This window comes from Streptomyces sp. NPDC014882, assembly GCF_043081325.1.
Lineage (GTDB): Bacteria > Actinomycetota > Actinomycetes > Streptomycetales > Streptomycetaceae > Streptomyces.
Map to the genome: position 1 here is coordinate 543,019 of NZ_JBIBWL010000001.1, position 54,876 is coordinate 597,894.

Sequence of the window (54,876 nt, forward strand, 5' to 3'; positions counted from 1 at the left end):
GTGGAGGCCGAGCCCGTGGGCCCCGGCTCCCTGGTCGAGGCGCCCGGCGTGATCAAGAAGGCCCTCGACGACGTCACCTTCACCATCCACGCCGGCGAGGTCATGGGCATCGCCGGCGTCGAGGGCAACGGCCAGACGGAACTGATCGACGCCCTGATCGGCACCAAGAACGCCGACTCCGGCACCATCGCCTTCCTCGGCGAGGACATCACCCCCTGGCCGACCCGCAGGCGCCGCGAGTCCGGCATCGGCTACATCCCCGAGGACCGCCACCGCCAGGGCCTGCTCCTGGAGGCCCCCCTCTGGGAGAACCGCATCCTCGGCCACGTCACCGAGGCCCCCAACGCCAAGGGCTTCTGGCTCGACCCCAAGGGCGCGCAGGCCGACACCCGCCGGATCGTCGAGGAGTACGACGTCCGCACCCCCGGCATCGACGTCACCGCCGCCTCCCTCTCCGGCGGCAACCAGCAGAAGCTGATCGTCGGCCGCGAGATGAGCCACAACCCCAAGTTCCTGATCGCCGCCCACCCCACCCGCGGTGTGGACGTCGGCGCGCAGGCGCAGATCTGGGACCGCATCCGCGAGGCCCGCCGCGAGGGCCTGGCCGTGCTGCTGATCTCCGCCGACCTGGACGAACTGATCGGCCTGTCGGACACCCTCCGGGTGATCTACGACGGCAGGCTGGTCGCCGACGCCGACCCGGCGACCGTCACCCCCGAGGAACTCGGCTCGGCCATGACCGGCGCCGCGTCCGGGCACCTCGAGCACGTCGAAGAAGAAGCCGCCCCGGAGGACGAGGCCCGATGAAGAAGTTCGACAGGGAGCGCCTGCTCCTCGCCGTGGCCGGCCCGGTCCTGGCGCTCGTCGCGGCGATCCTGCTGACCTCGGTCGTGCTGATCGCCTCCGGCAAGAACCCGATCGAGCCCTACAGCCTGATGCTGGAGCAGCTCGGCTTCTCCGACGTGCAGGTCCTGATCGTCAACCAGGCGTCGCTGTACTACATCGCCGCCCTCGCGGTCGCCCTCGGCTTCCGCATGAACCTGTTCAACATCGGCGTGGACGGCCAGTACCGGCTGGGCGCCTTCATCACCGCGGTGGTCGGCGCGCACGTGGCGCTGCCCTCCTTCCTGCAGATCCCGCTGCTGCTGCTGGTCGGCGCGCTCACCGGCGCCATGTGGGCCGGCATCGCGGGCGTCCTCAAGGTCACCCGGGGCGTCAGCGAGGTCGTCGCGACGATCATGCTCAACGCGATCGCCACCAGCCTCATCGGCTACCTCACCCTCCGCGACAACTTCGGCGTCGCGCTCGGCGACAACGTCACCACCGGCGTGATGAAGGAGTCCGGCTGGGTGCCCGGCCTCGACCTGGGCCCGGACGTCGGCGAGATCTACGGCCTGGTCTTCCTCGCCGTCGCCCTCGGCGTCGGCTACTGGGTCGTCCTCAACCGCACCCGCTTCGGCTTCGACCTGCGCGCCTCCGGCGAGTCGGAGACGGCCGCCGCGGCCTCCGGCGTCGACGCCAAGCGCATGGTGCTCACCGCGATGCTGATCTCCGGCGCGGTCGCCGGCGTCTCCGGCCTGCCGCTGCTGCTCGGCTCCTCCCACACCTACAGCCTCAGCTTCCCGGCCGGCCTCGGCTTCACCGCCATCGGCATCGCCCTGCTCGGCCGCAACAACCCGGGCGGCATCGCGCTCGCGGCCCTGCTGTGGGCCTTCCTCGACAAGGCGTCCCCCGCCCTCGACTACGCCACCCCGGTCGCGTACGAGAAGGAGATCGCCACCATCATGCAGGGCCTGATCGTGTTCGCGGTCGTCATCTCCTACGAGGCCGTACGCCAGTGGGGCCTGCGCCGCCAGCAGCACCGGGTCGGCGCGGAGCTCGCCGCCGCGGCCGCCGGCAACAACCCGAAGAAGGAGGTGGCGGCCTGATGTCCACCGTGACCATCGCCGAGCCGCAGGCGAAGCAGCCCGGCAAGGGCGGCCGCCGCATGTCTCTCCCGGTACTCCTGCTGGTCATCGCGGGCGTGCTGGTCCTCGTCTCGATCGTCCGCCTGATCAGCGGTGCGGACGGCATCACCTCGACCGGCCAGACGTCCACCGCGCTGCGCCTGGCCGTCCCGATCGGCCTCGCCGGCCTCGGCGGCCTGTGGGCCGAGCGGGCGGGCGTCGTCAACATCGGCCTCGAGGGCATGATGATCCTCGGCACCTGGTTCGGCGCCTGGGCCGGCTACCAGTGGGGACCCTGGACCGGTGTCGCCTTCGGCATCATCGGCGGCGCGCTCGGCGCCGTCCTGCACGCCGTCGCCACCGTCACCTTCAACGTCAACCACATCGTCTCCGGTGTGGCGCTGAACATCCTGGCCCTGGGCACCACCCGCTACCTGTCGAAGTTCACCTTCGAGGACGCCCCGCAGGGCTCCTCCAAGCAGTCCCCGCCGATCGAGTCGCTGGGCACCTTCGACGTCCCCGGCCTGTCCGGCTGGCTGGAGACCCTCAACGACAAGCACTGGTTCCTGGTCTCCGACATCGCCGGCCTGGTCGGCGGCGTGGTCACCAACCTCTCCCCGCTGACCGTCGTCGCGGTGGCGCTCGTCCCCGCCACCTGGTGGGTGCTGTGGCGGACCGCCTTCGGCCTGCGCCTGCGCTCCTGCGGCGAGAACCCGATGGCCGCCGAGTCCCTCGGCGTCAACGTCTACAAGTACAAGTACATCGCCGTGATCGTCTCGGGCGGTTTCGCCGGCCTCGGCGGCGCCTTCCTGTCGATCGTCGCCTCGAACGTGTACCTCGACGGCCAGACCGCGGGCCGCGGCTACATCGGCCTCGCCGCGATGATCTTCGGCAACTGGATGCCGGGCGGCCTCGCCCTGGGTGCCGGCCTGTTCGGCTACACCGACAGCCTCAACCTGCGCGGCGGCACCACCAACGTGCACGCCCTGATCCTGCTCCTGGCGATCCTGCTGGTGTTCGGCGCGGCCTACCTGGCCTGGAGGAAGAAGTACGTCTCCGCCGTCGTCACCGCGGTGATCTCGGCCGTGATGTTCTTCTGGTACACCAGCGTGAACGAGGTGCCGCGCCAGGTCGTCTCCGCGGCCCCGTACATCGTCACGCTGCTGGTGCTGTCGCTCTCCGCGCAACGCCTGCGCATGCCCAAGGCCGACGGTCTGCCCTACCGCAAGGGGCAGGGCAAGTGACCCCGGCCGCCGACGCCGCCGACGCCACCGTCGACTGGAACGCCCTGCGCGAGCTGGCCCGCGAGGCCATGAGCCACGCGTACGCCCCCTACTCGGGGTACCCGGTCGGCGTGGCGGCCCTGGTCGACGACGGCCGTACCGTCTCGGGCTGCAACGTCGAGAACGCCTCCTACGGCATCGGCCTGTGCGCCGAGTGCGGTCTGGTCTCGGAGCTGCAGCGCACCGGCGGCGGCCGGCTCACGCACTTCACCTGCGTGGACGGCCGGGGCGAGATCCTCGTCCCGTGCGGCCGCTGCCGCCAGCTGCTCCACGAGTTCGGCGGCCCGGAACTGCTGCTGGAGACCCCGGCCGGGATCCTGCCGCTGGCCGAGATGCTCCCGCAGGCCTTCGGTCCGGACCACCTCTCCCCGTGACTCCCGCGCGGCCCCTCCGACCGGCGTGAACCGGGCGGAGGGGCCGCGCACTTTTCACGCACCGTCTTCCGCACCCTGGAAGTTCTGCACCCCGGAAGGAAAGTCATGGCCATGGACGCCATCTCCGTCATCCGCACCAAGCGGGACCGCGGTGAGCTCAGCGACGCACAGATCGACTGGGTCATCGACGCGTACACCCAGGGCGAGGTCGCCGACGAGCAGATGTCCGCGCTCGCCATGGCGATCCTGCTCAACGGCATGAACCGCCGCGAGATCGCCCGCTGGACGGCCGCGATGATCGCCTCCGGCGAGCGCATGGACTTCTCGTCCCTGTCCCGTCCGACCGCCGACAAGCACTCCACGGGCGGCGTCGGCGACAAGATCACCCTCCCGCTGGCCCCCCTGGTGGCCGCCTGCGGCGCGGCGGTCCCGCAGCTCTCGGGCCGCGGCCTCGGCCACACCGGCGGCACCCTCGACAAGCTGGAGTCCGTCCCCGGCTGGCGCGCCCTGCTCTCCAACGAGGAGATGCTGCACGTCCTCGACACCACCGGCGCCGTGATCTGCGCGGCGGGCGACGGCCTGGCCCCGGCCGACAAGAAGCTGTACGCCCTGCGCGACGTCACCGGCACGGTCGAGGCGATCCCCCTGATCGCCTCCTCGATCATGTCGAAGAAGATCGCCGAGGGGACGGGCTCCCTCGTCCTGGACGTGAAGGTCGGGACCGGCGCCTTCATGAAGACCGTCGAGGACGCGCGCGAGCTGGCCTCCACGATGGTGGGCCTCGGCACCGACCACGGCGTGCGGACGGTCGCCCTCCTCACCGACATGTCCACCCCCCTCGGCCTGACCGCGGGCAACGCCCTGGAGGTCCGCGAGTCGGTCGAGGTCCTGGCGGGCGGCGGCCCCGCCGACGTCGTCGAACTCACCCTCGCCCTGGCCCGCGAGATGCTCGACGCGGCCGGCATCAAGGACGCCGACCCGGCGAAGGCCCTGGCCGACGGCTCCGCGATGGACGTCTGGCGCCGCATGATCACCGCCCAGGGCGGCGACCCCGACGCCCCCCTGCCCACCGCCCGGGAACAGCACGTCGTCAAGGCCCCGGCCACCGGCGTCCTCACCCGCCTGGACGCCTACGGCGTCGGGGTCGCCGCCTGGCGCCTGGGCGCGGGCCGCGCCCGCAAGGAGGACCCGGTGCAGGCGGGCGCCGGCGTCGAGATCCACGCCAGGCCCGGCGACACGGTCACCGAGGGCCAGCCCCTGCTGACCCTCCACACCGACACCCCCGAGCGGTTCGCCTACGCCCTGGAATCGGTGGCGGGCTCCTACGACGTCGCCGCGCCCGGAACGCCGTACACGCCGTCGCCGGTGGTGCTGGAGCGCATCGCCTGAGGACGCGCTACCCCGGGGCCGGTACCACCAGCCCGTCCGGCGCTTGAGGACGAGGCCCGTTCAGGGCCGAAGCGGGGGTCCGGGGGCGGCAGCCCCCGGGAAGGGGGCGGCGGGGGTACCCCCCGCCGCCCCTCACGCGAACGCGCCCCCCTCGCCGAAGGCCGCCGCGGCGAACCGCTCGCCCATGCGCAGGTGCGTCGCCGCGTCCGGGTGCAGCTGGTCGGGCAGCGGGAGTTCCGCCACGTCCCGCTCCCCGTACAGCTCCCGTCCGTCGAGGTGGTGCAGCGCCGGATCGCCGGCGGCCCGCTCGCCGACGATCCGCGCCAGCTCCTCCCGGACGACCCGCAGGGTCAGCTTCCCGCCGGGCACCTCCGCCGCGTCCCCCATCGGAACGAACCGCAGCACCCCCTTCTCCAGCCCGCGCACGTCCGGCGCGGTGGGGCCGGGCGTGTCCTCGTGCATGGGGCACAGGATGGGCGACACGACCAGCAGCGGCGTGTCGGGATGCCCCTCCCGCACGGTGTCGAGGAACCCGTGCACGGCCGGCCCGAAGGCCCGCAGCCGCATCAGGTCCGTGTTGACGAGATTGATGCCGATCTTGACGCTGATCAGGTCGGCCGGGGTGTCCCGCAGCACCCGCGCGACGAACGGGTCGAGCAGGGCGCTCCCGCCCAGCCCCAGGTTGATCAGCTCCACCCCGCCGAGCCCGGCGGCGTGCGCGGGCCAGATGCGGGTGGGGCTCGCGCCGTCCGAGCCGTGGCTGATCGAACTGCCGTGGTGCAGCCAGACCCGGCGGTCCGGGGCGCCCGCCGGCTCCACGGGGGCGTCGGTGCGCAGGGCGACGAGTTCGGTGGTCTCGTTGTGCGGCAGCCAGATCTCGACCTTCTTGACGCCCTCGGGCAGGTCCGTGAAGCGGAGCGTGCCGGGGCGGCCGGGGCGGCGTTCGAAGGTCCCCGCCGCCATGTCGACGGTCAGGACGTGACCGGCCCGCACGCTGCCCTGGCCCGCCGGGCGTCCGTCGACGACCAGGTCGTACAGGCCGTCCGGCCGGGGCGGCGCGCCCACGTACTCCCGCTTGGTGGGCAGCGTCTCCAGTTCGACGGCGGTGGCCCGGGTGCGGAAGACCAGCCGGACGCCGGACGGCTGGGACTCCGCCATGGCCAGCTGCCCGTCGGCGCACTGGGCGCGGGCCCGGGCGGGCAGCCGGTGCGGCAGCAGGCCGTGCTCGGTGCGCTCGGTCTCCAGGGCCCCGCGCAGGAGGTCGTCGGTGAGGGGGGTGGTGATCCAGCGGATCTCTGAGGACATCGCGTCATCCTGCGTTTCGACGGGGCGTGGGGGAGGGGTCCGGGGCGGGCCAGTCGCGCAGCAGCGCGTCGAGGACGTCGAGGATGCGGGACCAGGACTCCTGGGAGTCGGGGGCGCTGTGGCTGAAGCCGCCGGCCTGTTCGAGGCTGACGTAGCCGTGGAAGAAGCTGCCGAGCAGCCGTACGGCGTGGGTCTGGTCGGGTTCGGCGAGGTCGTAGCCGCGCAGGACGGCCCGGGTCATCCGGGAGTGCCGTGCCCCGGCGCTCGCCGCGGCGGCCTGCGGGGTGAGCCGGAACTGGGCGGCGGCGTAGCGGCCGGGGTGCTCGTGGGCGTAGTCGCGGTAGACGTCGGCCAGGGCGGTGAGGGCGTCCCTGCCGGAGCGGCCGGCCAGCGCGGCGGAGCCCCGGTCGGCCAGCTCCTCCAGGGCCAGCAGGGCGATCCGTGTCTTCAGGTCGTGCGAGTTCCGCACGTGCGAGTACAGGCTCGCGACCTTGACGTCGAAGCGCCGGGCCAGCGCCGAGACAGTCACCTGCTCGAAGCCGACCTCGTCGGCCAGCTCCGCGCCCGCCCGGGTCAGCCGCTCCGGGGTCAGGCCTGCACGCACCATGACGTTCTCCATGTCCTCTCGCCAGGAACCTGATGCCAGTGTGCATCTGGCTAAAGGTCTTAGGCAAACAGGTACGGTGCGGGGCCCGGCGGTGCGATGAGTTGTGCGCGTCCGACCGGTCCACCCCTCGTGGACGCGACGACACCCCCCGTGCTCATCCTGACCGGCCCCGTCACCCGGGGCCGGGTGGCAGGACTCTGCGACGACCTGCGAGCACTGCTGGAGGGCGCCGCGGACACCGCCGACGGTGCCGACGACGACGGCGACGACGCCGACGGGGCGGGCGGCGCGTGCGGTGCGGGCGCCGTGGTCGTCTGCGACGCGGCGGGGCTCGGGACGCCGGGACTCATGACCGTCGACCTGCTGGCGCGGCTGCGGCTGACGGCCGGCCGGGGCGGGGGGCGCATACGCCTGCGCGCCCCCGATCCGGCGCTACTGGCCCTGCTCGACCTGGTCGGGCTCCGCTTCGAGGTGGAGGGGCACCCCGAACAGCGGGAACCACCGCCGGGTGTCGAGGAAGAAGTGGAATCCGGTGAGGCGGCCGTCTGAGATCTCCAGCACCTGCACCGCCCAGGGCGTGTACCCGCCCTTCTCCGGGTCCGGCTTGTACTGCGCGAACCCCGGCAGCCCGTTGACCTGGACCGGCAGCAGGCGCGAACCCTCGCAGGCCGAGCCGATCGTGGTCATGAAGCCCGCGATGTCGTCGTGGCCGGTCAGCCACAGGTCGAACGGCGGCATCGTCATGACGGCGTCCTCGTGGAGGAGGGCCGTCAGCGCCGACATGTCGTACCCCTCGAAGGCCGCCACGTAGCGCTCCAGGAGCTTCTGCTGCTCCTCGTCCAGCGGGTCGGAGACCGCCGCGTCCGCGGCGGAGTCGGCCCGCTCGGCGAGGGTCGCGCGGGCCCGCTGGAGCGCGCTGTTCACCGAGGCGACCGAGGTCTCCAGCAGTTCGGCGACCTCGCTCGCCCGCCACGCCAGCACCTCGCGCAGGATCAGCACGGCCCGCTGCTTGGGCGGCAGTTGCTGGAGCGCGGCCATGAACGCCAGCCGCACCGACTCCTTGGCGACGGCCGCCTCCGCCGGGTCCTCGACCGTGGGCAGCACGCGCGCGTCGGGCATGGGCTCCAGCCAGGTGTGGTCCGGGCGGGGGGAGAGCGCGGCCCGGGCGAGCGGCGTGGACTCGGAGAGGTCCATCGGGCGGGCCCGCTTGTTGCCCGCGGACAGCATGTCCAGGCAGACGTTGGTCGCGATGCGGTACAGCCAGGACCGCAGCGAGGAACGACCCTCGAACCTGTCGTAGCTCCGCCAGGCGCGCACCAGGGTGTCCTGCACCGCGTCCTCCGCCTCGAAGGAGGAACCGAGCATGCGGTAGCAGTACCCCGTCAGCTCGACCCGGTGCCTCTCCAGCCTGGCGTCGAGGTCCTCCACGGTCGCCGTACCGTCGCTCATCGTCGTCCACCCGCCCCTGTGGCCGTTCCGTCACGCGCCTGTGCGCCCCAGTACTCCGGAAGCTACCGCAGCCCACTGACAACGGCCCCTCGGGACGACGGAACCGCAGGTCAGGGGCAAGGTCAGGGGAGAGGGGATGAGGGGAGGGGGCGGTGGGGCGAGTGCCGAGGAGCGCCCGTCCGCCCGGCCGGGCGGACCTCAGTGCGCGAGGGCCAGGGGCTGCCGGCGCGCCGCCCGCGAACCGCACACCGTGATCGCCACGACGCCGGCCACCGCCAGGATGCCCACGCCCGCCGTGCCGGCCCAGCCGCCCGCGTGGAACGCCGTCGCGCCGACCGTGCTGCCCGCGCTGGAGCCGATGTAGTACGCGGACTGGTAGAGGGCCGAGGCCTGCGCACGGCCCGTCGTCGCCGTCCTGCCGACCGCCGAGGACGCCACCGCGTGCCCCGCGAAGAAGCCCGCCGTGATCAGCACCAGGCCCAGCAGGACCAGCGGGAGCGAGTCGGCGAGGGAGACCAGCAGACCGGTGGCCGTCGTGCCGCCCGCCAGGTACAGGGCCCCGCGCCGGCCCAGGCGGCCGACCAGCCGGCCCGCCGTCGACGCGGACACCGTGCCCACCAGGTAGACGAGGAAGATCGAGCCGACGACGCCCTGCGGCAGGGAGAACGGCGCCCCGGTCAGCCGGTAGCCGATGACCGTGTACACACCGCCGAAGACGGTCATGAACAGCGCGCCGATCGCGTACAGGCGGCGCAGCAGCGGGTCGGCCAGGTGGTCGCCGACCGTCCGGGCCAGCACCCGGGGGCGCAGCGAACCGGGCGTGAAGTGCCGCGGCGCCGGCAGCAGCAGGCGGAACGCGACCGCGCAGACCACGGCGACCGCGCCGATCACCCCGACCGCGACCCGCCAGCCCCACTCCTGCGCGACCCAGCCGGTGATGACCCGGCCGCTCATCCCGCCGACGCTGTTGCCCGCCACGAACAGACCGATCGCCGTGACCAGGGCCCGCGGGCGGACCTCCTCGGCGAGGTAGGCGGTGGCGGACGCCGGCAGACCGGCGAGCGCCGCCCCCTGCAGAGCGCGCAGCACCACCAGGGCGCCCAGCGACGGCGCGAAGGGGACCAGCAGCCCCAGGCCGACCGCGACCGCCAGCGAGCCGGTCATCACCGCACGGCGGCCGTAGCGCTCCGACAGGGCGCTCATCGGCAGGACGAACAGGGCCAGCCCGCCGGTCGCCGCCGCCACCGTCCAGCTCGCGTCGCTCGCCGCGACCCCGAACTCGCCGGAGATCAGCGGCAGCAGCGCCTGCGTGGAATAGAGGAGGGCGAAGGTCGCCACCCCGGCCAGGAACAGCGCGAGGCTCATCCGGCGGTAACCGGGACCGCCCGGAGTCATCCGGGAGTCGGAGCCGGTGCCGGAGCCGGAGGCGGAACGGGGCGCGGAGGCGGAGGGCGCGGAGGCGGAGGGGGCGGAGGCGGCGGGAACGGTCGTTGCGGCGCCCACGGTGGTGGACGCCCCGGTACTGGCGGGAGACATGCCTCGAACCTACGGACCGCCCCGCTCATCCGTCCAATGCGCGGAATCGACATAATCGTTCCCATGGCGCATCAGCAGAGGTCACAGGGACAGCTGTCACCGTCCGGTGACACGGAAGACATCGTCACACTGCTCGCCCCGCGGCTCGCGTACTTCGCGGGCGTCGCCCGCACCGAGCACGTCACCCGGGCCGCGCAGGAGATGCAGGTCCCCCAGTCGACCCTGTCGCGCGCCATGGTCCGCCTCGAACAGGACCTCGGCGTCGACCTCTTCGCCCGCCGCGGCCGCACCGTCTCCCTCACCCCCGCCGGCCGCACCTTCCTCACCTCCGTCGAACGCGCCCTCGCCGAGGTCGAGCGCGCCGCCGACGAGGTGCGCGCCGACGCCGACGCGGCCACCGGCAAGGTCGCCTTCGGCTTTCTGCACACCATGGGTGCCGAGACCGTCCCCGGCCTGATCCACGCCTTCCGCGCGGACCATCCCCGCGTCCGCTTCAGCCTGGTCCAGAACTACGGCGAGGCGATGCTGGAGCGGCTGCGCGCCGGGGAGCTGGACCTGTGCCTGACCTCGCCGGTGCCGGACGCCCCCGACCTCGTCGCCCGCCGCCTCGACGAACAGAAACTGCGCCTGGTCGTGCCCGCCGACCATCGCCTCGCCGGCCGCCGGCGCGTCCGCCTCGCCGAGGCCGCCGACGAGGCCTTCGTGACCCTGGAACCCGGCTACGGACTGCGCCGCATCACCGACGACCTCTGCCAGGAGGCCGGCTTCCGCCCGCGGATCGCCTTCGAGGGCGAGGAGACCGAGACCCTGCGCGGCCTGGTGGCCGCGGGCCTGGGCGTGGCGCTGCTGCCGCCTCCCGCCGTCCCCCGCCCCGGCGTGGTCGAACTGACGGTCACCGCCCCCAGGGCGGCCCGCGAGATCGGGGTGGCCTGGCTGGACGGCCACCCCGACACCCCGCCGGTGGCGGCCTTCAAGAAGTTCCTGCTGTCGAGGAGGGGCAACCTGCTGCCGTAGGCCCTGCTGCCGCCTTCCCGCCGGCCCCGCACGCCTTCGCGTCGGCCCCGCACGCCCTCCCGCCGCACCGGGCCCTGACCCGAGCGCGTCCCGTGCGTCCCGCGCGTCCCGTACGCCCCGTACGAGGACCAGGGCCCGGCACTCCTCCCTCCGGCCCTCGGCCGGAGCCCCGGAGCACGCACCCGGCACCGCGGGGCCCGCCCTCCGGGCGGACGACGGGAAGGCGGTCTGAAGGCAACGGGAAGGCGGTGGGAAGGCGGTGGGAAGGCGACGGCGGCACTGTCCCGGGGCCCGCCGCCCGTCACCGCCTACCGCCGCAGCGACCGCCCGAACCCCGAGGCCAGCGGCATCCGGAGCCCCAGCGGCGGCGGGGCGGCGAGCGCGTCCTCGACGGGCCGGGAGAAACTCCTCCCGAACAGCGTCCCCATCACGAAGTCCTCGGACAGGGACAGCACTTCGGCACGGTGCTGGTGCAACCCGTGTCCGTCCGAGTGCACTTCGAACCGGCACACGTCCCGGTTCGCCTTCTTCGCCCGCGCCGCCAGCCGGAACGACAGCTCCGGGTCGGTCCGTTCGTCGTTGGTGCCGTGCACGATCAGCACCCGCCGCCCCACCAGCTGCTTCACCGGTTCGGGTGGCACCGCCACGTCCTCCTCGGGCAGCCAGGGGGCGACGGCCAGCACGGAGCCGACGGCCTCGTGGCCGCCCGCCCGCAACGCCGCCCGCCCGCCCATGTCGACGCCGGCCAGACACACGGGGACGTCCCCGTAGCGCCGTACGATCTCGTCGGCGGCCCAGGAGGCGTCGGCGGCCAGCTGGGCCTCGCTGCCGTTCCAGCCGCGGTAGCGGTACCGCACGACGTGCACGGCCAGGCCCTCCTCCCGTCCTGCGCGGGCGAGTCCGCGCCCGAGGGCGCGGACGGAGGCGGCCTGCCACAGGGGCGAGGGTCTGCGGTCGGAGACCTCCTCACCGCCGGGGAGCAGCAGTACCGCCCCGCTCACCGTCCGCGGCTCCGGACCGATGACCCTCCCCAGGCTGGCCGACCGAAGCGGCGTCGCTTGCTGTCCCATGACAGAACAGTGTCAGAAGCGCCGGTGTACTCCACCCTGCCGTGCGGTCACCGTTGCGTATCGACCGAGTCGCCCGCCGGGCGGTCTACGCGCGTAGGAGTTAGAGTGCGGAAATGACGAGCCAGAGCATCCAGGAGGGCGCCGCCCCCAGTCCGGAGCAGATCCGCCGGGCGCCCAAGGTTCTGCTGCACGACCACCTCGACGGCGGGCTGCGGCCCGGCACCGTCGTCGACCTCGCCCGGGACACCGGGTACACCCGGCTGCCCGAGACCGATCCCGACAAGCTCGGCATCTGGTTCCGGGAGGCCGCCGACTCCGGTTCCCTGGAACGGTACTTGGAGACCTTCTCCCACACCGTCGCCGTCATGCAGACCCGCGAGGCACTGGTCCGGGTCGCCCGCGAGTGCGCCGAGGACCTCGCCGAGGACGGTGTCGTCTACGCCGAGGTGCGGTACGCGCCCGAGCAGCACCTCGACGGCGGGCTCACCCTCGAGGAGGTCGTCGGGGCCGTCAACGAGGGCTTCCGGCAAGGCGAACGGATCGCCCGCGAGAACGGCCACCGCATCCGCGTCGGCGCCCTGCTCACCGCGATGCGGCACGCCGCCCGCGCGCTGGAGATCGCCGAACTCGCCAACCGCCACCGCGACCTGGGCGTCGTCGGCTTCGACATCGCCGGCGCGGAGGCGGGTTACCCGCCCACCCGGCACCTCGACGCCTTCGAGTACCTCAAGCGCGAGAACAACCACTTCACCATCCACGCCGGCGAGGCGTTCGGGCTGCCGTCGATCTGGCAGGCACTCCAGTGGTGCGGCGCGGACCGGCTCGGGCACGGCGTCCGCATCATCGACGACATCGAGATCGCCGCGGACGGCTCGGTGAAGCTCGGCCGGCTCGCCTCGTACGTCCGCGACAAGCGCGTCCCGCTGGAGCTGTGCCCCAGCTCCAACCTCCAGACCGGGGCCGCCGCCTCGTACGCCGATCACCCGATCGGGCTGCTGCGGCGGCTGCACTTCCGGGCCACGGTGAACACCGACAACCGGCTGATGTCCGGCACCAGCATGAGCCTGGAATTCGAGCACCTTGTCGACGCGTTCGGTTATACGCTCGACGATCTCCAATGGTTCTCCGTCAATGCTATGAAGTCAGCATTCATTCCTTTCGATGAACGACTGGCCATGATCAATGACGTGATCAAGCCCGGTTACGCAGAACTGAAGTCCGAATGGCTGTTCCGGCAGACCGCGTCCACCAGCGGTTCCTTCGGCGAAGAGGGCTGACCGCCCGTTTTTCCGGGTTTTTCGTGCGGACGGGTCTTCACGATCCGTCCGCATTTCGATGTTTGCGATGACCGGTATCCCGTGTCTACGGTCATGGACCGCTCAGTTCCCCGTATTCGAGGACGCATTCATCATGAAGCAGTCTGCTGTCAAGACCCTCGGTGTCGCCGCCCTCGGCGCCGCCTTCGCCGCCGCCGGTGCGGGCGCCGCCAACGCCGCGCCGGCCGTCCCGGACGCCGCCCAGGCCCTGGACGGCGTCACCAGGACGCTGCCGGCGGAGAACGTCGCCCAGGCCCTGCCGGTCGCCGGGGACGCGCTGACGCAGGCCCAGCCGGCGCTGGGCGCGGGTCTGACCGCCGCCCAGCCCGCCGCCCGGCAACTCCTCGCCCAGGGCCCCACCGCCCCCGTCGCGGGCCTGCTCGGCGGTCTGCCGCTCCAGGGCCTGCCCACGCACGGGCTGCCGGTGAACGGGCTCCCGCTGGGCTGAACCCGCCCCGCCCGCACGCCGTCGGGGCGCACCCGGTTTCCCGGGCGCGCCCCGACGGCGTGCGCGTTCACCAGGCCGTGCGGGCTTTGTCCTCGGAGGGGAGGAAGATCCACAGCGCTATGTAGAGCAGGAACTGCGGGCCCGGCAGGAGGCAGGAGAGCAGGAAGATCACGCGCATGGTCGTGGCGGACGTACCGAAGCGGCGGGCCAGCGCGGCGCACACTCCGCCGATCATGCGGCCGTGGGTGGGGCGGACGAGGCTGCTGGACATCTGCGGCTCCTTCGTGAGCGTCGATCCGGGGCGGGCCCTGGTCGGCCGCCCCCGATGAACACCACACTACGAAGACGAAGCGGATGAAACGTCGCTCTACGGGGCGATCCCGACCCTGGGAATCGTCGGGGTCAGACCCTGAGCCGGCTCCTCCGGGCCCGCGCCCGGTCCGGTCTCCGGGCCCGTGCCGCGCGGCCCCCGCCGCGCACCGCGGTGACGCAGCCGGGAACGGGCCGCCGGGACCAGCGCCAGGTGCGCCAGTGCCACGCCCGTCGTGTTCAGCAGCACCGAGTCGACGTCGACCACGCGGCCGGGCACGCCCGTCTGGAGCAGGGCGATCGCCAGGGACAGCAGGGCGCCCGCCGTGACCGTGCGCAGCAGGGAGGCCGGCGCGGAGGCGGCCGGCCTGCCGTGCGCCAGCGGGAGGAGGAACCCGAGGGGGGCCAGCAGGAGCAGGTCCTCGGCGATGCGGCGGACCGCCTCGGACCGGCCCAGCCTCAGGTCCGCCCGGACGCCCGCGAAGGGATGCAGGTTGGTCGGCATCACCCAGGGGACGTCCAGGGGGCGCAGCGTGAGCCAGGCGACGACCAGGAGATGCACGACCAGGAGGACACTCCCGGCCGCACGGATGCGGATCACGGCGCTGCCGCCGATGCCTTGACGCTGCACGCTCCCCTAGACGCGGAAGGCGGCGCGATCGGTTCCGGAGCGGCCGGGGCCGTGCCGCACGCCGCACGCCGCACGCCGCACGCGGCCCGGCGTCAGCCGTCCGCGACGTCCGCCGACGGGGGTTCCGCCGAGCCGGGACGGGAGCGGACCTCGTCGGTGCACTCGTAGCGGCGGGGGCGTTCCGGCGCCGGACCGCCCAGCACCACCGAGCCGTCGCCCTCCGCCGCCGCCGAATCGGAGAAGGTGCACACCAGCTGGGCCAGGGCGTACGACGTGAGTGCGCCGGGGGAGACGCTCAGCCGCAGGGTGTCGTCGGGGTCCCCGGGAGCCGGGCCGCTCACCTTCGTGCCGCCGCGCACGTCCGTGCTGTAACCGGCCTCCTTCTCGGCGGTGGACGGCGACTCGGCCAGCTGGCCCAGCAGCCCCTGGGCCACCAGGATCCGGCGTCCGGAGTCCGCCGTGCCGTCGGGCACCGGCAGGGCGCGGTCCACGGCCACCAGGGACGAGCCGCACAGGAGGAACACCTGGACCGGGACGCCCCGCGGGGTCCGGGTCGTCACCTCGGGTCCGGTGAGGGCGCAGCGCACCCGTGACGGCGCCGGGCCGAAGTCGGTCGGCACCTCCGTGGCCCGGATGCCGCAGCCGCCGAGCAGCCCGGCGAGCGGTCCGGCGAGCAGGGGGAGGACGAGCAGACGGCGGGCGCGGCCCTTCCGCACGCGGCTCACGCGGCTCACGAGGTTCACGCGGCTCACGAGGCGTCCTCCTTGTCCTTCTCGGACTGTCCTGAGGGGCCCGGCTGTCCGGACCGTTCGGGCCGTTCGGGCGGTTCCGCCAGTTCCGAAGCGTCCCGCGGCAGGTGCAGGGTGAACACCGCGCCGCCGTCCGGGGAGTTGGCGGCCGTGATCCTGCCGCCGTGGATGTGGGCGTTCTCCAGGGCGATGGACAGGCCCAGGCCGCTGCCCTCGGAACGGGGGCGGGAGGCGCTCGCCTTGTAGAAGCGGTCGAAGACGTGCGGGAGGACGTCCTCGGGGATGCCGGGGCCGTGGTCCCGGACGGCGATGACGACCTCGTCGTCCGACTCCCGGATCGAGACGCGCACCGGCGAGCCGCCGTGCTTGAGGGCGTTGCCGATCAGGTTGGCCATGATCACGTCCAGGCGGCGCGGGTCGAGGCGGGCGTGGATGCCGCGCTCGGAGTCCAGCTCCACCGCGTCGAGCCAGGCGCGTGCGTCGATGCAGTGGGTGATCTGGTCGGCGACGTCGACGTCGTCCAGGACCAGGCGGGCCGTCCCGGCGTCGAAGCGGGTGACCTCCATCAGGTTCTCGACCAGGTCGCCGAGGCGCCGGGTCTCGCTGACGACGAGGCGGACCGCCGGCTCGATCATCGGGTCGATGCTGCCGGACTCCGCGTCCAGTTCCTCTTCCAGCACCTCCGTGACGGCGGTGATCGCGGTGAGCGGGGTGCGCAGTTCGTGGCTCATGTCCGCGACGAAGCGGCGGGAGGCGTCGTCGCGGGCCGCCATGTCCGCCACCCGCTTCTCCAGGGCCTCGGCGGTCCTGTTGAAGGTGCGCGACAGGTCGGCCAGTTCGTCCGTGCCCGAGACCCGCAGCCGGGTGTCCAGCTTGCCCTCGCCGAGGCGCCGGGCGGCCGCCCCGAGGCGGTGCACCGGCTTGAGCACGGTCGTGGCGGCGGCCTGCGCGAGCAGCGCCGCGCCGATCAGCGCGAGGCCGGTGGCGATCCCCAGCGACCAGGCGAGGGAATTGAGGTCCTTGGCCTCCGGCTCGAGCGACTTGCGCATGTAGCCGGTCGGGCCGCCGCCGACCACCTTCGTGCCGGCCACCAGGTACGGCGTGCCGTGGTCGACCACCCGCTGCCAGTACAGGTGGTACGGCGACGTGTTGCCGGAGGTGACGTCCTGCTCCTTCTCGACGGCCGTGCGCAGGGACCCGGGCACCGCGTCCAGGGAGAAGCCGTTCAGACCGCCGGAGTTGCCGTACACGGTCCTGCCGTCGGCGTCCTCGCCGACGAGCAGCACGCTGAAGCGCTGGCTGCTGTTGGCCATCTGCCCGGCGGTGTGCTGCAGTTCGTCCTGCGACGGGTGCTCGGGCAGTGAGCCCGCCCGGTTCTGCATCTCCTGCTCGAAGTCCCGCAGCACCGCGCCCTGGGTACGCGTCAGCACGGCCTCGCGGTTGAGCCAGTACGCGATGCCCGAGGCGGACACCGCGGCGGTCAGCGCCACCGCCCCGAAGACCATGACGAGCCGCAGCCGCAGGCTGGTGAACCGCAGCCGGGAAAGATGCCCCCCGCGCGCCGCGGACCAGCCGCGGAACCCCCCTCGCGTCACTGAGGGGTGTCCAGGCGGTAGCCGACTCCGCGGACGGTACGGATGAGCGTGGGGGAGGACGGGACGTCCTCGACCTTGGCGCGCAGGCGCTGGACGCACGCGTCCACCAGCCGTGAGTCGCCCAGGTAGTCGTGCTCCCAGACCAGCCGCAGCAACTGCTGCCGCGACAGCGCCTGTCCGGGACGCCGGCTCAGCTCCAGCAGCAGCCGCAGCTCGGTCGGGGTGAGCTGGAGGTCCTCGCCGTTCTTCGTCACCGTCATCGCCGCGCGGTCGATGACGAGGCTGCCGAAGGTCGCGGCGTCGTTCGACTCGCGCTCCCCGCGCCGCAGCACGGCCCGGATCCGGGCGTCGAGGACCCGCCCCTGCACCGGTTTGACGACGTAGTCGTCGGCGCCGGACTCCAGTCCCACCACCACGTCGATGTCGTCGTTGCGCGCGGTGAGCAGGATGATCGGCAGCTGGTCGGTGCGCCGGATGCGGCGGCACACCTCGAACCCGTCGATGCCGGGCAGCATCACGTCCAGCACGATCAGATCCGGCCGCTGCTCGCGCAGCAGCCTCAGACCGTCCTCACCGCTCGCAGCGGTCGCCACCCGGTGTCCCTGGCGCGTCAGTGAGAGCTCCAGGGCCGTACGGATGGCGTCGTCGTCCTCGATCAGCAACAGGGAAGGCACGGGCTCATTCTGGCCCATGGAGGGCCTGTCGTTCGACCCGTGGTCCGGGCCCGGGTGCCGCGGGTGCGCGGTTTCCGCGCCGCGCGCGGCGCACGGCGGCTCGCGGGACGCCCCCGCGAGCGCCGGTACGCGGGCGGGCGGGCAGGCCGGTGGGCAGGTGGCCCCGGCCGCCGACGGGCCGCGGACCTGGCTGTTCGAACGTTTTCGGGCAGTGCGCCGCGGGTGCGCGGCCCCGGCCGTCCGGCCGGCCTCCGCCCCCCGGACCCCGACGCCCGGCCGGTCACCCCCGTCGGCATTCCCTCGCCGGCCCGCGCCGAGCCGCACCGCACCGGTTACCGGCAACGCCTGTGCGGGATCCGTGGTGTCGCCGTGACGATCCCCTGTGACAGGTCTGTGACAGTCGACGGACACGGCGATGAAGTGGCGTCGGCAAGCTTCTCGGCACGGGCGGGGAAGCAGGACGCCGAGCCCGCGACGACAGACCGGACCACGGCAAGTCCACGACGGGAGGCGCGAGATGAACACGCTGCACGGCCTGAACACCAGCGCAGTGATCACGCGCCTGCACGACGTCAGCCGGGGTCCGGAGAGGTCCGGTGCCGACGGGGGTCCCTCCCGCGCGAGCTTCGAGCGCGGGGGGCGGGGGTGCACCCGCGGCACCGGGCGTCAGCACACCGGGTACATGACGGTGGTCGACGCGAACACGGGGGAGACGCCCGAGGCGGCGGCCGCCACGGGTACGGCCGGGGGAGCCGCGTACGGGGAGGCCACGGGGGAGCGGCGTTCGCCGTCGGGGACGGGGGATGCCGAAGCGGCGTTCACCGCCTACGTCCAGGAGCGCCGCGCCTCCCTGTACGCCACCGCCTACCACCTCACCGGTGACCGCTTCGAGGCCGAGGACCTGCTCCAGAGCGCACTGTTCTCGACCTACCGGGCGTGGGACCGGATCAGCGACAAGGCGGCCGTCGGCGGATACCTCCGGCGGACCATGACCAACCTGCACATCAGCGCGTGGCGCCGCCGCAAGCTGAACGAGTACCCGACCGAGGAGCTGCCGGAGACGGCCGGCGACACGGACGCGATGCGCGGCACCGAACTGCGCACGGTCCTGTGGCAGGCGCTGGCCCGGCTGCCCGAACTCCAGCGCACGATGCTGGTCCTGCGGTACTACGAGGGCCGCACCGACCCGGAGATCGCGGGCATCCTCGGCATCAGTGTCGGCACGGTGAAGTCCAGCATCTGGCGGTCGCTCCGCCGGCTGCGCGAGGACGAGGTCCTCAGCTTCGGCCGTGACGAGGAGGACGCCTTCGGCGAGTTGGTCGCCTGAGGCGCACGGGGGATCCGGCTTCCGGTCACGGGAGCCGGTGCACGGGGGAACGGGGGACGGGGGAAACGGGGGAGCGGTACCGGGGGGCCCGACGGGGGACGTGGGGAGCGAGCGGTACCGCGCACGTGCACGGGGGAGCACCCCCCGGGGGGTACGGGGGAGCACGAAGGGGAGCGGGGCTGGAGGGCCGGGGGGTCCGTCCGGCCCCGCTTTCCGCGTCCCGGCGCGGATGCTCCCGGCCTCCCCCGCGCCCGGCGGCCCCTCGCCCCGCCTGAGTGCCCTGCGCCGCCGTACGCGCCCTACGCCGCCGTGCCGACTGTCGGGGCGGGGCGGCCGGCCGTCGCGGTCGCCAGCCGGCCCAGCGCCTCGTCGCGGTCGCAGGCGTGGGCGCCGAGCGCCTTCTGGCGGGCCACGATGGAGCGTTCGGTGCGCATCAGGCGCCAGCCGCGGCGCAGCAGGAACGGCACGGACTTGCGGCCCTCCCGCAGATCCCGCAGGAAACGGCGGCGGAACGTCTTCACCGGGCCGCGGCTCAGGCACAGCGCGTCGGCCAGCACGCCCAGTTCGCGGCAGCGTCCGACGATCTCGGCGGCGAAGATGCCCTCCGCGATGAACAGCGGGGCCCCTTCGAACGCCACGCCCACCGCGCCGGTGCGGGCACTCAGCGAGATGTCGTACACGGGCACCTCGGCACGGCCCGTGCGGCACAGGTCGACGATGGCGGCGACGGCCGTGTCCGCGTCCCAGGAGGCGGGGTCGTCCCAGTCGACGTCGGAACTTCCCGCGACCAGGGGCAGCGTCGGGTCGCCGGCCTCCTTGTAGAAGTCGTCGAGGCGCAGCACCGGGAGGCCGGAGCGGGCCGCGAGGAGGGACTTGCCGGAGCCGGAAGGGCCGCAGAGCAGCACGACTCGCGTGGGTACGGGCGGATGGGGACTCACGGGACACCAGTGTGAGGCATCGGCCGGGCCGTCAACGACCCCGCGGGTCGGCTTTGCAGCGCGCGTCACACCGCAACTACCCTTCGTGTCGACCGGATTACCCAGTGCTCCAGAAGGTGGCATCGCCGATGGCCCGACACGCGTCCCCCCACAGCCCCACCGCCCAGCGCGCCCTGATCGCCCTCGCGACCGCCTCGGTGGCGCTGGGGGCGGGCGCGACGACGGCGTCCGCGGACGAGGCGCGGACGGTGGCGGGCGTGCTGCACACCCGCCCGACCTCGCTCGGCGACGTGGACCCGCAGGCCGGCCTGCGGGCGCTGACCGGCACGGTCGGCTACGTCACCGGCCCCGTCGCCGGCCTCAAGCCCAACCCGCTCGCGGGCACCGGCGTCGACCCGCTCGACAACGGCGTCGGCACCCAGCTCGGCGACTTCCGGCCGCTGACCTCGCAGGCCCTGACGGGGCCGGTGGCGCAGGCGCCGTCGATCGGGTCGATCCCGGTGCTCGGGCAGGTGACGGGGCTGCTGGGCGGCCGGTCGTAGCGCACGGCCGCGCAAGGGGGCCGCGGCCTCCCCGGACGGGGAGAGGACGCGGCCCTCCGGCTTCTCGCGACGGCTCAGCAGCGTGACGGCTCAGTAGGACGAGCCCGACGCGCCCAGCGAACCCGTCGGGTGCCAGACCGTCTTCGTCTCCAGGAACGCCGTCATGCGGTCGGTGCCGGGCGTCGCCCGCCAGTCGTCCACAGGCTGTGGACGCAGGACGCGCTTGAGGTTGTCGGCGGCCGCGACCTCCAGCTCCTTCGCCAGCGTCCCGTCGGCGCCCGCCAGATCGATCGCGTTGACGTCCTGGTGCGCCGCGAGGGGCGCCGCGATCTCCGCCGTACGGCCCGACAGGATGTTGACGACGCCGCCGGGCAGGTCGGAGGTGGCCAGGACCTCGCCCAGGGACAGGGCCGGGAGCGGGGACCTCTCACCGGCGATCACGACCGCCGTGTTGCCCGTGGCGATCACCGGGGCGACCACCGAGACCAGGCCCAGGAACGACGACTCCTGCGGGGCGAGGACCGCGACCACGCCCGTCGGCTCCGGCGACGACAGGTTGAAGTACGGGCCCGCCACCGGGTTCCCGCCGCCCACGACCTGGGCGATCTTGTCGGTCCAGCCCGCGTACCAGACCCAGCGGTCGACCGTGGCGTCGACCAGCTCGGCGGCCTTCGACTTCGACAGGCCCTCCGCGTCCGCGACCTCGTGGACGAACTGGCTCCTGCGGCCCTCCAGCATCTCCGCGACGCGGTAGAGGACCTGGCCCCGGTTGTAGGCCGTCGCGCCGGACCACGCGCCGAACGCCTTGCGCGCGGCCACGACCGCGTCACGGGCGTCCTTGCGGGAGGAGAGGGGCGCGTTCGCCAGCCACTTGCCCTTTGCGTCGGTCACCTCGTACACCCGGCCGCTCTCGGAACGCGGGAACTTCCCGCCGACGTACAGCTTGTAGGTCTTGAAGACGCTCAAACGGTCAACTGCACTCATTTATCGCTCGCCCTCCGGGCTCGACGGGGCGAGGTACGCCTCCAGGCCGTGGCGGCCGCCCTCGCGGCCGAAGCCCGACTCCTTGTAGCCGCCGAACGGCGACGTCGGGTCGAACTTGTTGAACGTGTTGGACCAGACCACACCGGCCCGGAGCCTGCTCGCCACCGCGAGGATGCGGGAGCCCTTCTCCGACCAGATGCCCGCCGACAGGCCGTACGGCGTGTTGTTGGCCTTGGCGACGGCCTCGTCCGGAGTGCGGAAGGTGAGCACCGACAGGACCGGACCGAAGATCTCGTCACGGGCCACCGTGTGCGCCTGCGTGACGTTCGTGAACAGCGTCGGGGCGAACCAGAAGCCGGAGGAGGGCAGTTCGCACTCCGGGGACCAGCGCTCCGCGCCCTCCGCCTCGCCGCGCTCCACCAGCGAGGTGATGCGCGCGAGCTGCTCGGCGGAGTTGATCGCGCCGATGTCGGTGTTCTTGTCCAGCGGGTCGCCCAGGCGCAGGGTGGAGAGCCTGCGCTTGAGGGAGTCCAGCAGCTCGTCGTGGATCGACTCCTGGACCAGCAGGCGCGAGCCCGCGCAGCAGACCTGGCCCTGGTTGAAGAAGATGCCGCTGACGATGCCCTCGACGGCCTGGTCGATCGGGGCGTCGTCGAAGACGATGTTCGCGCCCTTGCCGCCCAGTTCGAGCGTGAGCTTCTTGCGGGTGCCCGCGACGGTCCGCGCGATCTCCTTGCCGACCGCCGTGGAACCGGTGAAGGCGACCTTGTCCACGTCCGGGTGGGCGACCAGCGCCGCGCCCGCGTCGCCGTAACCCGGGAGGATGTTGACGACGCCCCTGGGCAGACCCGCCTGGCGGCAGATGTCGGCGAAGAACAGGGCCGACAGGGGGGTGGTCTCGGCGGGCTTCAGGACGACCGTGTTGCCGGTCGCGAGCGCCGGGGCGATCTTCCACGCCAGCATCAGCAGCGGGAAGTTCCACGGGATGACCTGGCCGGCGACGCCCAGCGGGCGCGGGTTCGCCCCGAACCCGGCGTGGTCGAGCTTGTCGGCCCAGCCCGCGTAGTAGAAGAAGTGCGCGGCGACCAGGGGGAGGTCGGCGTCGCGGGTCTCCTTGATCGGCTTGCCGTTGTCCAGCGTCTCCAGGACGGCCAGCTCGCGGCTGCGCTCCTGGATGATCCGGGCGATGCGGAACAGGTACTTCGCGCGCTCCGAGCCGGGCAGCGCCGACCACTTCTCGAACGCCTTGCGGGCCGCCCGCACGGCGCGGTCGACGTCCTCGGCGCCGGCCCGGGCGACCTCGGACAGCACCTCCTCGGTCGACGGGGACACCGTCTTGAAGACCCTGCCGTCGGCGGCCTCGGTGAACTCGCCGTCGACGAACAGGCCGTAGGAGGGCGCGATGTCGACGACCGAGCGGGACTCGGGCGCCGGTGCGTACTCGAACAGAGAAGCCATGGTGATCAGTCCACCGTCACGTAGTCGGGGCCGGAGTAGCGGCCGGTGGCCAGCTTCTGACGCTGCATCAGCAGGTCGTTCAGCAGCGAGGAGGCGCCGAAGCGGAACCAGTGGTTGTCCAGCCAGTCCTCGCCCACGGTCTCGTTGACCAGGACCAGGAACTTGACGGCGTCCTTGGTGGTGCGGATGCCGCCGGCCGGCTTCACGCCGACCTGCACGCCGGTCTGCGCGCGGAAGTCGCGGACGGCCTCCAGCATCAGGAGGGTGTTCGCGGGCGTCGCGTTCACCGCGACCTTGCCGGTGGACGTCTTGATGAAGTCCGCCCCGGCGAGCATGCCGAGCCAGCTGGCGCGGCGGATGTTGTCGTACGTCGACAGCTCGCCCGTCTCGAAGATGACCTTCAGGCGGGCGCTCGTGCCGCAGGCCTCCTTCACGGCGGTGATCTCGTCGTACACCTTCAGGTACCTGCCCGCGAGGAACGCGCCGCGGTCGATGACCATGTCGATCTCGTCGGCGCCCGCGGCGACGGCGTCACGGACGTCCGCCAGCTTCACGCCGAGGGCGGCGCGGCCCGCCGGGAAGGCGGTGGCGACGGAGGCGACCTTGACGGACGAGCCGGCGACGGCGGCCTTCGCGGTGGCGACCATGTCCGGGTACACGCAGACCGCGGCGGTCGAGGGGGTGGCGCGGTCGGTCGGGTCGGGGTGGACCGCCTTCGCGCCGAGCGCCCGGACCTTGCCCGGGGTGTCCGCGCCTTCCAGCGTCGTCAGGTCGACCATCGAGATGGCGAGGTCGATGGCGTACGCCTTCGCGGTCGTCTTGATGGAACGGGTGCCGAGGGCCGCGGCGCGCGCCTCCAGGCCGACCGCGTCGACGCCGGGGAGCCCGTGGAGGAAGCGGCGCAGCGTGGCGTCGGACGTGGTGACGTCCGGGAGGGGCGGTGCCGCGGTGGGTGCGGGTGCGTTGGTGGGCATGGTCACCAGACGAGCATATCTACGCGCGTAGCGGGTGTACAGCCCTCGGAGCCGTCCGGAGAGCGGGTGGGCGGGCGGGTGCGGGTCCGCGCGGGCGGGCCCGGGCCGGGACGGGCCGCCCGGTGGGGGCGTCGACCGGCTGGCGGGGGCTTCGGCGAAGGCGGTTCGGGGGGTCAGGCAGAATCGGGGTATGACGAGTTCGGATGAGCAGGGGCCCGTGCCGGTGACCGGGGCCAAGGACCGGGTGTACCGGTCGCCCGCGGGGCTGGCCGGCGGTGTGCTGCTGCTCGGCCTGGTCGGCTGGCTCGGCGTGGACGCGATCGTGGCCGGGGAGGGCCGGACGCCGTGGCTGGCGCTCGCCGCGCTGATCCTGCTGGTGCCGCTGGTCACCGCCTTCACCCTGCGGCCGGCCGTGTACGCCGGTGACGACCGGGTGCGGGTGCGCAACCCGTTCCGCCTGGTCGTGCTGCCCTGGGGACAGGTCGCCTCGCTGCGGTCGGGGTACTCCAACGAGGTCGTCGCCGAGTCCGGGCGGAAGTTCCAGCTCTGGGCGATCCCGGTCTCGCTGCGGGCGCGCAAGCGGGCCGCCCGCCGGCAGGACCGCGTCGCCGCGGACCAGGCCGCCGAACGCGAGGGGCGGCCGCGCCGCAGGCGCGGCGGCTTCGGCGGGCCGGCCGGGTTCGGGGGCGGACTGTCCTCGTACGCGGGCCCGGACGGTTCCGAGGGGCCCGCGCGCGCCGAGTCCGACAAGATCATGGGCGAGCTGCGGAACCTGTGGGAGGCGCGGCAGAAGGAGGAGTCCGCGCAGGGCGAGGTGACCGTGCGCTGGGCCTGGGAGATCGTGGGCCCGGCCGCGGCCGGCGCCCTCCTGCTGGTGATCCTGCTGGCCACGGGCTGACCTCGCGGGCCCGTCGGGGCTGAGGGGCACGGGCCGTCCGCCGGACGGAGGCCTGCGCCGCCGTCCCGTCGGGTGCCTCCGGGGGACGGCTGAGGCCACGGCCGGGGCCGCGCCGCCGCGCCGCGGCCCCTCCGAGCGGCCCGGCGCGGAACGGCAGGGCCGCACCGCCGTCCCGTCGCGTGCCGTCCCTGCCCGGTGGCGTCCGGCCAGGCCCCGGGGCTCGCCGAGCGTGCTGAAGGCCCGCCGCGCGATCAGCTGAACCAGCGGTGCCGCCGATGGCGTCCGGTGTCCACGGCCGGGACGCAGGCCGGGGCGCCCCTGCCCGGTGGCGCCCCGCGCCCGTTCCCCGTCTCCCCGCCGGCGTCGAGGTCCGGGGTCCGGCGGCAGGACGCCGGGCGGCCCCTGGCCGCCGCAGCCCGGATGCAGGGTGTGTCGCGGGCGTCCGGCGCGGCCCTGCCGCTACGGTTCCGGCTCCCCGCGGGAGCGCGGCCGGCCGGGGGCGCTCTCCCCGGCCCGGATGCCGGGCGGGGGCCACCGGACGGCCGCGCTCCCGCCCGCCCGGCTCAGATGCCGGCCGCCGCCGACAGGTCCCGCTTCACGGCCGCGAGCAGCTCCGCCGCGCGGGCGCGGGCCGCCGGGAGGCCGGCGGGTGAGCCGACCGGCACCACGACCTCCAGGTAGCACTTCAGCTTCGGTTCGGTGCCGCTGGGCCGTACGATCACGCGGGCCCCGTCGAGCGTGTAGCGCAGCCCGTCGGTGGGCGGCAGCCGGTCCGTGCCCCGGGTGAGGTCCTCGGCGCGGGTGATCGCCAGCCCGGCCAGCTCGGTCGGGGGGTTCTCGCGCAGCCGCTCCATCGCACGGGCGATGACCGTCAGGTCCTCCACCCGCACCGACAGCTGGTCGGTGGCGTGCAGCCCGTGTTCCACGGCGAGGTCGTCGAGCAGGTCGAGCAGCGTGCGCCCGCTCTCCTTCAGCTCGGACGCCAGCTCGGTGACGAGGAGCGCGGCGGTGATGCCGTCCTTGTCGCGTACGCCGTCGGGGTCGACGCAGTAGCCGAGGGCCTCCTCGTAGCCGTAGCGCAGGCCGTCGACGCGGGCGATCCACTTGAAGCCGGTGAGGGTCTCCTCGTACGGCAGGCCGGCCTTCTCGGCGATCCGGCCGAGGAGGGAGGAGGAGACGATCGACTCGGCGAACGTCCCGCGCGCCCCGCGGCCCACCAGGTGCGCGGCGAGCAGGGCGCCGACCTCGTCGCCGCGCAGCATCCGCCACCGGTCGCCGTCCCTGACGGCCACGGCGCAGCGGTCGGCGTCCGGGTCGTTGGCGATGACCAGGTCGGGGTCGGTCTCGCGGGCCTTCGCGAACGCGAGGTCCATCGCGCCGGGCTCCTCCGGGTTGGGGAACGCGACGGTCGGGAACTCCGGGTCCGGCTCGGCCTGTTCGGCGACCAGGACCGGTTCGGGGAACCCCGCCCGGGCGAAGGCCGCCAGCAGGACGTCCTTGCCCACGCCGTGCATCGCCGTGTAGACGGTGCGCGCGGTGCGGGGCGAGCCGGTGGCGAGGACGGCGTCCGTGCGGGCCAGGTAGGCGTCGAGCACGGAGTCGTCCAGGACCTCCCAGCCGCCGTCCGGACGGGGCACGTCGGCCAGCGAGCGGATCGCGTCGATCTCGGCGGCGATCTCCGCGTCGGCCGGCGGGACGATCTGCGAACCGTCGCCCAGGTAGACCTTGTAGCCGTTGTCGCGGGGCGGGTTGTGGCTGGCGGTGACCTCCACGCCGGCGACCGCGCCCAGGTGCCTTATGGCGTAGGCCAGGACCGGCGTCGGCAGCGGGCGGGGCAGGACGGCCGCGCGCAGGCCCGCGCCGGTCATCACGGCGGCGGTGTCGCGGGCGAACGCCTCCGACTTGTGGCGGGCGTCGTAGCCGATGACGACGAGGCCGTCGCCGCCGCCCCGCCTGCGCAGGTACGCGGCGAGGCCGGCGGCGGCGCGGATGACGACGGCGCGGTTCATGCGCAGGGGGCCCGCGCCGAGTTCGCCCCGCAGACCGGCGGTGCCGAACTGGAGGGTCCCGGCGAAGCGGGCGGTGAGTTCGGGGAGGTCCCCGGCGGCGAGGAGGGCCGCGAGTTCCTCGCGGGTCTCCTCGTCGGGGTCCTCGGCGAGCCAGGTGCGGGCGCGAGCGATCAGGTCGTCGTGCACGGGTGGTCAACCTCTCGAGTCGTACGTGCGTTGTCTCGCCCCCGCCGCCCCTTCCCCTCCCGTCCCCGGGGGCTGCGCCCGGACCCCGCCGGCGGCGCCGGCCGGGCCTCGTCCCCGGACTCCCCCCGAGGGGTGCTCCCGGACGGGCCGGAACGGTCCACCGTCACCCTCGGGCCCGCCGGGACGGGCGGGGGCAGGTGCGGACGGATGCGGACGGGTGGGGGCGGCGCGGGGCGGGACGCGTCGGACCGGGCCGGAGGCAGGGCCGGCGCCGCCTACAGGCGGTCGAGGACCCGGGTCAGCAGGGCGCCCATGCGGGTCGCGGAGTCGCGGCCGGCCTGGAGGACCTCCTCGTGGTTCAGCGGCTCACCGGTCATCCCCGCGGCGAGGTTGGTCACCAGGGAGATGCCCAGCACCTCGGCGCCGGCCTCGCGCGCCGCGATGGCCTCCAGCACCGTCGACATGCCCACGAGGTCCGCCCCGATCACCCGGGCCATCCGGATCTCCGCCGGCGTCTCGTAGTGCGGGCCGGGGAACTGGGCGTAGACGCCCTCCTCCAGCGTGGCGTCGATCTCCTTGCACAGCGCCCGCAGCCGCGGCGAGTACAGGTCCGTCAGGTCGACGAAGTTCGCGCCGACGATCGGGGACGTCGCCGTGAGGTTGATGTGGTCGCTGATCAGCACGGGCTGACCGGGCCGCATGCCCTCGCGGAGCCCGCCGCAGCCGTTGGTCAGCACGATCGTCTTGCTGCCGGCCGCCACCGCCGTACGGACGCCGTGGGCGACGGAGGCCACTCCGCGGCCCTCGTAGTAGTGGGTGCGGCCCAGGAACACCAGGGCGCGCTTCCCGCCGATCCGGTACGAGCGGACCCTGCCGCCGTGGCCCTCGACCGCCGGCGGCGGGAAACCGGGCAGCTCGGTGACCGGGAACTCGGCGTCGGGCGCGCCCAGGGCGTCCACGGCCGGTGCCCAGCCGGAGCCCATCACGAGGGCGACGTCGTGGGTCTCGGCGCCCGTCAGTTCGCGCAGGCGCGCGGCTGCGGCGTCGGCGGCGGCGTGAGGGTCGCCCTGGATGTCGTCCGGGAGAAGAGATGCGTTCACGCGATGAGGGTAGCCGCTCCGGGCCTACGCGCGTAGATGACGGAGCCCACGGGATGGCGATCGTTGTCTTGTCGTTTCTGACAGGAACCGGTCGGGGATCGGGCGAGGACCGATCGGGGGCCGGCGGGAACCGGTCGAGGGCCGCGCGAGGAGCAGGGCGGGGACCGGTCGGGGGCGGGGATCTGGCGGGAACCGGTCGAGGGCCGGGCGGGAATCCGGTCAGGAAGGGGCCGAAAGGGGCGGGGAAGCCCTCAGCAGGGGCGCTTGCGCAGCTCCATCACGTAGTCGTGCGGCGCCCCCGCCGACTCCGCCGCGTCGGCCACCTCGCCCAGGTAGCGGGCGGAGGGCAGCCCGCCCTCGTAGCCGTTCAGGACGTACACCCAGCCCTGTTCCTCGCCGTCCAGGGTGTGCACCCGCACCCGCATCCTGCGGTAGATGCCGAGGCCCACGCCCTCCCACCGGTCGAGCGACTCCTCGTCCGGCGGCGCCAGGTCGTACAGCGCGACGAAGACCTGGGAGAGGGGATCCTCCACGATCGTCGCGAGCGCGCCCTCCCAGCCCAGCTGCTCGCCCCCGAACGTCAGCCGCCACCCGTTCAGCCAGCCGGTGGCGCGCAGCGGCGAGTGCGGAGCGCGGCGGGACATCAGCCGCGCGTCGAGGTTGCCGGCGTACGCGGCGTAGAGCGACATGCGACGAGACTACGTCAGCCGGTCCGCACGCCACCGCCGTCGTCCGGGGCCCCTCCGGCAACAGGCGTACCTCCCCCGACCCCCCGGGGAAGTAGCACCCCCGCCCGTGCGGGACAATGGAGTACGTGACTCGGATCGTGATCATCGGTGGCGGACCCGGCGGATACGAGGCGGCCCTGGTGGCCGCCCAGCTCGGCGCGGAGGTGACCGTCGTCGACTGCGACGGTCTGGGCGGGGCGTCGGTGCTGACCGACTGCGTGCCGTCGAAGACCCTGATCGCCACGGCCGAGGTGATGACCACCTTCGACTCCTCCTACGAGGAGCTGGGCATCATCGTCGCCGACGACACCCCGCCGCTGGAGCGGTCGGCCCGGGTGGTCGGCGTCGACCTCGGCAAGGTCAACCGGCGTGTCAAACGGCTCGCGCTCGCCCAGTCCCACGACATCACCGCCTCCGTCACCCGGGCCGGCGCCCGCGTCCTGCGCGGCCGCGGCCGGCTCCAGGGCATGCAGGCCCTCGACGGCTCCCGCCAGGTCGTCGTCACCGCCGCCGACGGCACCGAGGAGACCCTCACCGCCGACGCCGTCCTCCTCGCCACCGGCGGTCACCCCCGCGAACTGCCCGACGCCCAGCCCGACGGCGAGCGCATCCTCAACTGGACCCAGGTCTACGACCTGCGCGAGCTGCCCGAGGAACTCATCGTGGTCGGCTCCGGCGTCACCGGCGCCGAGTTCGCGGGCGCCTACCAGGCCCTCGGTTCCAAGGTCACCCTCGTCTCCTCCCGCGACCGCGTGCTGCCCGGCGAGGACCCGGACGCCGCCGCCGTCCTGGAGGACGTCTTCCGCCGCCGCGGCATGAACGTCATGGCCCGCTCGCGCGCCCAGTCCGCCAAGCGCGTCGGCGACCGCGTCGAGGTCACCCTCGCCGACGGCCGGGTCATCACCGGCTCGCACTGCCTGATGGCCGTCGGCGCCGTCCCCAACAGCGCCGGCCTCGGCCTGGAGGAGGCCGGTGTCCGGGTCCGCGAGTCCGGCCACATCTGGACGGACCGGGTCTCCCGCACCACCGCCCCCGGTGTGTACGCCGCGGGCGACGTGACCGGCGTCTTCGCGCTGGCCTCCGTCGCCGCCATGCAGGGCCGCATCGCCATGTACCACTTCCTCGGCGACGCGGTGGCCCCGCTCGACCTCAAGACCGTCTCCTCGAACGTCTTCACCGACCCCGAGATCGCGACCGTCGGCTACTCGCAGGCCGACGTCGACGGCGGGAAGATCGACGCCCGCGTGGTGAAGCTGCCGCTGCTGCGCAATCCGCGCGCCAAGATGCAGGGCATCCGCGACGGCTTCGTCAAGATCTTCTGCCGTCCGGGCACGGAGATCGTCGTCGGCGGTGTCGTCGTGGCGCCGCGCGCCTCCGAACTCATCCACCCCATCTCGATCGCCGTCGACAACAACCTGACGGTCGAACAGATCGCGAACGCCTTCACGGTGTACCCGTCCCTTTCGGGCTCGATCGCCGAAGTGGCACGGCAGTTGCACACCCGCAAGACCGGCGGCGACGCGTAGGTCCGGACGGACGGCGCCGACTCCCCGCCGGTCGCGGGGGGTTGCGGCACGCGCACACGGCCGGGCGGGACGGCCAGGGCCCTATACCACCTCATGTGCCACCGTGCGAACAACTTCCGTTATTCGGCGCAAAGAGCTGAAAGCAGACGGTCGCCCGCGTTACTGTCAGTTTCGTGTTCGCTGCAGAACGTCGCCAATTGATCCTCGAAATGGTGCGAGCCAACGGAGCCGTGTCGCTCCGTGAACTCGCCCGCGTCGTCCAGACCTCCGAAGTGACCGTACGGCGGGACGTGCGCGCACTGGAGGCAGAAGGACTCCTCGACCGCCGGCACGGCGGTGCGGTACTGCCGGGCGGTCTCACCCGCGAGTCCGGCTTCCCGCAGAAATCCCATCTCGCGACCGCCGAGAAGACCGCCATCGCCGACCTCGCCGCCCACTTCGTCGAAGAGGGCGAGGCCATCGTGGTCGGAGCGGGAACCACCACCCAGGAGCTGGCCCGTCGGCTCGCCCGGATCCCCGGACTCACCGTCGTCACCAACTCCCTGCTGGTGGCCCAGGCGCTGGCGCACGCCAACCGCGTGGAGGTCGTGATGACCGGCGGCACCCTGCGCGGCTCCAACTACGCCCTCGTCGGCAGCGGAGCCGAACAGTCCCTCCAGGGGCTGCGGGTCTCCAAGGCCTTCCTGTCCGGGAGCGGCCTGACCGCCGAGCGCGGTCTGTCCACCTCCAACATGCTGTCGGCGTCGGTCGACCGGGCCCTCGTCCAGGCCGCCTCCGAGGTCGTCGTCCTCGCCGACCACACCAAGCTCGGCGCCGACACCATGTTCCAGACGGTGCCGACGGACGTCATCACCCGCCTGGTGACCGACGAGCCGCCGGCCCACGACGACCGGGCCGGCACCGAACTCCAGGCTCTCGCCGACCAGGGGGTGCAGATCGCCGTGGCGGGGGCGACGGGGAGCCCGGGGGGTGAGGCGGTCCCGGCGCGGCGGCAGCAGCGCCGGGACGTCCCGTTGCCGGCCCCCCGGCGGGGGCAGATGCAGGGCGCCGCGGCGGCTCTGCGGTCGGCCGCCGCACTGGGGGAGCAGGCGCCGGGCGCCGAGCGGGCGCGGGTCGCGGACATGCGACGGCGATAGCCTCCCGCAGGTGCCTCCCGCAGGTGCCTCCCGCAGGTGCCTCAGCCGCGTGCGCGGTTGCGGCGGCGGTACTCCTGTGTCGGGACGCCGCCGACGCCCCAGTCCTCCAGGTCGACCTCGTCGATGAGGACGAAGGTGGTGGCGGGATCCTTGTCCAGGACCCGGACCAGCAGGTCGGTCACGCCGGCGATGATCTCGGCCTTCTGGGCGGCGGTGGCACCCTCACGGGTGATCTTGACGTTGACGTACGGCATGGTGGGAGACGTCCTTTCGGCAGAGGGGCAGAGGGGCAGAGGGGTTCAGGCGCGGCCGGTGACGTGCCCGCCGTCCACGCGCAGGGCGTGCCCCGTGACGAACGTGGCGCCCGCGAGGTAGAGCACCGCCTCCGAGACCTCGGAGACCTCGCCGACCCGGTCGAGCAGGGCCAGCCCGCCGAAGGAGTCCACGTCGGAGCCCGCGTGCAGCGGGGTGCGGATGATGCCGGGCGAGACGAGGTTCACGCGGATGCCGTCGGCGGCGAGCTCCGCGGCCAGGCTGGTCGTCAGCGCGTGCACGCCGGCCTTGCTGACCACGGGCGCGGAGGACGGGAAGCCCGCCAGCGCGTGGTCCACCAGGACGGTGCCGATGTTGACGACGCTGCCGCCCCGGCCCTGGGCGCGCAGCGCCCGCACCACCGCCTGGGTGGTGAGGTAGGTGCCCTTGAGGTTGCCGGTCAGGAAGCCGTCGAGCTCCTCCTCGGTGACGTCGGTGAAGGGCCTGGGGGCGAAGGTGCCCGCGTTGTTGACCAGGACGTCGACGCCGCCGAACCGGTCGAGCGCGGTGCGGACGAGGGCTTCGCCGGTCGTCGGTTCGGAGGTGGCGCCCGCGACCCACGCGGTCCGCTCCGGGTGTCCGAGGCCGGCCGCGGCCTCGGCGAGGCGGTCGGCGTCCCGGCCGTTGAGGACGACGTTGGCGCCGCTCGCCAGGAAGGCGCGGGCGATGTCCAGGCCGATGCCGCTGGAGGAGCCGGTGACGAGAGCGGTGGTGGTGACGGTGGTGTCGGTCATGGTGTGCGTGCCTTTCGTGGCGGCTTGACCTGTCCTGCTGACACCGGAAACCTACGAACTCCCCAGCCATAACACCACGACGTAAATTGGAGCATGACATAATCTCAGGTTATGGATGTGGACCTGCGTGACCTGGAGCTCCTGGACGCCACCGCCGAAGCCGGCTCGCTGACCGCGGCCGCCGAGCGGCTCTACGTGAGCCAGCCGGCGCTGAGCCAGCGGCTCACCCGGCTGGAGGCCCGCCTGGGCCTGCCCCTCTTCGACCGCAAGGGCCGCCGCCTGGTCCCCAACGCCGCCGGCCGTCGCCTGCTGGTCGCGGCCCGCCACGTCCTCGGCGAACTGGAGTCGGCCTCCCGGGACCTGCGGGAGCTCCGCGACGGGCGCGATCGGCGGGTCCGCTTCACCGCGCAGTGCAGCACGACCTTCCCCTGGCTGCCGCCCGTGCTGCGCGCCTTCCGCGAGCGCGAGCCGGACATCGACGTACGCATCGAGACCGTCCCCGACGACGCGCCGATCCCGGCCCTCCTCGCCGACCTGGTCGACGTCGCGCTGGTCACCAAGCCGGACCTGCAGATGGACCGGGTGTCACTGACCAGGCTGTTCGAGGACGAGATGGTGGCCGTGGTACCGGCCGGACACCCGTGGGCCTCGCGCCCGCACCTGACCGCCCGTGACTTCGACGGCGCCGACCTGGTCCTCTACGACTTCTACGACCAGAAGCGCATCCCGTCGACGCCGTTGCCGATCCCCGCCGGTTCCCGGCCGGCCCGTGTCACCACCATGCCGGTGGTGACCGACCTGGTGGTCGAGATGGTCGCGGGCGGGCAGGGCGTGACGGTGCTGCCCAACTGGACAGCCGCCCCGTACGCGGCCTCGCACGACCTGGTCCTCGTCCGCATCGGCGCACGGCCGCTGACCCGTACCTGGTTCTGCGCCACCCGGACCGGAGCGCGTCCGCCCCATCTGGAGGCGTTCGTGGAGGAACTCACCTCCCGGCTCAAGGCCCCCCGCGCCGCGGAGCCGGACGGCCCCGGCGCCTGAGGGGTCCGCTCCGGCGGGCCGCCCCCGTCCCGGCGGTTCGCCGCCCGGCGCCGCGGCCCCGCCGCGGTCGGGACCGGTACCGCCCGCGGCCCGGGACGCCACCGGCCCCGAACGCCCTCGCCGCGTCCTCGCCCGCAGACGGTCGCGGGTGCCGGGTCCCCCTGCCGCGCCGCGGAGCCGCCGTGCGGTACGGTCCCGCGCCCCGGGTGGGCGGGGGACGCCGTCGGCCGATCGGCGGGGCGTGGGACGACGGAACCCCGCGTCCTCTTCCGAGGACGCGGGGTTCCGGGGCGGTGCGGTCGGGTCAGTCCTTGATCTCGCAGATGGGGGCGCCCGAGGTGATCGAGGCGCCGACCTCCGCGGCGAGGCCCTTGACGATGCCGGAGCGGTGGGCGTTCAGGGGCTGCTCCATCTTCATGGCCTCCAGGACGACGATCAGGTCGCCCTCCTTGACCTCCTGGCCCTCCTCCACCGCGATCTTGACGATGGTGCCCTGCATCGGGGAGGCGAGGGTGTCGCCGGAGGCGGCGGGGCCGGACTTCTTCGCCGCGCGCCGCTTGGGCCTGGCACCCGCCGCGAGACCCGTGCGGGCCAGGGACATGCCGAGCGAGACCGGGAGGGAGACCTCCAGGCGCTTGCCGCCGACCTCGACGACGACCGTCTCGCGGCCCGCCTCCTCGTCGGCCTCGGCGTCCGCGGGGGCCGCGAAGGGCTTGATGTCGTTGACGAACTCCGTCTCGATCCAGCGGGTGTGGACCGTGAAGGGGTCGTCGGAGCCGGTGAGCTCGGGGGCGAACGCCGGGTCCCTGACCACCGCGCGGTGGAAGGGGATGGCCGTGGCCATGCCCTCGACCCGGAACTCCTCCAGGGCGCGGGCGGCCCGCTGGAGGGCCTCCTTGCGGGTGCGGCCGGTGACGATCAGCTTGGCCAGCAGGGAGTCCCAGGCCGGACCGATGACCGAGCCGGACTCCACGCCGGCGTCGAGCCGCACACCCGGCCCGGACGGGGCGTCGAAGGCGGTGACGGTGCCGGGGGCGGGGAGGAAGTTGCGCCCCGGGTCCTCGCCGTTGATGCGGAACTCGAAGGAGTGGCCGCGCAGCGCCGGGTCGTCGTAGCCGAGTTCCTCGCCGTCGGCGATGCGGAACATCTCGCGCACCAGGTCGATGCCGGCGACCTCCTCGGTGACCGGGTGCTCCACCTGGAGGCGGGTGTTGACCTCCAGGAAGGAGATCGTGCCGTCCATGCCGACGAGGAACTCCACGGTGCCGGCGCCGACGTAGCCGGCCTCCTTGAGGATGGCCTTGGAGGAGGAGTACAGCTCGGCGATCTGCGCCTCGGACAGGAACGGCGCCGGGGCCTCCTCGACCAGCTTCTGGTGCCTGCGCTGCAGGGAGCAGTCACGGGTGGAGACGACGACCACGTTGCCGTGGCTGTCGGCGAGGCACTGGGTCTCGACGTGCCGGGGGTTGTCGAGGTAGCGCTCGACGAAGCACTCGCCGCGGCCGAAGGCGGCGACGGCCTCGCGGACCGCCGAGTCGTACAGCTCGGGGACCTCTTCGAGGGTGCGGGCGACCTTGAGGCCGCGTCCGCCGCCGCCGAAGGCGGCCTTGATCGCGATGGGCAGGCCGTGCTTCTCGGCGAAGGCGACGACCTCCTCGGCGCCCGACACCGGGTCCGGCGTGCCCGCCACCAGCGGCGCGCCGGCGCGCTGGGCGATGTGCCGGGCGGCGACCTTGTCGCCGAGGTCGCGGATGGCCTGCGGCGGCGGGCCGATCCAGATCAGGCCCGCGTCCAGGACGGCCTGGGCGAACTCGGCGTTCTCCGAGAGGAACCCGTAGCCGGGATGGATCGCGTCCGCCCCGGACTCACGGGCGGCGTTCAGCACCTTCTCGATGTCGAGGTAGCTGGTGCCCGGAGTGTCACCGCCCAGGGCGAACGCCTCATCCGCGGCGCGGACATGCAGAGCGTCCCGGTCCGGTTCGGCGTACACGGCGACGCTTGCGATACCGGCATCCCGGCATGCCCGGGCCACGCGGACTGCGATTTCGCCACGGTTGGCGATGAGCACCTTGCGCACGATTGAGGCTCCCTCCTTGAAACAAGCCGAGTTTAGGGACTGCCGACACGACTGATCGACCCGTCCTCAAGGGTGAGCTTGCCCACACGCAGCGTGATGGCGGGCTCACTCGACGGCGGAATCCCTTGCAGTACCGCCGTACGCAGCACTCCTTCCGGAAACCCTAGCCCTCCACTGTGGCCAAGGTCTCTGTGAGCACGTGCTGCGGCCCACTCCGATTCTTTGTGGAGTCCCTACGAATGGCCCAATGATTCTTTGCCGTCGGCAGAACCCTTGTCCCCTGGTTTACCCGTTAGTAGCGTTCGTGGCGCCGAAGAGGGCTCGGCGGCCCGGAGGGCCTCCCCGGGGGAGGGGCGGGCGACGGGCCGGCACTGCTCGGAGCAACCAGGGGGCCCGCACGGGCCCGGTCGAAAGTGGGTGGGACCGGTGGTGCGCAGACCGGTGGCAGTCGTCGTGGCGGTCGTGCTCGTCGTGGAGGCGCTCGGCGTCGCCGCGCTGAACTGGTTCCTCGGGATCGTCGTCGACCGCCAGGACATGTCCCTGGCGGGCCTGGACCCGGACGTGATGTCGACGTCGTCGAAGGCGGGCGGGATCGTCTTCGGCCTCTACTTCGCCTTCTGCGGGCTGGTCGCCCTGCTGGTGGCGGTCCGCGACCAGCCGCCGGCCGGCTTCGGCCGCGTCCTGCTGATCAGTGCCGCGGTGGTGCACGGGCTGCTGGCCGCCGTCGCGTGGGGGCTGGTGGGGTGGCCCGCCTTCCTGTCCATGGTCGCCGTGCTCGCGCTCATCGTGCTGCTGCTGATGACGTACGACCGCCACGACGGGCCCGCCGCGCCCACCACGTCCGCCGCCGAGCCCCGGGACGAGGGGCCGAAGGACCAGGGGCCGGCCCCGGTCAGCGGTCCGCCGGCGCCCACAACTCCGTGATGCCCACGCCCAGTTGCGCCAGCAGTCGGCGCACGAGCGGCAGGCTGATGCCGATCACGTTGCCGTGGTCGCCGTCGATGCCGTCGATGAACGGCGCCGAGCGGCCGTCCAGGGTGAACGCCCCCGCGACGTGGAGGGGTTCGCCGGAGGCGACGTACGCGGCGATCTCCTCGTCGGTGGGTTCGCCGAAGCGGACGACGGTGGAGGCGACGGCGGAGGCGTAGCGCCCGGTCGCGGTGTCGTAGACGCAGTGGCCGGTCTGCAGCGTGCCCACGCGGCCGCGCATCGACTTCCAGCGGGCGGTGGCCTCCTCGGCGTCCGCGGGCTTGCCGAGGGCCTCGCCGTCCAGGTCGAGGACCGAGTCGCAGCCGATCACCAGGGCGCCCCGGACCTCGGGCTTCGCGGCCACGACGGAGGTCTTGGCCTCGGCGAGGGCGAGCGCCAGTTCGGCGGGGGTGGGGGCGGTCACGGCGTCCTCGTCGACCCCGCTGACGATCACCTCGGGGTCGAGGCCCGCCTGACGCAGCAGGCCCAGCCGGGCGGGGGACTGGGAGGCGAGCACGAGACGGCGGCGCTGCTGATCGGTCATGCGGTCAGGGTATCGGCGTGCCGCGCCGCCTTCACCCCGGTCACCTGAGGCCGATGACGATCATCGCGAGCACCATGGCCAGCGACATGAGGAGCCCGAGCCGCCGCAACATCGCCTGCGTCTCGCGCAGTTCCTCGGGCGGTTCGTTCTCGGGGTCGGACCACAGCATGCCCTCCAGCGTGCGACGACGCGGTGCCGGGCGCCTGAGTACGCGTACTCAACTTCCTTAAACGGGACTGTGGTTTCATTAAAGCCTGCCCCGTGCCGGCCGACGAGAGGACACGCCCGTGTTCACCACCGCTTGGACCGCCCCGCCCCAGCTGCCCAGCGAGGGCTTCACCCCCAACTGGTCCCGCGAGGGCTTCTGGCGCCAGTCCGTGCGCCAGACCGTCCGGCTGACGGCGGGCGGCGCACGGGTGCGCGTCCGGCTGTCGAACGCCTACGGCACCTCGCCGGTCCGCGTCGCCGCCGCCACGGTGGCCCGCGCGGCCGCGGGCGCCGCCGTCGAGCCGGACTCCGTCACCCGCCTCGCCTTCGGGGGCGCGGGGGCCGCGGCGATCCCGGCCCGGGGCGACCTGCTCAGCGACCCCGCCCCCCTCGCCGTGGCCTCCGGGCAGGCGCTGACGCTGACCCTGCACTTCGACGCGGTCACCGGCCCCGCCACCTTCCACGCGCAGGCCTTCACCACCAGCCACCGCGGCGAGGGCGACCGCACGGCGGACCCGGGCGGGGAGCGCTTCGACGCGAGCAGCGAGTCCTGGTACTTCCTCACCGCCGTCGAGACCGACGCGGGCCGCACGGACGGCATCGCCCTCCTCGGCGACTCCCTCACCGACGGCTTCGGCTCGACGCCCGGCGCCGACCGGCGCTGGTCCGACCAGCTGGCCCGGCGCACCGGACGCCCCGTCCTCAACGCCGGGATCGGCGGGAACCTGCTGCTCAACGACTCCGCCTGGTACGGCGAGAAGGCCCTGCACCGGCTGCGCCGCGACGTGCTGGACCAGCCGGGCGTGGACACCCTCGTGGTGCTCCTCGGCCTCAACGACATCGGCTTCGGCGAGACGGACGGGCAGCCGACGTACAAGCCCGCCCCCGTGGTGGAGGCGGACGAGCTGATCGCGGGGCACCGGGAGCTGATACGGCAGGCGCGCGGGAGGGGCCTGCGGGTGATCGGGTCGACCCTGCTGCCGTTCGGCGGCTCGGACCACTGGGGCGGGCACGCGGCCGGGGTGAGCCGCGAGGTCGACGCGTGGGTGCGCCGTTCCGGCGCGTACGACGCGGTCGTGGACCTGCGCCGGGCACTGGCCGATCCGGCGGACCCGGACCGGCTGCACCCCGCGTACGACTCCGGCGACCACCTGCACCCGGACGACGCGGGGTACGCGGTGATGGCCGAAGCCGTGGCCGCCCGTCTGTGACGGGCTGACGGGCTGACGGGCGGACGGGGCCGGGGCCCGGGGGCCCGGCCCCGGGCCCGTACGGACGGGAGGCCGGACTAGACCGGCCAGTAGGTGCGGCCCCAGGCGGCCGGGCCCGGGCCGGGCAGGCGGCGGGCCGCGATGCGGGAGGGGTCCGACCAGGAGTCCCTGACGCCCTGCGCGCCGGACGGCTCGGCCGTCGCCGCCGCGGCGCGGGCGCGCACCACCGCCAGTGCGGCGGCCAGCTCCTCCGGGGTCGGATTGCCCCGTACGACCTTGATCACAGCGGCTCCTTACAGGGGGATGTTGCCGTGCTTCTTCGGAGGGAGGGATTCCCGCTTGGTGCGCAGCTGACGCAGGCCCCGCACGATGTGCCGGCGGGTGTCCGACGGCATGATCACGGCGTCGACGTAACCGCGCTCGGCGGCGATGTAGGGGTTGAGGAGCGCGTCCTCGTACTCCTGGATCAGCCGGGCGCGGGTCGCCTCGAGGTCTCCGGCGGACTCCGCCTCGGCGATCGTGCGGCGGTGCAGGATGTTGACCGCGCCCTGCGCGCCCATCACCGCGATCTGGGCGGTCGGCCAGGCCAGGTTCAGGTCGGCGCCCAGGTGCTTGGAGCCCATGACGTCGTACGCCCCGCCGAAGGCCTTGCGGGTGATGACCGTGATCAGCGGGACGGTCGCCTCCGCGTAGGCGTAGATCAGCTTGGCGCCGCGGCGGATGATGCCGTCGTGCTCCTGGTCCACGCCGGGCAGGAAGCCGGGCACGTCCACGAAGGTGACCACCGGGATGTTGAACGCGTCGCAGGTGCGCACGAACCGGGCCGCCTTCTCGGAGGCCTTGATGTCCAGGCAGCCCGCGAACTGCATCGGCTGGTTGGCGACGACGCCGACCGGAGAGCCCTCCACCCGGCCGAAGCCGGTCAGGATGTTCGGCGCGTACAGCGGCTGCGTCTCGAAGAACTCGCCGTCGTCCAGGACGTGTTCGATCACCGTGTGCATGTCGTACGGCTGGTTGGCGCTGTCCGGGACGAGCGTGTCCAGCTCCAGGTCCTCGTCGGTGACGGCGAGGTCCGCCTCCTCCGGGAACGCCGGGGCCTCGGAGAGGTTGTTCGACGGCAGGTACGACAGCAGCTGCTTGACGTACTCGACGGCGTCCTTCTCGTCGCCCGCCATGTGGTGGGCCACGCCCGACGTGGAGTTGTGGGTGCGCGCGCCGCCCAGCTCCTCGAAGCCGACGTCCTCGCCGGTGACCGTCTTGATGACGTCCGGGCCGGTGATGAACATGTGCGAGGTCTGGTCGACCATGACGGTGAAGTCGGTGATCGCGGGCGAGTAGACCGCGCCGCCCGCGCACGGCCCGACGACCAGGCTGATCTGCGGGATCACCCCGGACGCGTGGGTGTTGCGGCGGAAGATCTCGCCGTACGCCCCCAGCGAGGCCACGCCCTCCTGGATGCGGGCGCCGCCGGAGTCGTTGATGCCGATGACCGGGCAGCCGGTCTTCAGGGCGAAGTCCATGACCTTGACGATCTTCTGGCCGTAGACCTCGCCGAGGGCACCGCCGAAGACGGTGAAGTCCTGCGAGAACACGGCGACGGGCCGGCCGTCGACGGTTCCGTACCCGGTCACGACACCGTCCCCGTACGGACGGTTGTCCTCCAGGCCGAAGTTGGTGGAGCGGTGCCGGGCGAACTCGTCCAGCTCCACGAACGAATCCTCGTCGAGGAGGAGTTCGATGCGCTCACGGGCCGTCAGTTTGCCCTTGGCGTGCTGCTTCTCGACGGCGCGTGCGGAGCCGGCGTGCGTCGCCTCCGTGACGCGGCGCTGGAGGTCCGCGAGCTTTCCCGCGGTCGTGTGGATGTCGATCTCTTCCGACTCGGACATCGGGATGCGGCTCCCTGCCTGCTCAAAAGGGGGGACGGTTACTCATCCGTAGAGTAGTGGCGGCCCCACCGATCGGCAGTGCGGCGTTTACCACACCTAGGGTGGCTTGCATGACGCCGCGAGATGCAGCAGGAAACCCCGGGCAGCCGGGCCGTCCCGGACCCGGCAGCCGGTGGTCCGACCTGGACCGTCCGCCCCTCGACGCCGTCGCGCTGCGGCGCGGACTCGTCCGCGGGGGCGGGCTGTGGACGGCGGTCGACGTCGTGCCCCGCACCGGGTCCACCAACTCCGACCTGGTCGCGCTCGCGACCGCCGGGAAGGCCGGCGAGGGGACCGTCCTGGTGGCGGAGGAGCAGACCTCCGGCCGGGGGCGGCTGGACCGGCGCTGGAGCGCGCCCCCGCGGTCGGGGCTGTTCTTCTCCGTGCTGCTGCGGCCCGCCGAGGTGCCCGTGGAGCGCTGGGGCTGGCTGCCGCTGCTGACCGGCGTCGCGGTCGCCACCGGCCTGTCCCGGGCGGCGGGCGTCGACACGGCGCTGAAGTGGCCCAACGACCTGCTGGTGACCGTCGGCGGCCAGGAGCGCAAGGCCGGGGGGATCCTGGCGGAGCGGGCCGGCCCGGACGGGGTCGTGGTGGGCGTCGGCGTCAACGTCACCCTGCGGGCCGGGGAACTCCCGGTGCCGCAGGCGGGCTCGCTGGAACTGGCCGGAGCGGTGAGCACGGACCGCGACCCGCTGCTGCGGGCGGTGCTGCGGTCGCTGGAGGAGTGGTACGGGCGGTGGCGGCGGGCCGGCGGCGACCCGTCCCTGTCCGGGCTCCAGGAGGCGTACGCGGCGGGGTGCGCGACGCTGGGGCGGACCGTGCGGGCGGAGCTGCCCGGGGAGCGCTCGCTGGTGGGGGAGGCCGTGGCCGTGGACGGGGACGGGCGACTGGTCATCGCCACGCGGGAGGGCGTGCGGGAGCCGGTGGGCGCGGGCGACATCGTGCACCTGCGGCCGGCGTGAGCCGCGCCCGGGCCCGTCCGGGGGGTGCCCCGGCCGGGCCCGGGGCACCCGGCCGGCCTGCCGGACCGCCGGCGGGCGGGGACGCTTCTCCGAACGGAGTGAGCTGGCGCACACCTGCCGTAGAGTTGGGGCCGGTCGAAACCTGACCGCGATAGATCGGAAGGGCAGCAGGCGTGACCGTCGACGACACGGGCTCCGACGAGGGCGCGGACGGCCGGGTTGACGTGCCGGCCGCCGACCCCGGCGACGACCCTCTCGCCCTTCGCCTCGAGCAGCTCATCCTCGGCGCCGAGCGCCGCTACACCCCCTTCCAGGCGGCCCGCAGCGCCGGTGTCTCCATGGAGCTGGCCTCCCGCTTCTGGCGGGCCATGGGCTTCGCCGACATCGGGCAGGCCAAGGCGCTCACCGAGGCCGACGTACTGGCCCTGCGCCGCCTCGCCGGTCTCGTCGAGGCGGGACTGCTGAGCGAGGCCATGGCGGTGCAGGTCGCGCGGTCCACCGGGCAGACCACCGCCCGGTTGGCGGAGTGGCAGATCGATTCCTTCCTGGAGGGGCTGACCGAGCCGCCCGAGCCGGGGATGACCCGTACCGAGGTGACGTACCCGATCGTCGAGCTGCTGCTGCCCGAACTGGAGGAGTTCCTCGTCTACGTGTGGCGCCGGCAGCTCGCCGCCTCGGCGGGGCGGGTCGTGCAGGCCGCGGACGACGAGGAGATGGTCGACCGCCGGCTCGCGGTCGGCTTCGCCGACCTCGTCGGCTTCACGCGGCTGACCCGCCGCATGGAGGAGGAGGAGCTCGGCGAACTGGTCGAGGCCTTCGAGACCACCGCGGCCGACCTGGTCGCGGCCCGCGGCGGACGGCTGATCAAGACCCTCGGCGACGAGGTGCTGTACGCGGCCGACGACGCCGGCACCGCCGCCGACATCGCGCTGCTGCTCGTCGAGACGATGAGCAACGACCCGACGATGCCCGAGCTGCGGGTCGGCATGGCCTTCGGCACGGTGACCACCCGGATGGGCGATGTCTTCGGCACGACGGTCAACCTGGCCTCCCGGCTGACGTCGATAGCGCCCCGGGACGCCGTGCTCGTGGACAGCGCCTTCGCCGAGGAGCTGATCCGCACCGGTGACGCGCCCGCCTCGGAGGCGGCCGCCGCCGAGGCCGCGGCGGCCGCCGAGAAGGAGGGCGAGGAGCCGCCCGTGCACCGGTTCGCACTCCAGCCGATGTGGCAGCGGCCCGTGCGCGGGCTCGGCGTGGTCGAGCCCTGGCTGCTCACGCGGCGCAACGGCGGTGGCGGCGGCGCGTAGAGCCGGTCCGACGGACCGGGGCCCTCGTCGCGGTGGGGTCCTTCCGCGCGAACGTGAACGCGAACGTGAACGCGGGCGGGTGCGGGCGGGCGCGGGCGGTGCGGGGAAACGGCGGCAGAGGGCGGGTGCCTGCGGCCGGGGGCGGCGACCGGGACGGTGCCGCCGGGGGCATCCGCGCGGAAGGAGGCGTGCCGGGCCCGTGTCCGCGGCACCGTCCTCGGGACACGATCCGCCGCGGCATCATCCGCCGGGGCGCGATCCGCCGGGCAGGTCCAGGGGTCCGCTCCCCGGTTCAGTCCGCGGGACCGGTCAGCGTGTCCACGCAGAGTCCGACGACCGGCAGGCAGAGTGCGGGACCGCCCGTCGGTCCCGGAGGCGGCGGGACGGTGGCCGGGCCGGGCGCCGGGGACGCCGTGGGCCCGGACGGCCCGGAACCGCCGGGAGGCCGGGCGCTCGTGCGCAGGGAGGACGCGGGCGCCGGCGTGCGCGGGCGCGCCTTCGCCGGTGGCGTCGGGCGCGGGCCGTGGGGGCCGCCCGGGGTGCGGGCCGCGGAGGGCGGGGCGGCGGCGGCCTCGGGGGAGGTGGGGGTGCCGCCCGCCGGGACGGGGGCGGTCGACGCCGGGCCGGGCACAGGGGAGACCGGGACGGCCGCGTCGGTCGCGTCGGTCGTGCCGGCCGGGTGGCCCGTGGCCGCCTCCGGCCGGCTGTCCGCGGTGGGCCGGAGCAGGGGCCCGGCCCCGGCGGCGTCCGTGCCGGGGTCCGAGTCCGGCCGCAGCAGGCTCAGGGCCCCCACCGCCAGCGCGAACCCGCCCGCGGCGTACAGCGCCTTCCGGGGCCGGGGCCGGCGGTGCCGCCCGCGGCTGCGGCGGGGCGGCCCGCGGCGGATTCCGGCCGCCTCCACCGCGTCGGCGGCCCCCACCGCCCCTACCGCGTCCACCGAGTCCACCGCGTCCGTGGCTCCCCGCGCACGGCCCGCTCCCGCGCTCGCGGTCCGGGCCCTCACCGGTGTGGTCGTCATCGCGTGCCCTCCCCGAGGTCGTCGCGCCCCCTCTGCGCCGTGGCGGACGAACGTTATGCGCTCCCCCGGGCGATGCGGGTGGAGTCGGGCGGGATGTCACTCGAACGGGTGGGCGGAGGGTGATCGCGGTGCGGACGGGAGACGGCCGGGCCTTTTCCCGGCGCGGCGCGGCTGCGATGATCGGGCGAGCCAGGTTTGTTAACCCGCGTTAACCCGGAGGGTGTCATGAGTGAGGAACGGTTCGGGGAGTTCGTGCTGGTGCGGCGGCACGGGGACGGCCACGTCGCGGAGCTGGCCCTCGACCGGCCCAAGGCCATGAACGCCGTGTCGACCGGGATGGCCCGGTCCCTCGGGGCCGCCTGTGCGGCGCTGGGCGACGACCGGGACGTACGGGTGGTCGTGCTCACCTCGACGCACGAGCGGGCCTTCTGCGTCGGGGCCGACCTCAAGGAGCGCAACTCCTTCTCCGACGCCGAACTGCTGCGGCAGCGGCCGGTCGCGCGGGGCGCGTACACCGGTGTGCTGGAGCTGCCCGTGCCGACGGTCGCGGCGGTGCACGGGTTCGCGCTGGGCGGCGGCTTCGAGCTGGCGCTGGCCTGCGACGTGATCGTGGCCGACCGGACGGCCGTGGTGGGGCTGCCCGAGGTGTCGGTCGGGGTGATCCCGGGCGGCGGCGGGACCCAGCTGCTGCCCCGCCGGGTGGGCGCGGCCCGCGCGGCCGAGCTGATCTTCTCCGCACGGCGGGTCGAGGCCGCCGAGGCGCGGGAGCTGGGGCTGGTGGACGTCCTGGTGGACGAGGGGCGGGACCGGGAGGAGGCGCTGGCGCTGGGCGAGCGCATCGGGGCGAACTCGCCGGTGGGGCTGCGGGCGGCCAAGCGGGCCCTGCGGCTGGGGCAGGGGCTGGACCTGCGGGCGGGCCTGGAGGTGGAGGACGCGGCTTGGCGGACGGTGGCCTTCTCGGGGGACCGGGCCGAGGGCGTGGCGGCCTTCAACGAGAAGCGGAAGCCGCAGTGGCCGGGGGAGTGAACGGTTCCGACGGCGAACCGGGCCGGTGAAGGGGGACCGGGCCGGGGGCGAACCGGGCCGGGGAAGGCGAACCGGGCCGAGGGTGAACCGGGCCGGGGGTGAACCGGCTCGGAGTGGACCGGCTCGGGGCGGGCGGAGCCGTCACTCCTGGTGTCACCTCGGTGTCCCCTTTGTGGCCGAATGTCCCTAGCCTGGGGGGATGGGTGAGGACAGACGCCTCGCGGCCGTGGTGGCGCTGGCGCAGGGCATGGCGGCGGCGCGCACGCCCCGCGAGTCGTGGCGCGCCGCGGCTCTCGGCGCCTGCCGGGCGCTGGCCGGCGGTTTCGCCGCGCTGTCGGTCTGGGAGCGCGACCTCGGGCGGCTGCGCGTCCTCGTGAACGTGGGGGACCGGGCGCCGGACGAGGACGAGTTCCCCGACGACGAGGCCTATCCGGTGCACCGCTTCCCGGAGATCACCGAGTTCCTGCACGAGCGCTGGACGGCGGGCGGCGAGCCCGACGCCTGGGTGGAGACGGCCCGGGGAGCGGCCGCCGGACGCGCCGGCTACTGCCACCAGAGGGTCGCCGCCCTGCGCCGGCGCGGACGGGGCTCCTGCGTGGTCGCGCCGATCGTGCTGCACGGCCGGGCGTGGGGCGAGCTGTACGTGGCCCGCTCCTCCGGCACCCCCGTCTTCGACCGCGGCGACGCCGACTTCGCGACCGTCCTGGCGGCCGTGGTCGCGGCCGGGCTCGCGCAGACCGAGCGGCTGGAGGAGGCCCGCCGGCTCGCCTTCACCGACGCCCTGACCGGCCTGGCCAACCGCCGCGCCGTCGACGTACGCCTGGAGGAGGCGGTGGAACGGCACCGGACGCACGGGGACGTGGTGAGTCTCGTCGTGTGCGACCTCAACGGGCTCAAGCGGGTGAACGACACCTGCGGGCACGCCGTCGGCGACCGGCTGCTGGAGCGGTTCGGCTCCGTGCTGTCGCTGTGCGGGGCGATGCTGCCCGGCGCCCTGGCCGCCCGGCTCGGCGGGGACGAGTTCTGCCTGCTCGCCGTCGGCCCGGCCGCCGACGACGTGGTGAAGGTCGCCGGCGAACTGTGCCGCCGGGCGGCCGAGCTGGAGCTGGGCGAGGGGGTGGCCTGCGGGGTCGCCTCCACCGGGGACCCGATCGGGCCGGTGCGGTCGGCCCGCCGGCTCTTCCGGCTCGCGGACGCGGCCCAGTACCGCGCCAAGGCCGTCCGGGCCGCCCGCCCGGTCGTCGCGGGGCGGCAGGGGCCCGACGACCCGGTCGTCCGCCTCGCCGACGAGCCGCCGCACGGCCCGGCCGGGGAACGGCGGCGCTTCCGCGGGCGGCACTGAGCGGCCGGCGCGCCCGCGGACGGTCGCGAGGCGCCGGCGGGCAGCCGCGTGGCGCCCGCGAACGCCCGCGCGGTCCCGGCGGACGGCCGCGACGCGTCACCGAGCGACCGTGACGCATCGGTAAGGGGTGGAGCCCGCCCCCACTGGTGACATCTTCATCTTCACTGCGTACGCTCCTGAATATGGATATGCACACTGTGGTGGACGGGAAAGGCGCGAAGCGCGGCCCCGAAAGGGTGGTGGTGGGCGACGGGCGGGCGTCCGGCGTGACCGCGTCCGACGTGCTCGCCGTGGCGCGCGACGGCGCCCGGGTCGAACTCTCCGAGCAGGCGGTGGCGGCCCTCGCCGCGGCGCGCGGGATCGTCGAGGCGCTCGCGGCCAAGCCCGAGCCCGTCTACGGCGTCTCCACCGGGTTCGGTGCCCTCGCCACCCGGCACATCAGCCCGGAACTGCGCGGCCGGCTCCAGCGCAACATCGTCCGCTCGCACGCCGCCGGCATGGGGCCGCGCGTCGAGCGGGAGGTCGTCCGCGCCCTGATGTTCCTGCGCCTGAAGACCGTCTGCTCCGGACACACCGGCGTGCGGCCCGAGGTCGCGCAGGCCATGGCCGACCTGCTCAACGCGGGCATCACCCCGGTCGTCCACGAGTACGGCTCCCTCGGCTGCTCGGGCGACCTCGCCCCGCTCTCCCACTGCGCCCTCACCCTCATGGGCGAGGGTGACGCCGAGGGCCCGGACGGGACCGTGCGGCCCGCCGGCGAGCTGCTCGCCGAGCACGGCATCGCCCCGGTCGAACTGCGGGAGAAGGAGGGCCTGGCCCTCCTCAACGGCACCGACGGCATGCTCGGCATGCTGGTCATGGCCCTCGCCGACCTGGACCGCCTCTACAAGTCCGCCGACGTCACGGCCGCCCTGACGCTGGAGGCGCTCCTCGGCACCGACCGGGTCCTCGCGCCCGAGCTGCACGCCATCCGCCCGCACCCGGGCCAGGGTGACTCCGCCGCCAACATGCTGGCCGTGCTGGCCGGTTCGGAGCTGACCGGGCACCACCAGGACGACGCGCCCCGCGTCCAGGACGCCTACTCCGTGCGCTGCGCCCCGCAGGTCGCCGGCGCCGGACGGGACACCATGGCCCACGCCCGCCTCGTCGCCGAACGCGAGTTGGCCTCCGCCGTCGACAACCCGGTCGTCCTGCCCGACGGCCGGGTGGAGTCCAACGGCAACTTCCACGGCGCCCCGGTGGCCTACGTCCTCGACTTCCTCGCCATCGCCGCCGCCGACCTCGCCTCGATCGCCGAGCGCCGCACCGACCGGCTGCTGGACAAGAACCGCAGCCACGGCCTGCCGCCCTTCCTCGCCGACGACGCCGGTGTCGACTCGGGCCTGATGATCGCCCAGTACACGCAGGCCGCGCTGGTCGGCGAGCTGAAGCGGCTGGCCGTGCCCGCCTCCGCCGACTCCATCCCGTCCTCCGCCATGCAGGAGGACCACGTCTCCATGGGCTGGTCGGCGGCCCGCAAGCTGCGCACCGCCGTCGACAACCTCACGCGCGTCATCGCCGTCGAGCTGTACGCCGCCACCCGCGCCGTCGAGCTGCGCGAGGGGCTGACGCCGGCGCCCGCGACCCGCGCGGTCCTCGACGCCGTGCGCGCGGCGGGGGTCCGGGGCCCGGGCCCGGACCGCTTCCTCGCCCCCGACCTCGCCGCGGCCGACGCCGTCGTGCGCGACGGACGGCTGGTCGCGGCCGTGGAGAAGGTGACGGGACCGCTCCGCTAGGGCGTGTTTCGAAAGTCCCTCCCCCAGAGGGGGTGCCCCCAGCCCGGCGGCGTCTGGCACGCACTCCCCCAGAGGGGGCACCCCCAGCCGCGTTGTCGGGATCGCCCCGATACACCCAGTATCGGGGCGACCCTCCGCCTTGCGATCGCACGCACCAGACGCCGCCGGGCCTGCCCTTCGGGCAGACGACGCTACTTTCGCAACACGCCCTAGCCGGCACGAAAGGGCCCTGCCGCGCGCGCGTACGCGTCTGCGGCAGGGCCCCGGTGCGCCTGCTTACTTGAGCTTGGCGACCTGCGCCTGGAGCACGGCGGCGGGAACCTTGGACTCCCCGCCCTTGGCCAGCGCGCCGAAGTTGATCCCGTAGAACGTGGCGACCGTGCCGCCGCTGCGGACCACCTCGACCTGGAAGTCGGCCGTACCCTCGCCATCCATGTCGGCGACCACGGTGAACGCCACGGACTCCTCGCCGAGCCCCGAGGCCTTGGCCGAGGTGACCTTGGTGGCCTTCTGGGTCTCGCTGCCGGACGTCATGCTGAACCCGCCGGAGCAGGCCGCGACACTGTCGGTGACGGCCTTCATGGTCTTCTCGGCCCCGTCGCCCTCGTAGGACGAGAGGCCGACGAGGGTGGAGGTGAGGTCGAAGGCGTCCTCGATGTCCGACTCGCTGATGTCCTCCGGCGACTTGGTCCCCGCCTGAGCCGACTTGTCCTCCGTGACGGTGTTCCGCGCGCTCGCGTCCGTGTCGCCCGGCGGGAGGGCGGAGACGGCGTAGACGAGCGGCTCGCACGCGGCCTTGTCGACCTTCACCGCGCTCTTGGACTTCGGCAGGGTGGCGTCCTCCGCGTCGACCTTGTAGCCCTTGACCTCGCCCTGGGCCAGCAGCAGCTTCTCCAGCTCGGCCGCGGTCAGCGCCTTCGCGGCCGGGGCCGGCGACGAGGAGGAACCGGAACCCTTCGAGGATCCCTCGGAGTCCTTCTTCGACCCCTCGTCCGAGCAGCCCGTGAGGAGGACGAGTGACAGTGCGCCGACAGCGGCCGTGGCGCACAGCCGCGCCCCCGATGATCTCTTCATGAGCGGACTATGAAGGCCGGGTCAAGTAAGCGTCAAATCAGTTCAGAAACCCAGGCGTTCCCGGCGTACCGAATACACCACGAAACCGGCGCCGAGGGCGAGCAGGGTCGTCCCGCCCGCGATGTACGGGGTGGTGTCGAAGCTTCCGGTGTCGGCGAGGCGCGTGCCGTCGGAGGTGCCGGAGGTGTCCGCCGCGCCCGTGGCGTCGGCGGTGAGGGCGGTGGCGGCGATGTCCGCGGACGCGGCCCGCGCCTGGGTGGTGACCTGCGTCGTCACGGCCGTTCTGGCGGGATCGTCCTGGGACGCCTGGGCGTTCGGGACGAACCACAGGGCACCCAGCAGGGTTCCCGCGGCGGTGGCGGTCAGCAACGGACGGCGAGCGGATGACACGGAATATCGATCCCCTTGTGGCGCTGGCGAATTGGCCGTGTGCCCCGATGCTAATGAACGGCGCGGGTCGCGGGAAAGCCGCGGGCGCCGGTAGCCGTACGCTCCGGGGGTGACTACCGAAAAGGCATCCACTTTTGTCCGTCTTCGTCTTGAACTCGTCCTGGAGATCGACGACGAGAACGCCCTGACCACGGCCGCGCTGCGGCGACTTGCGGAGGAGGCCGCGGACCCGGAGGTTCCGGAGGGTGAGCGCGCGCAGGCCGAGCGTGCTGTGACGGAAGACACGGCCGAGGCCCTCGCCTGCCTCGTGGACCCCTTCGACCTGGTCGGCGACATCCCCGGCGTCGAACTCCAGCAGGCCTCCTGGTCCACCGAGCCCGTCGAGTACGACCCCGATGCGCCGGACTGGGACCTCGACGAGGATGATGACGGCCAGGACGACGCGGCGGGGGTCGAGGGGGACGGCCGCACGGGCGGCATCGGCTGAGCGTTCCGGGGAATTCGTGCCCCCGGGCGGCAACCGCCGCCCGGGGTTCCGTCGTCTCAGGGAACGCGCCGACCGGCACCCGCGCGAGGGGCCCCGGGGGAACCGAGCGCCCGCGGACGTGGTGTGGCCCACACCTCGGGCATATGTGGAACGGGACGAACCGGTCGTAGCGTTGAAGGTCTTGGACGGGGAATCCCGGGGTCACCGGGAATCGGCGACGATGGAGAAGCGTGTGATGACGGACGGTAGGCGGCGCAGGGGTCTCATGACTGCGTCCGCCCTGCTCGGTGGTGTTCTGGTGCTCTCTGCGTGCTCGAGCGGCGACAGCGACGCGGCCGACGGCGGGGGCGGCTCCTCACAGGCCCAGGCCGACGAGGCGGCGGCCCAGAAGTCCTCCGAGGCCCAGATCAAGATCACACCCGCGGACGGCTCGAACAACGCCTCCATCAACAACTCCGCGACCGTCACCGTGAGCAAGGGCACCCTCACCCAGGTGACGATGACCGCGGCCGACGGCAGCGCGGTGGCGGGCGAGCTGTCCGCCGACAAGACCAGCTGGAAGCCCAGCGGGCAGCTGGAGCGCTCGACCACCTACAAGCTGGCGGCGACCGCGAAGGACTCCAAGGGCCTGGAGGCCCACGAGAACTCCTCCTTCACCACGGTCTCCCCCGACAACAGCTTCATAGGCAACTTCACGCCGGAGGACGGCTCGACCGTCGGCGTGGGCATGCCGGTCTCCATCAACTTCAACAAGGAGATCACCAACAAGGCCGCCGTCCAGAAGGGCGTCACGGTCAACACCACCAGCGGCCAGGAAGTCGCCTGCCACTGGTTCAGCGCCACCCGCATGGACTGCCGGCCCGAGGAGTACTGGCAGGAGAACTCCACCGTCACGCTGAAGCTCGCGCTCGACGGGGTGGAGGGCGCCGACGGCGTCTTCGGCGTCCAGCAGAAGACCGTCACCTTCAAGATCGGCCGCAACCAGGTCACGTACGTCGACGCGAAGACCAAGCAGATGAAGGTCACGCAGGACGGCAAGACCGTGCGCACCATCCCGATCTCGGCCGGCTCGCCCGAGAACAAGACGTACGAGGGCCGGATGGTGATCTCCGAGAAGTTCAAGGAGACCCGGATGAACGGCGCGACGGTCGGCTTCACCGACGACGACGGCAAGGGCGAGTACGACATCAAGGACGTGCCGCACGCCATGCGCCTGACCAGCTCCGGCACCTTCCTGCACGGCAACTACTGGGGCGCGAAGTCCATCTTCGGCTCGGTGAACACCAGCCACGGCTGCGTCGGCCTGTCCGACACCAAGGGCGCCGACGACCCGAACACCCCGGCCGCCTGGTTCTACAACAGCTCGATCGTGGGCGACGTGGTCGTCGTCCAGAACACCGGCGACAAGACCGTCGCGCCGGACAACGGCCTCAACGGCTGGAACATGGACTGGGCGCAGTGGAAGGCCGGTTCGGCCGCCTGACACACCTCCCACCCCCAGTCCACCGGTGCCGCCCCCAGGGGCGGCACCGGTGTTTCCGGGGCCGGGCGCCGCCTTCTCATCCTTCTCTTATGGCGGCCTTACGCCTTCATCACGGTCCGTACCTAGCTTGCGGCCATGTTCTTCACCTACCTGAGGCGCGAACTGCGCCGCCGCAGGAAAGCGGCCCTCGTCGTCGCCTCCGGACTGGCCCTGGGCATCGCCCTGGTCATCGTCGTCACCTCCGTGTCCGCCGGCATGGGCAGGGCCCAGGACAAGGTCCTCCAGTCCCTCTACGGCCTGGGCACGGACATGACGGTCACCAAGGCGGCCGAGCCCACCGCCGACGCCTCCGAGCGCCCCCGCTTCCGGTTCGACGCGCAGGACGGCGACTCCGACACCGAGCAGAGCAGCGACCGCGTCATGGTCCAGGGCTTCCAGACCCTGTCGGCCGCCACCGTCACCGAGGTCGGCGAGCAGAGTGGCGTCTCCGGCGCGGTCGGCGGACTGAGCCTGCAGGTCGTCAAGGTCGACGGCCAGTTCACCCGCGGCCGGTTCCAGCAGGGCGAGGCCGCCGGGCAGGGCCGGCCCGGCGGTGACGGCCAGCCGCAGGGCGAGGTCCAGGGCGGCGGCGCCGACTTCGACGTCGACAGCTACTCCGTCTACGGAACCGACGTCACCGAGCCCGCGCTCGGCCCGCTGACCTCCTCCAAGATCACCAGCGGCCGCACCTTCAGGACCACCGAGGCGAACGCGAAGGTCGCCGTCGTGGACTCGGCCTACGCCAAGGAGAAGAAGCTCAAGGCCGGTTCGACGCTCACCGTCAGGAGCGTGAAGTTCAGCGTCGTCGGCATCGCCACCGCCGACAGCGGGGACTCCGCCGCCGACGTCTACCTCCCGCTGACGCAGGCCCAGACGATCGCCGACGCCAAGGACAAGGTCACCACGATCTACGTCCAGGCGACCGACTCGCAGAAGATCGACAGCGTCAAGTCCGCGATACGGAAGAACGTCCCGGGCACGACGGTGACGACCTCCGCCGACCTCGCCGACACCGTCTCCGGCTCCCTCTCCACCGCCTCCTCCCTCGCCGCCGGCGTCGGCAGGTGGCTCTCCGTCGCGGTCCTCGTCGCCGCCTTCCTGGTCGCCGGACTCCTCACCTCCTCCGCGGTGTCCCGGCGCGTGCGGGAGTTCGGCACGCTCAAGGCGCTCGGCTGGAGGTCCGGCCGGGTCACCCGGCAGGTCGTCGGCGAGGCCGTGGTCAACGGCCTCCTCGGCGGCGCCCTCGGCATCGCGCTGGGCCTCGGCGGCGCCTACGCCGTGACCGCCGTCAGCCCCACCCTCCAGGCCGAGACGGGCGGCTCCGCCGGCGGCGGCCAGGGCGGCCCCGCAGGCGGCTTCGGCGGCCCGGGCCGGCAGGCCGCGGCCCGCACCCTCGACGTGGCGCTGACGGCACCGGTGAGCGTCACGACGGTGGCCGTCGCGGTCGGACTCGCCGTCGCCGGCGGTCTGATCGCGGGGGCGTTCGGTGGCTGGCGGGCGTCCCGGCTGCGGCCGGCCGACGCGCTGCGGCGCGTCGAATAACCCACCGCCAACCCCCTCATCCACTCCAGGAGTTGTTGTCCCCATGTACGAACTCAGAGGCGTCACCAAGCGCTACACCCGCGGCAGGGACACCGTCCACGCGCTCGACGGGGTCGACCTGACCGTCCCGGACGGCGACCGGCTCGTCATCCAGGGCCCCACCGGAGGCGGCAAGTCCACCCTCCTGCAGATGCTCGGCGGGCTCGACCGGCCCAGCGCGGGCGAGGTCGTCCTCGACGGCACCGACCTGGCCCGGCTCCCCGAGGCCAGGCTGACGAAGGTGCGCGGCGAGAACATCGGCTTCGTCTTCCAGTCCTTCAACCTCATCCCGACGCTCACCGCGCAGGAGAACGTCGAGACCGCCCTCGTCCCGCTCGGCGTGAAGGGCGGGGAGCGGCGCGAACGGGCCGCCGAGGCACTGAGGTCCGTCGGCCTCGGCGAGCGGCTCGGACACCTCCCCGGCGAGATGTCCGGCGGCCAGCAGCAGCGCGTCGCCATCGCCCGCGCGCTGGTCAAGCGGCCCAAGGTACTGCTCGCCGACGAGCCCACCGGCAACCTCGACGAGGGCATGCGCGACGAGATCATGGACGTACTGCACACCCTGTGGGAGGAGCACGGCCTGACCTTCATCATGGTCACCCACGACTCCGCCATCGCGAGGAGGGCCCCGCGCGTGGCCACCATCCGCAAGGGGAAGATCACCGTCAAGGAGAACGCCGTCTCCTGACGCGGTACGGCAGCCCTGCGACGCGACAGGCACCCCTGCGACGCGAGACAGACGCCCCGCGAGGCGGTACGGCCCCACACGGCACGGCACGGCACGACACGGCACCGCGCGCCGAGCGAACGGCCCCCCCGGAGCACCGGTCTCCGGGGGGCCGTTCGCGCCCGGCTCGGGGCGGCACGGGCGTCGTCACACCGCCGACGACGGGGAGTTCGCCCCCACCCGGCTCGCGTCCGTCCCCCAGCTCGCCAGCAGCCGCAGCCCCTCCGCCGAGGGCGACCCCGGCTCCGCGTGGTACGTCACCATCGTCTGCTCGCTCTCCCCGAGCAGCCGGAACCCCTCGAAGTTCAGGGACAGCTCACCCACCAGCGGATGGTGCAGCAGCTTCACGCCGTAGGCCTTCTCCTTGACGTCGTGGGTCGCCCACAGCCGCCGGAAGTCCTCGCTCTTCACCGACAGCTCACCCACCAGCGCCGACAGCCGCGGGTCGTCCGGATAGCAGCCGGCGTCCATCCGCAGCGCGCACACGATGTCGATCGCCTTCTGCTCCCAGTCCACGAACAGATCGCGGTAGTCGGGCCGCAGGAACACCAGCCGCGCCCAGTTCCGCTCGGCGACCGGCAGCTCGCCCCAGTCCCCGAACACGGCCGCCGCCATCGGGTTCCAGGCGAGGATCTCCGTCCGCCGCCCCACCACGTACGCCGGCACCCCGTCCATCAGCCCCAGCAGATCCCGCAGCGCCGGACGCACCTGCCGCCCCCGCGCCGCCGGCTTCTTCTTGTGCTGCTTCGGCTTGGCGAGATGGGTCAGGTGCGCGTGCTCGGCGTCGGTCAGCCGCAACGCGCGGGCGATCGAGTCCAGCACCTCCGTGGACACGTTGCGCCCGTTGCCCTGCTCCAGGCGCGTGTAGTACGCCACCGACACCCCGGCCAGCTGCGCCAGCTCCTCGCGCCGCAGCCCCGGCACCCGGCGGTGCCGCCCGAAGTCGGGCAGCCCCACGTCCCCCGGCTTCAGCCGGGCCCGCCGGGTGCGCAGGAACTCGCTGAGTTCGGCACGCCGGTCCAGACGCCCACCGGGCTGCGGTACGGCATCGGCCTGTTCGTCCATACGTCCAGTATTCACGGTCGTACGCAGACGAACCTGACCCCGCCAGTGGTAGGCACGGCGGACGTAGGCACAGGTGAGG

54 protein-coding genes (1 of these 54 only partly in view) are annotated in these 54,876 nt (G+C 73.5%); 26 read left to right on the forward strand and 28 right to left on the reverse strand.

The genetic code is table 11. The annotated features are described in order from the left end of the window. The 5 genes from ACF09K_RS02405 to ACF09K_RS02425 all read left to right on the forward strand — a co-directional run. A protein-coding gene (locus ACF09K_RS02405; protein WP_392241016.1) for an ABC transporter ATP-binding protein crosses the window boundary here: on the forward strand, positions 1-807 show its 3' end. It extends 846 nt beyond the left edge of the window; 807 of the gene's 1,653 nt are visible here — the last part of the coding sequence; its start codon lies beyond the left edge, outside the window; it ends in the stop codon at positions 805-807. Next, a complete protein-coding gene (locus tag ACF09K_RS02410) occupies positions 804-1,928 on the forward strand; it encodes an ABC transporter permease (RefSeq protein ID WP_392240590.1) in 1,125 nt (374 codons plus the stop codon). The genes ACF09K_RS02405 and ACF09K_RS02410 overlap by 4 nt, the downstream gene beginning before the upstream one ends. Further along, positions 1,928-3,190 carry an ABC transporter permease gene (locus tag ACF09K_RS02415; RefSeq protein ID WP_392240591.1) on the forward strand — a complete coding sequence of 421 codons (1,263 nt, stop codon included), beginning with the start codon at positions 1,928-1,930 and terminating at the stop codon, positions 3,188-3,190. The genes ACF09K_RS02410 and ACF09K_RS02415 overlap by 1 nt, the downstream gene beginning before the upstream one ends. Continuing rightward, a complete protein-coding gene (locus ACF09K_RS02420) occupies positions 3,187-3,603 on the forward strand; it encodes a cytidine deaminase (RefSeq protein WP_392240592.1) in 417 nt (138 codons plus the stop codon). Before ACF09K_RS02415 ends, ACF09K_RS02420 begins: the two co-directional genes overlap by 4 nt. 105 nt (positions 3,604-3,708) lie before the next feature. Further along, entirely contained in the window at positions 3,709-4,992 is a 1,284-nt protein-coding gene (locus ACF09K_RS02425; RefSeq protein WP_392240593.1) for a thymidine phosphorylase, read from the forward strand. A gap of 132 nt (positions 4,993-5,124) precedes the next feature. Here ACF09K_RS02425 and ACF09K_RS02430 read toward each other — a convergent pair whose 3' ends face one another. Both ACF09K_RS02430 and ACF09K_RS02435 read right to left on the reverse strand, forming a co-directional pair. Then, positions 5,125-6,297, reverse strand: coding sequence for a lipase (locus ACF09K_RS02430; RefSeq protein ID WP_392240594.1), 1,173 nt, complete (start codon positions 6,295-6,297; stop codon positions 5,125-5,127). Positions 6,298-6,301: 4 nt separating this feature from the next. After that, positions 6,302-6,904, reverse strand: coding sequence for a TetR/AcrR family transcriptional regulator (locus ACF09K_RS02435; RefSeq protein ID WP_392240595.1), 603 nt, complete (start codon positions 6,902-6,904; stop codon positions 6,302-6,304). A 96-nt stretch (positions 6,905-7,000) separates the two neighbouring features. On the opposite strand from ACF09K_RS02435, the gene ACF09K_RS02440 reads away from it, so the two are divergent. Continuing rightward, positions 7,001-7,453, forward strand: coding sequence for a hypothetical protein (locus ACF09K_RS02440; RefSeq protein ID WP_392240596.1), 453 nt, complete (start codon positions 7,001-7,003; stop codon positions 7,451-7,453). Here ACF09K_RS02440 and ACF09K_RS02445 read toward each other — a convergent pair. Continuing rightward, entirely contained in the window at positions 7,337-8,353 is a 1,017-nt protein-coding gene (locus ACF09K_RS02445; protein WP_392240597.1) for a sigma-70 family RNA polymerase sigma factor, read from the reverse strand. The genes ACF09K_RS02440 and ACF09K_RS02445 overlap by 117 nt on opposite strands. A 198-nt stretch (positions 8,354-8,551) precedes the next feature. Next, the gene (locus ACF09K_RS02450; RefSeq protein WP_392240598.1) at positions 8,552-9,889 is read right to left on the reverse strand and encodes an MFS transporter; all 1,338 of its coding nucleotides are present in this window, start codon (positions 9,887-9,889) and stop codon (positions 8,552-8,554) included. Positions 9,890-9,952: 63 nt separating this feature from the next. Here ACF09K_RS02450 and ACF09K_RS02455 point away from each other — a divergent pair, with 63 nt between their 5' ends. Then, positions 9,953-10,903 (forward strand): LysR substrate-binding domain-containing protein, encoded by a 951-nt coding sequence (locus tag ACF09K_RS02455; protein WP_392240599.1) that lies wholly within the window; start codon positions 9,953-9,955, stop codon positions 10,901-10,903. Positions 10,904-11,211: 308 nt separating this feature from the next. On the opposite strand, the gene ACF09K_RS02460 is transcribed toward ACF09K_RS02455, so the two are convergent. Next, the gene (locus tag ACF09K_RS02460; RefSeq protein ID WP_392240600.1) at positions 11,212-11,973 is read right to left on the reverse strand and encodes an alpha/beta hydrolase family protein; all 762 of its coding nucleotides are present in this window, start codon (positions 11,971-11,973) and stop codon (positions 11,212-11,214) included. A 113-nt stretch (positions 11,974-12,086) separates the two neighbouring features. Between ACF09K_RS02460 and ACF09K_RS02465 the strand changes: the two genes are divergently transcribed. Both ACF09K_RS02465 and ACF09K_RS02470 read left to right on the forward strand, forming a co-directional pair. Continuing rightward, on the forward strand, positions 12,087-13,250 hold the full coding sequence (locus ACF09K_RS02465) for an adenosine deaminase (protein ID WP_392240601.1): 1,164 nt from the start codon (positions 12,087-12,089) through the stop codon (positions 13,248-13,250). A 133-nt stretch (positions 13,251-13,383) separates the two neighbouring features. Further along, entirely contained in the window at positions 13,384-13,737 is a 354-nt protein-coding gene (locus tag ACF09K_RS02470) for an ATP-binding protein (protein WP_392240602.1), read from the forward strand. 67 nt (positions 13,738-13,804) lie between these two features. Here ACF09K_RS02470 and ACF09K_RS02475 read toward each other — a convergent pair whose 3' ends face one another. From ACF09K_RS02475 to afsQ1, 5 genes are all read right to left on the reverse strand, one after another. Then, positions 13,805-14,008, reverse strand: coding sequence for a PspC domain-containing protein (locus tag ACF09K_RS02475; protein ID WP_392000134.1), 204 nt, complete (start codon positions 14,006-14,008; stop codon positions 13,805-13,807). Between the two features lie 96 nt (positions 14,009-14,104). Continuing rightward, on the reverse strand, positions 14,105-14,677 hold the full coding sequence (locus tag ACF09K_RS02480; RefSeq protein WP_392240603.1) for a VanZ family protein: 573 nt from the start codon (positions 14,675-14,677) through the stop codon (positions 14,105-14,107). A 92-nt stretch (positions 14,678-14,769) separates the two neighbouring features. Beyond that, a complete protein-coding gene (locus ACF09K_RS02485) occupies positions 14,770-15,429 on the reverse strand; it encodes a hypothetical protein (protein WP_392240604.1) in 660 nt (219 codons plus the stop codon). Beyond that, complete coding sequence (locus ACF09K_RS02490; protein WP_392240605.1) at positions 15,426-17,021, reverse strand: ATP-binding protein; 1,596 nt, start codon at positions 17,019-17,021, stop codon at positions 15,426-15,428. Before ACF09K_RS02490 ends, ACF09K_RS02485 begins: the two co-directional genes overlap by 4 nt. Beyond that, a complete protein-coding gene (afsQ1, locus tag ACF09K_RS02495) occupies positions 17,018-17,695 on the reverse strand; it encodes a two-component system response regulator AfsQ1 (RefSeq protein ID WP_392240606.1) in 678 nt (225 codons plus the stop codon). The genes ACF09K_RS02490 and afsQ1 overlap by 4 nt, the downstream gene beginning before the upstream one ends. Positions 17,696-18,212: 517 nt before the next feature. Between afsQ1 and ACF09K_RS02500 the strand changes: the two genes are divergently transcribed. Further along, positions 18,213-19,022, forward strand: a complete 810-nt coding sequence (locus ACF09K_RS02500; protein WP_392240607.1) for a SigE family RNA polymerase sigma factor — start codon at positions 18,213-18,215, stop codon at positions 19,020-19,022. Positions 19,023-19,321: 299 nt separating this feature from the next. Here ACF09K_RS02500 and ACF09K_RS02505 read toward each other — a convergent pair whose 3' ends face one another. Then, positions 19,322-20,029 (reverse strand): uridine kinase, encoded by a 708-nt coding sequence (locus tag ACF09K_RS02505; protein ID WP_392240608.1) that lies wholly within the window; start codon positions 20,027-20,029, stop codon positions 19,322-19,324. Positions 20,030-20,088: 59 nt separating this feature from the next. Between ACF09K_RS02505 and ACF09K_RS02510 the strand changes: the two genes are divergently transcribed. Further along, the gene (locus ACF09K_RS02510) at positions 20,089-20,502 is read left to right on the forward strand and encodes a hypothetical protein (protein ID WP_392240609.1); all 414 of its coding nucleotides are present in this window, start codon (positions 20,089-20,091) and stop codon (positions 20,500-20,502) included. A gap of 90 nt (positions 20,503-20,592) precedes the next feature. Here ACF09K_RS02510 and ACF09K_RS02515 read toward each other — a convergent pair whose 3' ends face one another. The 3 genes from ACF09K_RS02515 to deoC are packed head-to-tail and all read right to left on the reverse strand — an operon-like array spanning position 20,593 to position 23,918. Then, on the reverse strand, positions 20,593-21,486 hold the full coding sequence (locus tag ACF09K_RS02515; protein WP_392240610.1) for an aldehyde dehydrogenase family protein: 894 nt from the start codon (positions 21,484-21,486) through the stop codon (positions 20,593-20,595). Beyond that, on the reverse strand, positions 21,487-22,944 hold the full coding sequence (locus ACF09K_RS02520) for an aldehyde dehydrogenase family protein (RefSeq protein WP_392240611.1): 1,458 nt from the start codon (positions 22,942-22,944) through the stop codon (positions 21,487-21,489). It abuts the gene before it with no gap. A gap of 5 nt (positions 22,945-22,949) precedes the next feature. Then, positions 22,950-23,918, reverse strand: coding sequence for a deoxyribose-phosphate aldolase (gene deoC, locus ACF09K_RS02525; protein ID WP_392241017.1), 969 nt, complete (start codon positions 23,916-23,918; stop codon positions 22,950-22,952). 190 nt (positions 23,919-24,108) lie between these two features. On the opposite strand from deoC, the gene ACF09K_RS02530 reads away from it, so the two are divergent. Continuing rightward, positions 24,109-24,816 carry a PH domain-containing protein gene (locus tag ACF09K_RS02530; protein ID WP_392240612.1) on the forward strand — a complete coding sequence of 236 codons (708 nt, stop codon included), beginning with the start codon at positions 24,109-24,111 and terminating at the stop codon, positions 24,814-24,816. A gap of 563 nt (positions 24,817-25,379) precedes the next feature. On the opposite strand, the gene ACF09K_RS02535 is transcribed toward ACF09K_RS02530, so the two are convergent. The 3 genes from ACF09K_RS02535 to ACF09K_RS02545 all read right to left on the reverse strand — a co-directional run bounded on the left by ACF09K_RS02535 (position 25,380) and on the right by ACF09K_RS02545 (position 28,800). Continuing rightward, positions 25,380-27,011 (reverse strand): phospho-sugar mutase, encoded by a 1,632-nt coding sequence (locus ACF09K_RS02535; RefSeq protein ID WP_392240613.1) that lies wholly within the window; start codon positions 27,009-27,011, stop codon positions 25,380-25,382. A 275-nt stretch (positions 27,012-27,286) separates the two neighbouring features. Continuing rightward, on the reverse strand, positions 27,287-28,111 hold the full coding sequence (locus ACF09K_RS02540; protein ID WP_392240614.1) for a purine-nucleoside phosphorylase: 825 nt from the start codon (positions 28,109-28,111) through the stop codon (positions 27,287-27,289). 251 nt (positions 28,112-28,362) lie between these two features. Next, the gene (locus ACF09K_RS02545; protein WP_073496227.1) at positions 28,363-28,800 is read right to left on the reverse strand and encodes a gamma-glutamylcyclotransferase; all 438 of its coding nucleotides are present in this window, start codon (positions 28,798-28,800) and stop codon (positions 28,363-28,365) included. A 116-nt stretch (positions 28,801-28,916) separates the two neighbouring features. Here ACF09K_RS02545 and ACF09K_RS02550 point away from each other — a divergent pair, with 116 nt between their 5' ends. Both ACF09K_RS02550 and ACF09K_RS02555 read left to right on the forward strand, forming a co-directional pair. Continuing rightward, positions 28,917-30,365, forward strand: coding sequence for an NAD(P)H-quinone dehydrogenase (locus ACF09K_RS02550; RefSeq protein WP_392240615.1), 1,449 nt, complete (start codon positions 28,917-28,919; stop codon positions 30,363-30,365). 173 nt (positions 30,366-30,538) lie between these two features. Then, complete coding sequence (locus ACF09K_RS02555) at positions 30,539-31,501, forward strand: DeoR/GlpR family DNA-binding transcription regulator (RefSeq protein WP_392240616.1); 963 nt, start codon at positions 30,539-30,541, stop codon at positions 31,499-31,501. Between the two features lie 41 nt (positions 31,502-31,542). On the opposite strand, the gene ACF09K_RS02560 is transcribed toward ACF09K_RS02555, so the two are convergent. After that, entirely contained in the window at positions 31,543-31,755 is a 213-nt protein-coding gene (locus tag ACF09K_RS02560) for a 4-oxalocrotonate tautomerase family protein (RefSeq protein WP_392240617.1), read from the reverse strand. Positions 31,756-31,800: 45 nt separating this feature from the next. After that, positions 31,801-32,547 (reverse strand): SDR family NAD(P)-dependent oxidoreductase, encoded by a 747-nt coding sequence (locus tag ACF09K_RS02565; RefSeq protein ID WP_392240618.1) that lies wholly within the window; start codon positions 32,545-32,547, stop codon positions 31,801-31,803. Positions 32,548-32,658: 111 nt separating this feature from the next. On the opposite strand from ACF09K_RS02565, the gene ACF09K_RS02570 reads away from it, so the two are divergent. Next, the gene (locus ACF09K_RS02570) at positions 32,659-33,588 is read left to right on the forward strand and encodes a LysR family transcriptional regulator (protein WP_392240619.1); all 930 of its coding nucleotides are present in this window, start codon (positions 32,659-32,661) and stop codon (positions 33,586-33,588) included. Between the two features lie 304 nt (positions 33,589-33,892). Here the strand turns inward: ACF09K_RS02570 and ACF09K_RS02575 are convergent, their stop codons facing one another. Next, positions 33,893-35,665, reverse strand: a complete 1,773-nt coding sequence (locus tag ACF09K_RS02575; protein ID WP_392240620.1) for an acetyl/propionyl/methylcrotonyl-CoA carboxylase subunit alpha — start codon at positions 35,663-35,665, stop codon at positions 33,893-33,895. Positions 35,666-36,091: 426 nt separating this feature from the next. Between ACF09K_RS02575 and ACF09K_RS02580 the strand changes: the two genes are divergently transcribed. Beyond that, positions 36,092-36,589, forward strand: a complete 498-nt coding sequence (locus ACF09K_RS02580; protein WP_392240621.1) for a hypothetical protein — start codon at positions 36,092-36,094, stop codon at positions 36,587-36,589. Here the strand turns inward: ACF09K_RS02580 and ACF09K_RS02585 are convergent. Beyond that, entirely contained in the window at positions 36,558-37,178 is a 621-nt protein-coding gene (locus tag ACF09K_RS02585) for a Maf family protein (RefSeq protein WP_392240622.1), read from the reverse strand. The genes ACF09K_RS02580 and ACF09K_RS02585 overlap by 32 nt on opposite strands. A gap of 40 nt (positions 37,179-37,218) precedes the next feature. Next, positions 37,219-37,347: a morphogenic membrane protein MmpB gene (gene mmpB, locus ACF09K_RS02590; protein ID WP_392240623.1), complete on the reverse strand. Its 129-nt coding sequence runs from the start codon at positions 37,345-37,347 to the stop codon at positions 37,219-37,221. Between the two features lie 118 nt (positions 37,348-37,465). On the opposite strand from mmpB, the gene ACF09K_RS02595 reads away from it, so the two are divergent. Then, positions 37,466-38,596 carry an SGNH/GDSL hydrolase family protein gene (locus ACF09K_RS02595; protein ID WP_392240624.1) on the forward strand — a complete coding sequence of 377 codons (1,131 nt, stop codon included), beginning with the start codon at positions 37,466-37,468 and terminating at the stop codon, positions 38,594-38,596. Between the two features lie 77 nt (positions 38,597-38,673). On the opposite strand, the gene ACF09K_RS02600 is transcribed toward ACF09K_RS02595, so the two are convergent. Next, a complete protein-coding gene (locus ACF09K_RS02600) occupies positions 38,674-38,880 on the reverse strand; it encodes an acyl-CoA carboxylase epsilon subunit (RefSeq protein ID WP_392240625.1) in 207 nt (68 codons plus the stop codon). Between the two features lie 9 nt (positions 38,881-38,889). Next, entirely contained in the window at positions 38,890-40,482 is a 1,593-nt protein-coding gene (locus ACF09K_RS02605) for an acyl-CoA carboxylase subunit beta (protein WP_392240626.1), read from the reverse strand. A 110-nt stretch (positions 40,483-40,592) separates the two neighbouring features. On the opposite strand from ACF09K_RS02605, the gene ACF09K_RS02610 reads away from it, so the two are divergent. Next, the gene (locus tag ACF09K_RS02610; RefSeq protein ID WP_392240627.1) at positions 40,593-41,483 is read left to right on the forward strand and encodes a biotin--[acetyl-CoA-carboxylase] ligase; all 891 of its coding nucleotides are present in this window, start codon (positions 40,593-40,595) and stop codon (positions 41,481-41,483) included. Between the two features lie 173 nt (positions 41,484-41,656). Next, a complete protein-coding gene (locus ACF09K_RS02615) occupies positions 41,657-42,790 on the forward strand; it encodes an adenylate/guanylate cyclase domain-containing protein (protein ID WP_392240628.1) in 1,134 nt (377 codons plus the stop codon). Between the two features lie 292 nt (positions 42,791-43,082). Here ACF09K_RS02615 and ACF09K_RS02620 read toward each other — a convergent pair whose 3' ends face one another. Continuing rightward, a complete protein-coding gene (locus ACF09K_RS02620; RefSeq protein ID WP_392240629.1) occupies positions 43,083-43,808 on the reverse strand; it encodes a hypothetical protein in 726 nt (241 codons plus the stop codon). Between the two features lie 225 nt (positions 43,809-44,033). On the opposite strand from ACF09K_RS02620, the gene ACF09K_RS02625 reads away from it, so the two are divergent. The 3 genes from ACF09K_RS02625 to hutH all read left to right on the forward strand — a co-directional run bounded on the left by ACF09K_RS02625 (position 44,034) and on the right by hutH (position 47,951). Next, positions 44,034-44,834, forward strand: a complete 801-nt coding sequence (locus ACF09K_RS02625) for an enoyl-CoA hydratase/isomerase family protein (RefSeq protein WP_392240630.1) — start codon at positions 44,034-44,036, stop codon at positions 44,832-44,834. A 199-nt stretch (positions 44,835-45,033) separates the two neighbouring features. Further along, positions 45,034-46,176, forward strand: coding sequence for a diguanylate cyclase domain-containing protein (locus ACF09K_RS02630; protein WP_392240631.1), 1,143 nt, complete (start codon positions 45,034-45,036; stop codon positions 46,174-46,176). Positions 46,177-46,358: 182 nt separating this feature from the next. Next, positions 46,359-47,951 (forward strand): histidine ammonia-lyase, encoded by a 1,593-nt coding sequence (gene hutH / locus ACF09K_RS02635; protein ID WP_392240632.1) that lies wholly within the window; start codon positions 46,359-46,361, stop codon positions 47,949-47,951. A gap of 276 nt (positions 47,952-48,227) precedes the next feature. Here hutH and ACF09K_RS02640 read toward each other — a convergent pair whose 3' ends face one another. Both ACF09K_RS02640 and ACF09K_RS02645 read right to left on the reverse strand, forming a co-directional pair. Next, positions 48,228-49,025 carry a hypothetical protein gene (locus tag ACF09K_RS02640; protein WP_392240633.1) on the reverse strand — a complete coding sequence of 266 codons (798 nt, stop codon included), beginning with the start codon at positions 49,023-49,025 and terminating at the stop codon, positions 48,228-48,230. Between the two features lie 42 nt (positions 49,026-49,067). Continuing rightward, entirely contained in the window at positions 49,068-49,415 is a 348-nt protein-coding gene (locus ACF09K_RS02645; protein ID WP_392240634.1) for an LAETG motif-containing sortase-dependent surface protein, read from the reverse strand. Between the two features lie 109 nt (positions 49,416-49,524). On the opposite strand from ACF09K_RS02645, the gene ACF09K_RS02650 reads away from it, so the two are divergent. From ACF09K_RS02650 to ACF09K_RS02665, 4 genes are all read left to right on the forward strand, one after another. Further along, positions 49,525-49,902, forward strand: a complete 378-nt coding sequence (locus ACF09K_RS02650) for a hypothetical protein (protein ID WP_392240635.1) — start codon at positions 49,525-49,527, stop codon at positions 49,900-49,902. Positions 49,903-50,137: 235 nt separating this feature from the next. Continuing rightward, complete coding sequence (locus ACF09K_RS02655) at positions 50,138-51,385, forward strand: Ig-like domain-containing protein (protein ID WP_392240636.1); 1,248 nt, start codon at positions 50,138-50,140, stop codon at positions 51,383-51,385. Between the two features lie 135 nt (positions 51,386-51,520). Further along, the gene (locus tag ACF09K_RS02660; RefSeq protein ID WP_392240637.1) at positions 51,521-52,966 is read left to right on the forward strand and encodes an ABC transporter permease; all 1,446 of its coding nucleotides are present in this window, start codon (positions 51,521-51,523) and stop codon (positions 52,964-52,966) included. A gap of 43 nt (positions 52,967-53,009) precedes the next feature. Beyond that, entirely contained in the window at positions 53,010-53,693 is a 684-nt protein-coding gene (locus ACF09K_RS02665) for an ABC transporter ATP-binding protein (RefSeq protein ID WP_392240638.1), read from the forward strand. 186 nt (positions 53,694-53,879) lie between these two features. Here the strand turns inward: ACF09K_RS02665 and ACF09K_RS02670 are convergent, their stop codons facing one another. Further along, positions 53,880-54,797, reverse strand: coding sequence for a helix-turn-helix domain-containing protein (locus ACF09K_RS02670; protein ID WP_392240639.1), 918 nt, complete (start codon positions 54,795-54,797; stop codon positions 53,880-53,882). Positions 54,798-54,876 lie beyond the last annotated feature (79 nt).

Coding starts and splice junctions, on each gene's coding strand:
- ACF09K_RS02440 (WP_392240596.1), top strand. CDS start 7,001: ATGAGTTGTGCGCGTCCGACCGGTCCACCCCTCGTGGACGCGACGACA.
- ACF09K_RS02570 (WP_392240619.1), top strand. CDS start 32,659: ATGGATGTGGACCTGCGTGACCTGGAGCTCCTGGACGCCACCGCCGAA.
- mmpB (WP_392240623.1), bottom strand. CDS start 37,347: ATGCTGTGGTCCGACCCCGAGAACGAACCGCCCGAGGAACTGCGCGAG.
- ACF09K_RS02515 (WP_392240610.1), bottom strand. CDS start 21,486: ATGAGTGCAGTTGACCGTTTGAGCGTCTTCAAGACCTACAAGCTGTAC.
- ACF09K_RS02500 (WP_392240607.1), top strand. CDS start 18,213: ATGAACACGCTGCACGGCCTGAACACCAGCGCAGTGATCACGCGCCTG.
- ACF09K_RS02435 (WP_392240595.1), bottom strand. CDS start 6,904: ATGGTGCGTGCAGGCCTGACCCCGGAGCGGCTGACCCGGGCGGGCGCG.
- ACF09K_RS02530 (WP_392240612.1), top strand. CDS start 24,109: ATGACGAGTTCGGATGAGCAGGGGCCCGTGCCGGTGACCGGGGCCAAG.
- ACF09K_RS02430 (WP_392240594.1), bottom strand. CDS start 6,297: ATGTCCTCAGAGATCCGCTGGATCACCACCCCCCTCACCGACGACCTC.
- ACF09K_RS02605 (WP_392240626.1), bottom strand. CDS start 40,482: ATGTCCGAGTCGGAAGAGATCGACATCCACACGACCGCGGGAAAGCTC.
- ACF09K_RS02670 (WP_392240639.1), bottom strand. CDS start 54,797: ATGGACGAACAGGCCGATGCCGTACCGCAGCCCGGTGGGCGTCTGGAC.
- ACF09K_RS02460 (WP_392240600.1), bottom strand. CDS start 11,973: ATGGGACAGCAAGCGACGCCGCTTCGGTCGGCCAGCCTGGGGAGGGTC.
- ACF09K_RS02610 (WP_392240627.1), top strand. CDS start 40,593: ATGACGCCGCGAGATGCAGCAGGAAACCCCGGGCAGCCGGGCCGTCCC.
- ACF09K_RS02640 (WP_392240633.1), bottom strand. CDS start 49,025: ATGAAGAGATCATCGGGGGCGCGGCTGTGCGCCACGGCCGCTGTCGGC.
- ACF09K_RS02660 (WP_392240637.1), top strand. CDS start 51,521: ATGTTCTTCACCTACCTGAGGCGCGAACTGCGCCGCCGCAGGAAAGCG.
- ACF09K_RS02425 (WP_392240593.1), top strand. CDS start 3,709: ATGGCCATGGACGCCATCTCCGTCATCCGCACCAAGCGGGACCGCGGT.
- ACF09K_RS02560 (WP_392240617.1), bottom strand. CDS start 31,755: ATGCCGTACGTCAACGTCAAGATCACCCGTGAGGGTGCCACCGCCGCC.
- ACF09K_RS02450 (WP_392240598.1), bottom strand. CDS start 9,889: ATGTCTCCCGCCAGTACCGGGGCGTCCACCACCGTGGGCGCCGCAACG.
- ACF09K_RS02625 (WP_392240630.1), top strand. CDS start 44,034: ATGAGTGAGGAACGGTTCGGGGAGTTCGTGCTGGTGCGGCGGCACGGG.
- ACF09K_RS02470 (WP_392240602.1), top strand. CDS start 13,384: ATGAAGCAGTCTGCTGTCAAGACCCTCGGTGTCGCCGCCCTCGGCGCC.
- ACF09K_RS02415 (WP_392240591.1), top strand. CDS start 1,928: ATGTCCACCGTGACCATCGCCGAGCCGCAGGCGAAGCAGCCCGGCAAG.
- ACF09K_RS02475 (WP_392000134.1), bottom strand. CDS start 14,008: ATGTCCAGCAGCCTCGTCCGCCCCACCCACGGCCGCATGATCGGCGGA.
- ACF09K_RS02550 (WP_392240615.1), top strand. CDS start 28,917: ATGGAGTACGTGACTCGGATCGTGATCATCGGTGGCGGACCCGGCGGA.
- ACF09K_RS02620 (WP_392240629.1), bottom strand. CDS start 43,808: ATGACGACCACACCGGTGAGGGCCCGGACCGCGAGCGCGGGAGCGGGC.
- ACF09K_RS02455 (WP_392240599.1), top strand. CDS start 9,953: ATGGCGCATCAGCAGAGGTCACAGGGACAGCTGTCACCGTCCGGTGAC.
- ACF09K_RS02410 (WP_392240590.1), top strand. CDS start 804: ATGAAGAAGTTCGACAGGGAGCGCCTGCTCCTCGCCGTGGCCGGCCCG.
- ACF09K_RS02520 (WP_392240611.1), bottom strand. CDS start 22,944: ATGGCTTCTCTGTTCGAGTACGCACCGGCGCCCGAGTCCCGCTCGGTC.
- ACF09K_RS02630 (WP_392240631.1), top strand. CDS start 45,034: ATGGGTGAGGACAGACGCCTCGCGGCCGTGGTGGCGCTGGCGCAGGGC.
- ACF09K_RS02445 (WP_392240597.1), bottom strand. CDS start 8,353: ATGAGCGACGGTACGGCGACCGTGGAGGACCTCGACGCCAGGCTGGAG.
- ACF09K_RS02510 (WP_392240609.1), top strand. CDS start 20,089: ATGGCCCGACACGCGTCCCCCCACAGCCCCACCGCCCAGCGCGCCCTG.
- ACF09K_RS02665 (WP_392240638.1), top strand. CDS start 53,010: ATGTACGAACTCAGAGGCGTCACCAAGCGCTACACCCGCGGCAGGGAC.
- ACF09K_RS02465 (WP_392240601.1), top strand. CDS start 12,087: ATGACGAGCCAGAGCATCCAGGAGGGCGCCGCCCCCAGTCCGGAGCAG.
- deoC (WP_392241017.1), bottom strand. CDS start 23,918: ATGCCCACCAACGCACCCGCACCCACCGCGGCACCGCCCCTCCCGGAC.
- hutH (WP_392240632.1), top strand. CDS start 46,359: ATGGATATGCACACTGTGGTGGACGGGAAAGGCGCGAAGCGCGGCCCC.
- ACF09K_RS02565 (WP_392240618.1), bottom strand. CDS start 32,547: ATGACCGACACCACCGTCACCACCACCGCTCTCGTCACCGGCTCCTCC.
- ACF09K_RS02585 (WP_392240622.1), bottom strand. CDS start 37,178: ATGACCGATCAGCAGCGCCGCCGTCTCGTGCTCGCCTCCCAGTCCCCC.
- ACF09K_RS02545 (WP_073496227.1), bottom strand. CDS start 28,800: ATGTCGCTCTACGCCGCGTACGCCGGCAACCTCGACGCGCGGCTGATG.
- ACF09K_RS02655 (WP_392240636.1), top strand. CDS start 50,138: ATGACGGACGGTAGGCGGCGCAGGGGTCTCATGACTGCGTCCGCCCTG.